At 71.0% G+C, this 57,671-nt stretch carries 49 protein-coding genes and 1 riboswitch (2 of these 50 running past the window's edge); of the genes, 27 read left to right on the top strand and 22 right to left on the bottom strand.

Translation table 11 applies throughout. From position 1 onward, the window contains the following. The 5 genes from AB0K60_RS28740 to AB0K60_RS28720 form a co-directional block, all read left to right on the top strand. Positions 1 to 107: the final stretch of a TIGR03618 family F420-dependent PPOX class oxidoreductase gene (locus AB0K60_RS28740; protein ID WP_364061788.1), read on the top strand. The gene continues 280 nt to the left of window position 1, outside the view; only the last 107 of its 387 coding nucleotides appear in the window; its start codon lies off the left edge, out of view; it ends in the stop codon at positions 105 to 107. Further along, on the top strand, positions 104 to 1,447 hold the full coding sequence (cbiE, locus tag AB0K60_RS28735; protein WP_364061785.1) for a precorrin-6y C5,15-methyltransferase (decarboxylating) subunit CbiE: 1,344 nt from the start codon (positions 104 to 106) through the stop codon (positions 1,445 to 1,447). Before AB0K60_RS28740 ends, cbiE begins: the two co-directional genes overlap by 4 nt. Before the next feature lie 214 nt (positions 1,448 to 1,661). Further along, positions 1,662 to 2,051 carry a helix-turn-helix transcriptional regulator gene (locus AB0K60_RS28730; protein ID WP_364061782.1) on the top strand — a complete coding sequence of 130 codons (390 nt, stop codon included), beginning with the start codon at positions 1,662 to 1,664 and terminating at the stop codon, positions 2,049 to 2,051. A gap of 219 nt (positions 2,052 to 2,270) precedes the next feature. Further along, positions 2,271 to 3,026, top strand: coding sequence for a precorrin-4 C(11)-methyltransferase (gene cobM, locus AB0K60_RS28725; RefSeq protein ID WP_364061779.1), 756 nt, complete (start codon positions 2,271 to 2,273; stop codon positions 3,024 to 3,026). Beyond that, positions 3,011 to 3,757: a cobalt-precorrin-6A reductase gene (locus tag AB0K60_RS28720; protein ID WP_364061776.1), complete on the top strand. Its 747-nt coding sequence runs from the start codon at positions 3,011 to 3,013 to the stop codon at positions 3,755 to 3,757. Before cobM ends, AB0K60_RS28720 begins: the two co-directional genes overlap by 16 nt. Here the strand turns inward: AB0K60_RS28720 and cobJ are convergent. From cobJ to AB0K60_RS28690, 6 genes are all read right to left on the bottom strand, one after another. Further along, positions 3,748 to 5,226, bottom strand: coding sequence for a precorrin-3B C(17)-methyltransferase (gene cobJ, locus AB0K60_RS28715; RefSeq protein ID WP_364061773.1), 1,479 nt, complete (start codon positions 5,224 to 5,226; stop codon positions 3,748 to 3,750). The two genes, AB0K60_RS28720 and cobJ, sit on opposite strands and share 10 nt — an antisense overlap. Positions 5,227 to 5,599: 373 nt before the next feature. Then, the gene (locus tag AB0K60_RS28710; RefSeq protein ID WP_364061862.1) at positions 5,600 to 6,220 is read right to left on the bottom strand and encodes a precorrin-8X methylmutase; all 621 of its coding nucleotides are present in this window, start codon (positions 6,218 to 6,220) and stop codon (positions 5,600 to 5,602) included. A 92-nt stretch (positions 6,221 to 6,312) separates the two neighbouring features. After that, positions 6,313 to 7,611, bottom strand: coding sequence for a precorrin-3B synthase (locus tag AB0K60_RS28705; RefSeq protein ID WP_364061770.1), 1,299 nt, complete (start codon positions 7,609 to 7,611; stop codon positions 6,313 to 6,315). Between the two features lie 396 nt (positions 7,612 to 8,007). After that, positions 8,008 to 10,503: a TSUP family transporter gene (locus tag AB0K60_RS28700; RefSeq protein ID WP_364061767.1), complete on the bottom strand. Its 2,496-nt coding sequence runs from the start codon at positions 10,501 to 10,503 to the stop codon at positions 8,008 to 8,010. Next, positions 10,500 to 11,081, bottom strand: a complete 582-nt coding sequence (locus AB0K60_RS28695; RefSeq protein ID WP_364061764.1) for a rhodanese-like domain-containing protein — start codon at positions 11,079 to 11,081, stop codon at positions 10,500 to 10,502. Before AB0K60_RS28695 ends, AB0K60_RS28700 begins: the two co-directional genes overlap by 4 nt. 636 nt (positions 11,082 to 11,717) lie before the next feature. After that, positions 11,718 to 11,990 (bottom strand): metal-sensitive transcriptional regulator, encoded by a 273-nt coding sequence (locus AB0K60_RS28690; RefSeq protein WP_364061761.1) that lies wholly within the window; start codon positions 11,988 to 11,990, stop codon positions 11,718 to 11,720. Positions 11,991 to 12,210: 220 nt separating this feature from the next. Between AB0K60_RS28690 and cobN the strand changes: the two genes are divergently transcribed. Next, positions 12,211 to 15,837, top strand: coding sequence for a cobaltochelatase subunit CobN (cobN, locus tag AB0K60_RS28685; protein ID WP_364061758.1), 3,627 nt, complete (start codon positions 12,211 to 12,213; stop codon positions 15,835 to 15,837). Here cobN and AB0K60_RS28680 read toward each other — a convergent pair. The 8 genes from AB0K60_RS28680 to AB0K60_RS28645 all read right to left on the bottom strand — a co-directional run bounded on the left by AB0K60_RS28680 (position 15,792) and on the right by AB0K60_RS28645 (position 22,893). Beyond that, positions 15,792 to 17,156 carry a cobyrinate a,c-diamide synthase gene (locus AB0K60_RS28680; protein ID WP_364061755.1) on the bottom strand — a complete coding sequence of 455 codons (1,365 nt, stop codon included), beginning with the start codon at positions 17,154 to 17,156 and terminating at the stop codon, positions 15,792 to 15,794. The genes cobN and AB0K60_RS28680 overlap by 46 nt on opposite strands. Further along, positions 17,153 to 17,416: a hypothetical protein gene (locus AB0K60_RS28675; RefSeq protein WP_364061752.1), complete on the bottom strand. Its 264-nt coding sequence runs from the start codon at positions 17,414 to 17,416 to the stop codon at positions 17,153 to 17,155. Before AB0K60_RS28675 ends, AB0K60_RS28680 begins: the two co-directional genes overlap by 4 nt. Next, positions 17,413 to 18,015, bottom strand: a complete 603-nt coding sequence (gene cobO, locus AB0K60_RS28670) for a cob(I)yrinic acid a,c-diamide adenosyltransferase (protein WP_364061749.1) — start codon at positions 18,013 to 18,015, stop codon at positions 17,413 to 17,415. Before cobO ends, AB0K60_RS28675 begins: the two co-directional genes overlap by 4 nt. 43 nt (positions 18,016 to 18,058) lie before the next feature. Beyond that, positions 18,059 to 20,137, bottom strand: a complete 2,079-nt coding sequence (locus AB0K60_RS28665) for a VWA domain-containing protein (RefSeq protein WP_364061746.1) — start codon at positions 20,135 to 20,137, stop codon at positions 18,059 to 18,061. Between the two features lie 76 nt (positions 20,138 to 20,213). After that, the gene (locus tag AB0K60_RS28660; protein ID WP_364061743.1) at positions 20,214 to 20,750 is read right to left on the bottom strand and encodes a histidine phosphatase family protein; all 537 of its coding nucleotides are present in this window, start codon (positions 20,748 to 20,750) and stop codon (positions 20,214 to 20,216) included. A gap of 38 nt (positions 20,751 to 20,788) precedes the next feature. Then, on the bottom strand, positions 20,789 to 21,544 hold the full coding sequence (locus tag AB0K60_RS28655; RefSeq protein WP_364061740.1) for a CbtA family protein: 756 nt from the start codon (positions 21,542 to 21,544) through the stop codon (positions 20,789 to 20,791). Between the two features lie 8 nt (positions 21,545 to 21,552). Then, positions 21,553 to 21,732 (bottom strand): CbtB-domain containing protein, encoded by a 180-nt coding sequence (locus AB0K60_RS28650; protein ID WP_364061737.1) that lies wholly within the window; start codon positions 21,730 to 21,732, stop codon positions 21,553 to 21,555. Between the two features lie 49 nt (positions 21,733 to 21,781). Further along, a riboswitch (cobalamin riboswitch) is annotated at positions 21,782 to 21,904 on the bottom strand. A 398-nt stretch (positions 21,905 to 22,302) separates the two neighbouring features. Then, a complete protein-coding gene (locus AB0K60_RS28645) occupies positions 22,303 to 22,893 on the bottom strand; it encodes an NADPH-dependent FMN reductase (RefSeq protein WP_364061734.1) in 591 nt (196 codons plus the stop codon). 86 nt (positions 22,894 to 22,979) lie between these two features. Here AB0K60_RS28645 and AB0K60_RS28640 point away from each other — a divergent pair, with 86 nt between their 5' ends. The 10 genes from AB0K60_RS28640 to AB0K60_RS28595 all read left to right on the top strand — a co-directional run bounded on the left by AB0K60_RS28640 (position 22,980) and on the right by AB0K60_RS28595 (position 31,899). Then, the gene (locus AB0K60_RS28640) at positions 22,980 to 23,468 is read left to right on the top strand and encodes a MarR family winged helix-turn-helix transcriptional regulator (RefSeq protein ID WP_364061731.1); all 489 of its coding nucleotides are present in this window, start codon (positions 22,980 to 22,982) and stop codon (positions 23,466 to 23,468) included. A gap of 210 nt (positions 23,469 to 23,678) precedes the next feature. Next, positions 23,679 to 24,269 carry a hypothetical protein gene (locus AB0K60_RS28635; protein WP_364061728.1) on the top strand — a complete coding sequence of 197 codons (591 nt, stop codon included), beginning with the start codon at positions 23,679 to 23,681 and terminating at the stop codon, positions 24,267 to 24,269. A 151-nt stretch (positions 24,270 to 24,420) separates the two neighbouring features. Next, a complete protein-coding gene (locus AB0K60_RS28630; RefSeq protein WP_364061725.1) occupies positions 24,421 to 24,726 on the top strand; it encodes a DUF2795 domain-containing protein in 306 nt (101 codons plus the stop codon). Between the two features lie 30 nt (positions 24,727 to 24,756). After that, positions 24,757 to 24,942, top strand: a complete 186-nt coding sequence (locus AB0K60_RS28625) for a DUF2795 domain-containing protein (protein WP_364061722.1) — start codon at positions 24,757 to 24,759, stop codon at positions 24,940 to 24,942. A 67-nt stretch (positions 24,943 to 25,009) separates the two neighbouring features. Then, the gene (locus tag AB0K60_RS28620) at positions 25,010 to 25,276 is read left to right on the top strand and encodes a hypothetical protein (protein WP_364061719.1); all 267 of its coding nucleotides are present in this window, start codon (positions 25,010 to 25,012) and stop codon (positions 25,274 to 25,276) included. A gap of 11 nt (positions 25,277 to 25,287) precedes the next feature. Further along, positions 25,288 to 26,037, top strand: a complete 750-nt coding sequence (locus AB0K60_RS28615; protein ID WP_364061716.1) for a peroxide stress protein YaaA — start codon at positions 25,288 to 25,290, stop codon at positions 26,035 to 26,037. Between the two features lie 384 nt (positions 26,038 to 26,421). Continuing rightward, complete coding sequence (locus AB0K60_RS28610) at positions 26,422 to 27,393, top strand: NAD(P)-binding domain-containing protein (protein WP_364061713.1); 972 nt, start codon at positions 26,422 to 26,424, stop codon at positions 27,391 to 27,393. 61 nt (positions 27,394 to 27,454) lie between these two features. Continuing rightward, on the top strand, positions 27,455 to 28,663 hold the full coding sequence (locus tag AB0K60_RS28605; RefSeq protein ID WP_364061710.1) for a glycosyltransferase: 1,209 nt from the start codon (positions 27,455 to 27,457) through the stop codon (positions 28,661 to 28,663). Next, the gene (locus AB0K60_RS28600; protein ID WP_364061707.1) at positions 28,660 to 30,468 is read left to right on the top strand and encodes a right-handed parallel beta-helix repeat-containing protein; all 1,809 of its coding nucleotides are present in this window, start codon (positions 28,660 to 28,662) and stop codon (positions 30,466 to 30,468) included. The genes AB0K60_RS28605 and AB0K60_RS28600 overlap by 4 nt, the downstream gene beginning before the upstream one ends. A gap of 9 nt (positions 30,469 to 30,477) precedes the next feature. Next, positions 30,478 to 31,899 carry a right-handed parallel beta-helix repeat-containing protein gene (locus AB0K60_RS28595; RefSeq protein WP_364061704.1) on the top strand — a complete coding sequence of 474 codons (1,422 nt, stop codon included), beginning with the start codon at positions 30,478 to 30,480 and terminating at the stop codon, positions 31,897 to 31,899. Positions 31,900 to 31,921: 22 nt separating this feature from the next. Here AB0K60_RS28595 and AB0K60_RS28590 read toward each other — a convergent pair whose 3' ends face one another. Continuing rightward, on the bottom strand, positions 31,922 to 32,350 hold the full coding sequence (locus AB0K60_RS28590; RefSeq protein WP_364061701.1) for a rhodanese-like domain-containing protein: 429 nt from the start codon (positions 32,348 to 32,350) through the stop codon (positions 31,922 to 31,924). Then, complete coding sequence (locus AB0K60_RS28585; RefSeq protein ID WP_364061698.1) at positions 32,344 to 32,796, bottom strand: cysteine dioxygenase family protein; 453 nt, start codon at positions 32,794 to 32,796, stop codon at positions 32,344 to 32,346. The genes AB0K60_RS28590 and AB0K60_RS28585 overlap by 7 nt, the downstream gene beginning before the upstream one ends. A 411-nt stretch (positions 32,797 to 33,207) precedes the next feature. On the opposite strand from AB0K60_RS28585, the gene AB0K60_RS28580 reads away from it, so the two are divergent. The 9 genes from AB0K60_RS28580 (at position 33,208) to AB0K60_RS28540 (ending at position 45,544) form a co-directional block, all read left to right on the top strand. Continuing rightward, positions 33,208 to 33,927 carry a nucleotidyltransferase family protein gene (locus AB0K60_RS28580; RefSeq protein ID WP_364061695.1) on the top strand — a complete coding sequence of 240 codons (720 nt, stop codon included), beginning with the start codon at positions 33,208 to 33,210 and terminating at the stop codon, positions 33,925 to 33,927. A 65-nt stretch (positions 33,928 to 33,992) separates the two neighbouring features. Then, complete coding sequence (locus tag AB0K60_RS28575; protein ID WP_364061692.1) at positions 33,993 to 34,955, top strand: 2-dehydropantoate 2-reductase N-terminal domain-containing protein; 963 nt, start codon at positions 33,993 to 33,995, stop codon at positions 34,953 to 34,955. A 62-nt stretch (positions 34,956 to 35,017) separates the two neighbouring features. Further along, positions 35,018 to 36,232, top strand: a complete 1,215-nt coding sequence (locus tag AB0K60_RS28570) for a glycosyltransferase (protein WP_364061689.1) — start codon at positions 35,018 to 35,020, stop codon at positions 36,230 to 36,232. Beyond that, positions 36,229 to 38,019 (top strand): hypothetical protein, encoded by a 1,791-nt coding sequence (locus AB0K60_RS28565; RefSeq protein WP_364061686.1) that lies wholly within the window; start codon positions 36,229 to 36,231, stop codon positions 38,017 to 38,019. Before AB0K60_RS28570 ends, AB0K60_RS28565 begins: the two co-directional genes overlap by 4 nt. 12 nt (positions 38,020 to 38,031) lie before the next feature. Next, a complete protein-coding gene (locus AB0K60_RS28560; protein WP_364061683.1) occupies positions 38,032 to 39,924 on the top strand; it encodes a right-handed parallel beta-helix repeat-containing protein in 1,893 nt (630 codons plus the stop codon). Next, complete coding sequence (locus AB0K60_RS28555; protein WP_364061680.1) at positions 39,921 to 40,898, top strand: polysaccharide lyase; 978 nt, start codon at positions 39,921 to 39,923, stop codon at positions 40,896 to 40,898. Before AB0K60_RS28560 ends, AB0K60_RS28555 begins: the two co-directional genes overlap by 4 nt. Positions 40,899 to 41,058: 160 nt before the next feature. Then, positions 41,059 to 43,950, top strand: coding sequence for a SpoIIE family protein phosphatase (locus AB0K60_RS28550; protein ID WP_364061677.1), 2,892 nt, complete (start codon positions 41,059 to 41,061; stop codon positions 43,948 to 43,950). Between the two features lie 157 nt (positions 43,951 to 44,107). Further along, positions 44,108 to 45,121 carry an LLM class flavin-dependent oxidoreductase gene (locus tag AB0K60_RS28545; RefSeq protein ID WP_364061674.1) on the top strand — a complete coding sequence of 338 codons (1,014 nt, stop codon included), beginning with the start codon at positions 44,108 to 44,110 and terminating at the stop codon, positions 45,119 to 45,121. A 186-nt stretch (positions 45,122 to 45,307) separates the two neighbouring features. After that, a complete protein-coding gene (locus AB0K60_RS28540) occupies positions 45,308 to 45,544 on the top strand; it encodes a type II toxin-antitoxin system CcdA family antitoxin (protein WP_364061671.1) in 237 nt (78 codons plus the stop codon). A gap of 54 nt (positions 45,545 to 45,598) precedes the next feature. Here the strand turns inward: AB0K60_RS28540 and AB0K60_RS28535 are convergent, their stop codons facing one another. Beyond that, a complete protein-coding gene (locus AB0K60_RS28535; RefSeq protein WP_364061668.1) occupies positions 45,599 to 46,792 on the bottom strand; it encodes an esterase-like activity of phytase family protein in 1,194 nt (397 codons plus the stop codon). 344 nt (positions 46,793 to 47,136) lie between these two features. Here AB0K60_RS28535 and AB0K60_RS28530 point away from each other — a divergent pair, with 344 nt between their 5' ends. Next, positions 47,137 to 48,312, top strand: a complete 1,176-nt coding sequence (locus AB0K60_RS28530) for a TIGR04053 family radical SAM/SPASM domain-containing protein (protein ID WP_364061665.1) — start codon at positions 47,137 to 47,139, stop codon at positions 48,310 to 48,312. A gap of 52 nt (positions 48,313 to 48,364) precedes the next feature. Here the strand turns inward: AB0K60_RS28530 and AB0K60_RS28525 are convergent, their stop codons facing one another. After that, complete coding sequence (locus tag AB0K60_RS28525) at positions 48,365 to 49,690, bottom strand: helix-turn-helix transcriptional regulator (protein WP_364061662.1); 1,326 nt, start codon at positions 49,688 to 49,690, stop codon at positions 48,365 to 48,367. Between the two features lie 311 nt (positions 49,691 to 50,001). On the opposite strand from AB0K60_RS28525, the gene AB0K60_RS28520 reads away from it, so the two are divergent. After that, the gene (locus AB0K60_RS28520; protein ID WP_364061659.1) at positions 50,002 to 50,427 is read left to right on the top strand and encodes an ATP-binding protein; all 426 of its coding nucleotides are present in this window, start codon (positions 50,002 to 50,004) and stop codon (positions 50,425 to 50,427) included. 104 nt (positions 50,428 to 50,531) lie between these two features. On the opposite strand, the gene AB0K60_RS28515 is transcribed toward AB0K60_RS28520, so the two are convergent. The 4 genes from AB0K60_RS28515 to AB0K60_RS28500 form a co-directional block, all read right to left on the bottom strand. Continuing rightward, positions 50,532 to 51,344: an SAM-dependent methyltransferase gene (locus tag AB0K60_RS28515; protein ID WP_364061656.1), complete on the bottom strand. Its 813-nt coding sequence runs from the start codon at positions 51,342 to 51,344 to the stop codon at positions 50,532 to 50,534. Between the two features lie 172 nt (positions 51,345 to 51,516). Then, on the bottom strand, positions 51,517 to 52,323 hold the full coding sequence (locus tag AB0K60_RS28510; protein ID WP_364061653.1) for an SAM-dependent methyltransferase: 807 nt from the start codon (positions 52,321 to 52,323) through the stop codon (positions 51,517 to 51,519). Positions 52,324 to 52,492: 169 nt separating this feature from the next. Beyond that, entirely contained in the window at positions 52,493 to 53,404 is a 912-nt protein-coding gene (locus tag AB0K60_RS28505; RefSeq protein WP_364061650.1) for a hypothetical protein, read from the bottom strand. A gap of 38 nt (positions 53,405 to 53,442) precedes the next feature. Further along, positions 53,443 to 57,671 carry the 3' portion of an NEW3 domain-containing protein gene (locus tag AB0K60_RS28500; RefSeq protein ID WP_364061647.1) on the bottom strand. It continues 292 nt past the right edge of the window, so only the last 4,229 of its 4,521 coding nucleotides appear in the window; its start codon lies beyond the right edge, outside the window; the stop codon is at positions 53,443 to 53,445.

Raw genomic sequence — 57,671 nt, 5'->3', positions numbered from 1 at the left:
TCGCCGACGCCGAACGCCGCTACGCCTCCCGCTACAAGCCCCCGCGCCCCAACCCGCAACGGGTCGTGCTGGAGATCCAGGTCACCCGCGTCCTGGGCACCGTGTGATCACCGTCGTCGGCATCGGCGCGGACGGCTGGGCCGGCCTCACCCCCGCCTCCCGCCGCGCGCTCGCCACCGCCCACGTCCTGATCGGCAGCCCCCGCCAACTCGCCCTCGTACCCGACCCGATCCCCCTGCCGGACGAACCTGGCCTGCCGGACGAACCTGGCCTGCCGAACGAACCCGACGCGACGGCCGAGCCCACGGCGGCGTCGCCGCCCCCGGGAGCCACGCGCGACCACCTGTCCGCCGCAGGGACCGACGGCGCGGTGCCCGCCGTCGCGGGACCGGGCGCGGCGGTCGAACGCGTCCCGCTGCCCTCCCCGCTGCTACCCAACCTCCCGCCGCTGATCGAATCGCTCGGCGACCGCGAGGTGTGCGTGCTGGCCAGCGGCGACCCCATGTTCTACGGCATCGGCTCGACCCTCGTACGACTGCTGGGCGCCGAGCGAATACGAGTGTTGCCGCACGTCTCATCGGTGTCGCTCGCCTGCGCCCGCCTCGGCTGGCCGCTGGAACAGGTCGAGGTCGTCAGCGCCGTCGGACGCCCGCTCGCCGCGCTCCGCCCGGCCCTGTCGCCCGGACGCCGGGTGCTCATCCTCGGCTCCTCTCCAGAAGCCGTCACCCAATTGCTGGACACATCGGGATACGCCGCCAGCGACGTCACGGTCCTGTCCGACCTGGGCGCCCCCACCGAATCCGTACGGCCCGCCGACCAGGCCACCCCCACACGTCTCCACGTCATCGCCGTGGAATGCGTGCCCACGCCCGGCACCCGGCCGCTGCCCCGCGTCCCTGGCCTGCCCGACGACGCGTTCGACCACGACGGCCAGCTCACCAAACGCGAGGTCCGCGCGGTCACCCTGTCCCGCCTCGCCCCCCTCCCCGGCGAACTGCTGTGGGACGTGGGCGCGGGCTCGGGCAGCATCGCGATCGAGTGGATGCGCACCCACCCGTCCTGCACGGCGATCGCCGTGGAAAGCCGCCCCGACCGCGCCGCCCGCATCCGCCGCAACGCCGACACCCTCGGCGTCCCCTCCCTCCGCGTCATCGAAGGCGAGGCCCCCGCCGCCCTCGACGACCTCCCCACCCCCGACGCCATCTTCATCGGCGGCGGCGCCACCGCCCCCGGCCTCATCGACCGCTGCTGGACGGCCCTCCGCCCCGGCGGCCGCCTGGTGGCCAACGCCGTCACCGTGGAAACCGAGACGCTGCTCGCCCACTGGTACGCCAGACTCGGCGGCGATCTGGTGCGACTGGCCGTACAGCGGGCCGCCCCGGTGGGCGGCTTCACCGGCTGGCGGGCCGCGATGCCGGTGACCGTATGGGCGTTGATCAAGGAATAGGCCGCGGCTTCACCCGACCGGCGCAGCCGTTCGGCCCGCTCGCGGACGCGGGCCGCGAACACCTGGTTGCCCTGCACGAAAAAAACTCGCCATCTCGGCCAGTGCCCCTACGAAGCCCGCCTGGCTGACCCGAGCGGCGAGTACCGTCTCCTCGCCTGGCCGATCGGCCTGCGAGAATAAAAGGTGAAGCCGATACGGGGGAGGTTGCTGGGTGATGGACCCGCACGTCGCCGAACTTCTGGGCATCGACCTGGACGATCCCGAAGTCCAGCGCGAGAACGCCGCGATCGAGCGGGACATGCGGCTGATCGAGACGCTGGTGGGCATCCGCCGACAGCGCGGCATGACGCAGGCCGAGGTTGCGGAACGGATGGGACATAGCGAGCCGGCGGTGTCCGGCTTCGAGCGTCTGGGCGGCGATCCTCATCTGTCCACAATCCGGCGATACGCGCTGGCGATCGGCGTGGATGTGCTCCACACGGTTCGCGTGCCCGGCGAAGTCGGCGAGACAATCTCGACGCCGGTCAAGGTTCAGGTGTACGGGTGGGAGACGCCTCAGACCTCTGGCACGGCCAGTATCGACTTCAAGCGAGCCGCATCGTGATGGAGGGGTTTCTCGTCCTCGCTGACTTCGGCAGCACTGATCAGGCATCTAGAAAGTTCACCTGCTTGGAGCCGGTCGATGACCGGTCCGGTTGTGCCTCTATCAGTCGTCGAGCGCGATTTGCGTACGGCCAGAGCGTGTCACGGCCTGAAAAGCACCACGAGCGCTAGTCAGGCTCAAAGTGGTTCACTCCAGGCACTTCACATTTAGGGGCCGATCATGACCGTGTATTTCATCGGGGCCGGTCCGGGGGCGGCTGACCTGATCACTGTGCGAGGGTTGCGGTTGTTGCAGACGACCCCGGTCTGTCTGTACGCGGGATCGTTGGTGCCGCGTGAGTTGCTCGACGCATGCGCTCCGGGTGCCCGGCTGGTGGACACGGCCGACCTCACGCTCGACCAGATCATCGGCGAGATCGCCGATGCCCATGCCCGCGGGTGCGACGTGGCCCGGCTGCACTCCGGCGACCCGTCGATCTTCAGTGCCGTGGCCGAGCAGATGCGCAGGCTGGACGCGATCGGTGTGCCGTACGAGATCGTTCCGGGCGTTCCGGCCTTCGCCGCCGCCGCGGCCTCGTTGCGGCGCGAGCTGACGGTTCCCGGGGTGGCACAGAGCGTGATCTTGACGCGTACGGCCGCGCGGGCGACGCCGATGCCGCCCGGGGAGGATCTGGCCACGCTGGGCGCGAGCGGGGCCACCATGGTGCTGCACCTCGCGGTTCAGCGCATCGAGGCGGTGGTCGCGGACCTGCTGCCCGTCTACGGCCCGGAGTGCCCGGTTGCCGTGGTCGCCTACGCGTCCCGACCCGATGAGATCATCCTGCGGGGCACTCTGGACGACATCGCCGTGCGGGTCCGCGGGGCAGGCGTCAAACGCACCGCCGTGATCGTCGTCGGCCGCGCCCTGACCGCCGCGGAGTTCCCCGACAGCCACCTCTACAGCGCCGAACGGGACCGTCCATGCGCCGCGTCCTGATCCTCGGCGGTACGGCCGAGGCGCGAGCGCTGGCGGCCGGGCTTGTGGCCGAAGGCGTCCACGTGATCACGTCCCTGGCGGGCCGCGTTGCCAACCCCCGTCTCCCGGAGGGCGAGGTACGGCAGGGCGGTTTCGGGGGCCCCGACGGCCTGGCCGCCTGGCTGCGCGCCGAACGCGCCGACGCCCTGGTGGACGCCACCCACCCCTTCGCCGCCCGGATGACCGCCTCGGCCGCCGAGGCCGCCGCACGCACCGGCGTGCCGCTGCTGGCGCTGCGCCGTCCCGGCTGGCAGGAAGGCCCCGGCGACGTCTGGGAGCGCGTGCCCTCGCTGCACGAGGCCGCCGCCCTGCTCACCGCCCCGATGCGCGTGTTCCTCACCACCGGCCGCCGCAGCCTGCCGGTCTTCGCGCCCGTCCGCGGCGTCTGGTTCCTCGCCAGATCGGTCGATCCGCCCGAGCCGCCGATCCCGGACAACGTGCAGGTGCTCCTGGACCGCGGGCCGTACACGGTCGAGGGCGAACGCGCGCTGATCCGCCGCCACCGCCTCGACGTGCTCGTCACGAAGGACAGCGGCGGCACCATGACCGCGGCCAAACTCACCGCCGCCCGCGAACTCGGCCTTCGAGTAATCATGATCGACCGACCTCCGCCGCCGCCCGGGGTGCCCGTCGTGTGCACGGTCGAGGAGGCTCTCTCCTGGACCCTTGCTTCCCCCTGGAGTCAGGGATAGCGACGCGGTGTGTAGACGGTGCCCTGCGCGGTGACGCGGGTGGTCGAGGAGCCGATGATCAGTAGGCAGCGCATGTCCACCTTGGCCGGATCGAGTTCGCCGAGTGTGGTGATGTCGACGCTCTCCTCGGGGCCGCCGACGTCGCGGCCGATCACGACGGGGGTGTCCGGCGCACGGTGTTCGAGGAGCAGGTCGCGGGCGGCGGGCAGTTGCCAGGTGCGGCTGCGGGAGGCCGGGTTGTAGATGGCGAGGACGAGGTCGGCCTTGGCGGCGGCGGTGAGGCGGTCGGCGATGACCTCCCAGGGTTTGAGCAGGTCGGACAGGGACAGGACGCAGAAGTCATGGCCCAGCGGGGCGCCCGCGCGGGCGGCCACGGCCTGGGCGGCGGTGAGGCCCGGCACGACGCGTACCGGCACGTCCGGGTAGTCGGCCGCGGCCTCCAGGACCGCGCTCGCCATGGCGAAGACGCCCGGGTCTCCGGAGGAGACGACGGCCACCCGCCTGCCCTCGCGGGCGAGGTCGAGGGCGTGCCTGGCGCGTTCGGCCTCCACCCGGTTGCCGGTGCGGTGGCGGCGCTGACGGGGGTTCGGCGGCACCCGGTCGACGTACGGGCCGTAGCCCACAAGGTCGGTCGCGGTGGCGAGGGCGTCCTGGGCCTCGGGGGTGAGCCAGGGGCGTCCGGCAGGGCCGAGCCCCACGACGACCACTTCGGGAGCGGTCGTGGCCGACTCGGGCTCGGGCGTGAACGTGCGCTCGGCCGGGCTCGCGAGCAGGGCCAGGGAGAAGTACGGCACGCCTTCCGGGTCGACGTCCTTCAGCGGCACGACCCGCTCGCCGTCCATGGTGGCGCGCTCCACGTACCAGGCCTCGTCGAGCCGCCCGGCCCCGGCGAAGGCGTCGCGTACCTTCTCGAAGGTACGGCCCAGCTTGAGCACGGCCGCCGAATCGGTGGCGCGCAGACGGTCGGCGAGGACCTCGCCGGGGAGCGTGCCGGGCAGCACGGTGAGGATCTCGTCGCGTTCCACCAGCGGACGGCCCAGCACCGCGGCGGCGGCGGCCACGGAGGTGACGCCGGGCACCACCTCGGTCGGGTAGCGATGAGCCAGCCGCTTGTGCATGTGCATGTAGGAGCCGTAGAAGAGCGGGTCGCCCTCGCAGAGCACGACGACGTTCCTGCCCTCGTCGAGGTGGGCGGCGAGCCGGGCCGCGCACTCGACGTAGAAGTCGTCGAGCGCGCCCTGGTATCCGCCGGGATGGTCGGTGGTCTCGACCGTCAGCGGGTACTGCAGCAGTTCCTCGATCTGCCCCGGGCGGATGTACGGCATCGCGATCGAGCGGGCGATGCTGCGGCCGTGCCGGGCGGCGTGGTAGGCGATCACGTCGGCCTGGCCGATCAGCCGGGCGGCCTTGACGGTGATCAGATCGGGGTCGCCGGGGCCGAGGCCGACCCCGTACAGGCGTCCGGTCATGCCCGCGCCGCCGTTAGGGGCAGGTGGGCGGTCGTGTGTGCGGGCCGGTGCCTGAGCAGGGGGCGCTGTAGCGCGGTTTGGGGCCGGAGGTGGGCCGTGTGTACGGGCCGCCGCCCGAGCGGTTGGCGCCGGACCGCCGTTAGGGGCAGGTGGCCGGTCGTGTGTGCGGGCCGGTGCCTGAGCAGGGGGCGCTGTAGCGCGGTTTGGGGTCGGGGACGGGCCGTGTGTGCGGGCCGCCGCCCGAGCGGTTGGCGCCGGACCGCAGTTCCGGCCAGGAGCCGGGCCTCGGACAGGGGTGCTGTTCGCATCTCGTGGAGGGCCGACCGGGACGGCCCGGAGCACAATGCGCGCACGACGTTCCCCTTCTCGTTGGTCATTCCGCCTCGCTTGCGATCGCGTTGACCGCCGCCGCCGTGATCGCGCTGCCACCGCGGCGGCCGTGTACGACCAGGTGGTCGAGATCGCTTTCGGCCAGGGCCAGTTTGGACTCGGCCGCGCCGACGAAACCCACCGGGATGCCGAGCACCGCCGCCGGGCGTCCCGCGCCCTCGGCGACCAACTCCAGCAGGCGGAACAGCGCGGTCGGGGCGTTGCCGATCGCCACCACCGAGCCCGCCAGACGGTCGCGCCACAGTTCCAGGGCCGCGGCGCTGCGGGTGGTGCCGAGCCGTTCGGCCAGCTCGGGTACGCGCGGGTCGCCGAGCGTGCACACCACGTCGTTGCCGGCGGGCAGCCTGCGCCTGGTCACGCCGGAGGCCACCATCATGGCGTCGCACAGCACCGGCGCACCCGCCCGCAGCGCCGCCCGCGCCTTCGCCACCACGCCGGGCGACCAGGCGAGGTCGCGTACCAGGTCGGTCATCCCGCACGCGTGGATCATCCGGACCGCGACCTGTGCGACCTCGGGCGGCAGGCCGTCGAGGTCCGCCTCGGCGCGGATCGTGGCGAACGACCGGCGGTAGATCTCCGCGCCGTCGCGCACGTAATCGGTCACCGGACTGGTCACCGGACTGGTCACCGGATCGGTCACCAGGTTGTTCACCGGGCCGGGGTGCCCGGCCGCCGGTCGCTTGTCGCCGCCTTCGGTCACGTGAGCCTTTCGTCGTAGCCGTCGGCCGTGGCCACCATCTGCAGGACCCGGCCGCGCGGGAGCCCGCATCGCCGCTCGCAGCCGGACCAGTGGACCGGCGTGGCGGGAGCGTGTATGCGCCCGAGCACCCAGGCTGTCGCATCCGCGTGCACGTTTGCCAGCGCCTTTCCACAGCCTGGACGACCGATGCAGGCCGTGACCCCCGCCCAGGGCGAATCGGAGTCCGTGACAAGGCCCGCCGCGGCCAGCCGCCGCTCCACCTCGTCGGCGTCGGCCGGGTCGCGTACGACGAACGTCCGCCAGGGCGTCAGCCGTACCTCGTCGGCGACGTCGGCGAGGGCGAGCAGTTGCGCCGGGGTCGGTTTTCCCAGCGGAACCAGCGCCTGTACGGCCCGGCCGCCGAAGAGAACGCCGAGCTCACGCGACGACGGGTTTGCCCGGGCGGCGTCCGGGCCGTCGAGAACCTCTCGATCGCGTGAAATTGGGCGGATGGTGCCCGCGCTTTCGGCTTCGGTCGGTTCGAGCGGCTGAGGCGAGCCCGACGCGGGTGTGTCCGAGCGCCCGAGAACTCTCTCGTCGTGGGAAGGCGTGCTCGGCCGTGACGTGCGAGCAGCGCCGGAATCGTCCCGGCCGGGCGGATGCGGCGAATCCGGGTTGGGCGAATCTGGCGGGATGGTTGTGGACGGGCCGCCGAGCAGGGCGGCGATCCTGGCCGGGCCGTCGTCCAGTTCCGCGATGCGCCATTCGGTGCCGCGCAGGCGCAGGAAGGCCTCGGCGGCGTCGAGCATGAGCGGGACGGCCATCCACTCCGGTACGTCGAGGCCCGCGTCATGCCCGGCCAGCAGCAGTCGGCGGTTCACGTAGGTGACGTCCGCCTCCAGGCCGATGTCCTCGATCGAGAACAGGAAGCGGCCGGGCAGTTCCGCGAGCGCCGGACGCGCGCACAGGGCCTGGTCGAGTGCGTCGATCAACGCGCGGTCGGTGAAGGGGGAGGCGACGATGTTGCGTACGCGTTCGTGGGTGACCGAGGGAAGCAGACCGGCTGCGGCAATGCGAGCGGCGAAGGCGGCGGGGTCGGACAGGCCGCGCACCTGCACGTTCCCGCGGGAAGTGAGCTCGATCATCCCGGAGCCGAGCTCGGTCGCGGAGGTGGCCAGCACCTGTGCCTGGGCCGCTTCGATCACGCCGCCCGGCACCCGGACCCGGGCGAGCGGCCCGTCGGCGGCTTCGTGCACCTGGAGCGCTCCCGGACAGGCGTCGGGACGGTTTCTTCCGAAGGATTCGGCTTTGGACACGTTGAGGATGGTAACGCCCGCCCTGCTACGGGATCAGTTTGGCAGGTCGGCGAATCATGTCATGGTCGGGGAGAGGCGTCGCGATGGGCGGCAAGGTGTCAGTGCGTCCGCGCGGGTTGGGGATGCCGGGTGGATGAACGATGAGAGGCCGACGCGATGGCCGCCTTTCATCGACTGGTCGGTCAGCGGTATCGGGATGGGTGGTGGGGTACCGGTGCGTCCGTGCGGATCGGGCACGGCTGGCCATGCAAGTCACGAAGGGCCGCACGAGGGCGGCCCTTCGTCGGGTGATCGGTGAGCGGTGTCGGGTGGATCGCCCGGCGCCGGTCTGTCTGTTCGACGGCGTCGGCGGTGATTCGTTGAACGGCTCCGCCGGGGTGGCCGCCGTCGGCGTGGTCAGGCCGTGGCCGGGGTGAGCGCGCGGCGCCAGGCGTCGTAGCCCCCGAGCAGGTCGGACACGTCGGTGTGGCCGTGTCGGCGCAGCAGGCTGGCGGCGATGGAGGAGCGGATGCCGCTCGCGCAGTAGACGACCACCGGGGTGTCGGCGGGGATCTCGGCGAGCCGCCGGGGCAACTCGGCGAGTGGGATGGCGATGGCGCCGGGGATGGCGCCGCCCTCGACCTCGCCGGCGTTGCGGACGTCCAGCAGCGCGGGCGGATGCGCGCGGTCCAGGGCCTGCCGCAGCTCGCTGACGGTGACGCGCCTCGCCTGGGTGAGGTGACCGGCCATGGCGGTCAGGGCGCCCTCGGGCTCGCGTAGGTAACCGGCGACCGTGTCGAGGCCGATCCGGGCGAGCCGGGTGACGACCTCGGCCTCGCGGTCCTGCGGCGCGATGACGAGAATCTCGCTGTCGGGCGGGACGACCATGCCGGCCCGTTCGGCGAAGCGGCCATCGGCGGGGACGTTGAGCGCGCCGCGCGGGTGGCCGGCGGCGAACTCCAGCGCGTCGCGGGTGTCAAGCACGACCGCGCCGGCCGCCTGGAGTTCCAGAAATTCCGCCGGTGACAGCGGGCGCAGGTGCGCGCTCACATCCAGCAGTTCGTGCCGCTTGCGGTTGAGGACGGCGTCGTATCCGAAGTAGCCGGGCGCCGGCGGCTGGCCCTCGGTCACGATGGCCACGAACTCGTCCCGGCTCATGGGCGCGCAGGCGTAGTTGGTGAGCCGCTGGTCGCCGATGGTGGACTGCAGCGCGGTCGACAGGTTCTTGCCGCAGGCCGAGCCGGCCCCGTGTGCCGGGAAGACGCGCACCTGGTCGGGCAGGGCCATCAGCTTGTGCTGGACGCTGTCGTACAGCATGCCGCCGAGTTCGTCGGCGGTGATGCCGAAGGAGGCGAGCAGATCGGGTCGGCCCACGTCGCCGATGAACAGGGCGTCTCCGGTGAGCACGCCGTACGGAACGGTGTCGCCGGGGTGCTCGAAGAGCAGAACGCTGATCGATTCGGGGGTGTGGCCGGGGGTCTCCAGGATTTGCAGCGTCACCTCGCCCAGGGAGATCCGCTCCCCGTCGGCGAGCGCGCGAATCGGGTATTCCACACCGGTGGCCCTTCGGCCGTACCCGATCCAGGCCCCGGTGCGGGCCGCCAGTTCCAGGTGCCCGGCGATGAAGTCGGCGTGGAAGTGGGTGTTGATGACCGCCTCGATGGTGAGCCCGTGCGCCGCCGCGTCGTTGAGGTATTCGCTCACGTCACGGCGCGGATCGACCACCACGGCCCGGCCGGTCGTCTTGTCGCCGATCAGGTACGAGGCCTGGGACAGACATTCCAGGTAGTACTGGGTGAAGAACATGCGATTCTCCCGATTCTCCCGAGATTCGATGGTGTTCGGTGCGTCGGACGTGGCGTGCGTGGTGCCGAGCGCCGACGCGTGGGTGTCGCCGCCGTCCGGCCCGGCCCCGGACGTCGGTGGCGGGCCGGGAACGATGGGTCCGGGTCGCGGCGGCGAGGCGACGAGCGGAACGCCGGTCCTGCGGGCCCTGATCCGCCAGACGACGAGGGCCCCGGACACGGCCGCGACGATGAACGCCGACTGCGCCGGCCAGCCGGACAGGGTGTCCAGCACCAGGTGGCGCACCGTCGCCGGGACCTGCTGGACGAGCACGAACGCCGCCATGACGACGACGAACCAGCCGAAGGCCCGCCGTAGCCGCCCCGGGTCGACGTGACCGGCCAGCCGGGACCCGGCCATGCCGCCGACCACCGCCGCAGCGGTCACCGCGAGGGTCAGCGGCCAGTCCAGGCGTACGCTGTCGAGGTAGCCGGCGAGCCCGGCGAACGACTTCATCGCGATGACCACCAGCGAGGTGCCGACCGCCACCGGCATGGTGAGGCCGCCCAGCAGCACCAACGCGGGCACCACGAGGAAGCCGCCGCCGGCGCCGATCAGCCCGGTGACCGCCCCGACCGCGATCCCCTCGGCGAGGATCCGCGCCATCGGGCGGTTCACCGGCCCGCGTTCCGCCACCGCGTGCGGGGACGTCATGGACGTGATGGACGCGGTGGACGTCATGGACGCGGTGGACGTGATGGGCGCGGATACCGGGCGAGGGCGCAGCATCGCCGCCGCGGTGACGGCCATCACGAGCCCAAAGGCCACCAGCAGCACGCCTGCGGGGATGTAGGCGGCCAGTCGTCCGCCGCCGTACGCGCCGATCATTCCGGCGGTGCCGTACAACAGCCCGGTCCGCCACTGGATCCGCCTCGCACGGGCGTGCGGGAGCATCCCCACCGCGCTGGTGACTCCGACGACGAACAGCGACATCGCGATCGCCGGCTTCGGCGCGACATCGGCCAGGTAGATCAGGATCGGTACGGTCAGGATCGAGCCTCCGCCGCCGAGCAACCCGAGGGAGAGACCGACGAGTACGGCCGCGCCCAGGGTGAGCGCGAGGGTCATGCCGGTCGTCCGTCCCGCACCAGTCGTGCCACGATCGCCTCCGCGTCGCAGGCCGCGACCCGGTTGAACGGCAGCCGCGCCAGCAGCATGCCCATCGCGCAGGTGTTGGTGAGCGCGGCGACGGCGAGTCCGGCGCCGATGGCGGCGGCCAGCCACTCCAATCCGGGCACGACCAGGCCGCCGAGCACGCTCGCGAGCACCAGGACGCCCGCGACCAGCCGCACCTGCCGTTCCAGATCCCAGCGGGGGCGTCCGCGGCTGACCGGCGCCCCGGCGGCCTCCCAGGCGAGCAGGCCGCCGTCCAGGACGCGGAGGTTCGCCATCCCGGCCTCGGCCAGCACCCGCTCGGCCTGGGCCGCCCGCGTGCCGCTGCGGCACACCAGCACCACCTGGCCGAGGTGACGGCGCAACTCTGAGCGGTGTTCCCGGAGGTTGTCCAGGGGGACGTTGTAGGAGCCGGGGATGTGCGCCGCCGCGAACTCGGCTGGGGTACGCACGTCAAGCACGCGCAGGCCGTCGTCGGCGTCGAGCCGGGCGCGCAGGGCGGCGGCGTCCAGTCTGGCCGGTGAATCACTCATGTCCAGGCATCCTTCGAAGCGAATCAGGAAGACGACCGCGGCCGACCTCATCGTCGACCGATATACCCCCGGGGGTACCCGAACTGTAGTTCACAACGCCGTCGTTTGGCAAATACCCCCCGGGGTACCTGTGGTGATGCGTCGTGCTGACACGGGCGGTCGTCGGGATGGCGTGTCGGCGGTCGTGGTGGTCGCTCCGGAGCCGACGTCGGCCCTGCTTCAGTGGGTGTGCGGGCCGCTGAATGGGCCGGTGGGGTGGAACGACCGTGCGGGCGGGCCGTCGGTGGTTGATCCGGTCCGTGGCGAGCGGCGGTGAACGGGCGGCGTGGCCGAGTCGGTCCGGTGGTCCGTCCACCGGCTCACACGTCGGCTCCGGTTCGATCTCACGGCACCCGGATCTCGAAGTCGGCGAGGCCACCGCGAAGAGGACCATGCTCCCGCCGACGATCTCTCCCTCGCCGCCGGGACGGATTTCGCTGGATGCGGCGTCGGTGGGGCTCGCCTTGCGGCATGGGTCACCCGCGCCCGGGGAGACGGGCACCGCTCGACGAGCGGAGCCGCGCCCGGGTGGAGGGGGCGTCCTGATGAGGGGTGGAGGGGCCGGAGTGGTCCGTTTCGTCAGGCGAGGGAGATTCGTCAGGCGAGGGAGAGGAAGAGCTTTTCCAGTTGATCGCGGTTGAGCCGAGCCTGGGCCGGATCGGCGTCGCTGTCCGCCACGCACTGCTCCAGACCCGTTGCGATGATCTTGAATCCCGCCCTGTCCAATGCCCGGGACGCGGCGGCGAGCTGGGTTATCACGTCCTTGCAGTCCCGGCCGCTCTCGATCATCTGGATCACGCCGCCGATCTGCCCCTGAGCCCGCCGCAGCCGTACGACGACATCGGCGAGGGCTTCCTTGTCCAGTTCCATGCCACATCCTTCGGTCGGTACCCCCTAGGGTATCCAATCGCTCGGCGTCCTGCCGTGGCCCGGCGCGGCCTCGCCGTTGGCACCGGAAGCGCGCCCTGTCACGGGCGGCCGTCCGCATGGACGGGAAGATCGAGGGGAAAGTTGAAGCGGGGAGCCGGTGCGATTCCGGCTGCCGCGTCACCCCCGAGACCGGGGCGAGAAGCCCAGGGAGGACTGCCACGTGCCGACAGGGCCCACCGTGCTGCTGCTGTCCACCTCCGACACGGATCTGCTGAGCGCCCGGGCGAGCGGCGCCGCCTACCGGCTCGGCAACCCCGCCCGGCTTGCCGTCGATGACCTGCCGGAGCTCGTGGACGGCGTCGATCTCGTCGTGGTACGCCTGCTCGGCGGGCGACGGGCCTGGGAGGAGGGGCTGGACGCGCTGCTGGCCGGGCCGCGGCCCGTGGTCGTGCTCGGCGGCGAGCAGGTGCCCGACGCCGAGCTGATGGAGCTGTCCACGGTGGGCGGCGGGGTGGGCGGCAGAGTGAGTGGCGGAGTCTGCGCCGAGGCGCACGCCTACCTGGCGTACGGCGGGCCGCGCAACCTGGCCGAGTTGCACGCCTTCCTGTGCGACACCGTCCTACTCACCGGGCGCGGCTTCGCGCCGCCGCAGCCGACGCCCACCTGGGGGCCGCTGGAGCGACACGCGCGCAGCGACCGGGGGCCGGTGGTGGGGGTGCTGTACTACCGGGCCCACCACATGGCGGGGAACACCGCGTTCGTGGAGGCGCTGTGCCGGGCTATCGAGGACGCGGGCGGGCAGGCCATGCCGATCTTCTGCTCCTCGTTGCGTACCGCCGAACCCGAGCTGCTCGACACGCTGGGCAGGGCCGACGTGCTCGTGGTGACCGTGCTCGCGGCCGGCGGGTCGCGACCGGCGACGGCGGGGGCGGGGGGCGACGACGAGGCCTGGGACGTGGGCGCGCTCGCCCGGCTCGACGTGCCGATTCTGCAGGGGCTGTGCCTCACCACGAGCCGGAGGGCCTGGGAGGAGAACGACGAGCTGTCGCCGCTGGACGCCGCGTCGCAGGTGGCGATCCCCGAGTTCGACGGGCGGATCATCACGGTGCCGTTCTCGTTCAAGGAGGTCGACGAGGACGGGCTCACGGTCTATGTGGCGGATCCGGAGCGGGCCGCCCGCGTGGCGGGCATCGCCGTACGGCATGGCCTGCTCAGGCACACCCCGCCCGTCGAGCGGCGGCTGGTCGTGATGTTGTCGGCGTACCCGACCAAGCACTCGCGGGTCGGCAACGCGGTCGGCCTCGACACCCCCGCGAGCACGGTACGGCTGCTGGCCCGGCTCGCCGAGGCCGGCTACGACCTGGGCGAGGGTTTCCCCGGCGTGGCCGAGCAGGACGGCGACGCGCTCATCCACGCCCTGATCGCCGCCGGAGGTCAGGACCAGGACTGGCTGACCGAGGAGCAGCTCGCGGGCAACCCGGTGCGGATCGCGGGGGCCGACTACGCCCGCTGGTACGCCACGCTCCCCGCCGACCTGCGCGCGAACATCGAGCGCCACTGGGGCCCGCCGCCCGGGGAGCTGTTCACCCACGAGGGCGAGCACGGCACCGACATCGTGCTCGCCGCGCTGCGCGCCGGGAACCTGGTCGTCATGGTGCAGCCGCCGCGCGGCTTCGGCGAGAACCCGATCGCCATCTACCACGACCCCGACCTGCCGCCCAGCCACCACTACCTGGCCGCCTACCACTGGCTCGCGGACGAGTTCGGCGCGCACGCGATCGTGCACGTGGGCAAGCACGGCAACCTGGAGTGGCTGCCGGGCAAGTCCGCCGGCATGTCGGCCTCCTGCGCCACCGACGCCGCCATCGGCGACCTGCCGCTGATCTATCCCTTCCTCGTCAACGACCCCGGCGAGGGCACCCAGGCCAAGCGGCGGGCGCACGCCGTACTCGTGGACCACCTCGTCCCGCCGATGACCCGCGCGGAGACGTACGGCGACATCGCCCGGCTGGAGCAACTGCTCGACGAGCACGCCACGATCGCCGCGATGGACCCGGCGAAGCTGCCCGCCATCCGCGCCCAGATCTGGACGCTGATCCAGGCCGCCCGCCTCGACCACGACCTGGGCCTGGAGGACCGGCCGCACGACGCCGAGTTCGACGACTTCCTGCTGCACGTGGACGGCTGGCTGTGCGAGGTGAAGGACGCCCAGATCCGCGACGGCCTGCACGTGCTCGGCCGGGCCCCCGAGGGGGCGGCCCGGGTGGATCTCGTGCTCGCCATGCTGCGGGCCCGGCAGATGTGGGCGGGCACGCGCAGCCTGCCGGGGCTGCGGGAGGCGCTCGGCCTGCCGGAGGACGGTACGGCGAGCCGTGAGGCGGTGGACGCGGCCGAGGCCGCCGCCCGCGCGCTGGTCGAGGGCATGGAGGAACGCGGCTGGGATCCCGCCGCCGCGCCCGCCGTGGCGGCGTCCGCGAACCTGACCGGTGAGCGCCTGGGGCTGGTGACGCGGATTCTGGAGTTCGCCGCCGCCGAGGTGGTGCCCCGGCTGGGCCGTACGACGGATGAGCTGGAGAACGTGCTGCACGCGCTGGACGGCGGATACGTTCCGGCGGGGCCGAGCGGGTCGCCGCTGCGCGGGCTGATCAACGTGCTGCCGACGGGGCGGAACTTCTACGCGGTGGACCCGCGGGCGGTGCCGAGCAGGCTCGCCTGGGAGACCGGGCAGGCGATGGCGCAGTCGCTGCTGGCCCGCTATCAGGCCGATCATGGGCGGTGGCCGCGGTCGGTGGGGCTGTCGGTGTGGGGGACCAGCGCCATGCGCACGGCCGGGGACGACGTGGCCGAGGTGCTGGCGCTGCTCGGCGTGCGGCCGCAGTGGGATGAGGCGTCCCGGCGGGTGACGGGTCTTGAGGCGATCCCGCTCGGCGAGCTGGGGCGTCCGCGCATCGACGTGACCGTCCGGATCAGCGGGTTCTTCCGGGACGCGTTCCCGCATGTGGTGACGATGCTGGACGATGCGGTACGGCTGGTCGCGGGCCTGGATGAATCGGATGAGGACAACTACGTGCGGGCCCACGTCAGGGCCGAGGGGCACGGGGACGAGCGCCGGGCCACGATGCGGATCTTCGGCTCGGCGTCCGGGGCGTACGGGGCGGGGCTGCTTCCGCTGATCGACAGCCGCAACTGGCGCGACGACGCCGACCTGGCCGAGGTGTACGCGGTGTGGGGCGGCTACGCGTACGGCCGCGACCTGGACGGCGTGCCCGCCCGGGAGGACATGGAGAACGCCTACCGCAGGATCGCGGTCGCGGTGAAGAACGTCGACAGCCGCGAGCACGACATCGCCGACTCTGACGACTACTTCCAGTACCACGGCGGCATGGTCGCGACCGTGCGCGCGCTCACCGGCCGGGCCCCCGCCGCGTACGTCGGCGACAACACGCGGCCGGACGCGGTGCGCACCCGCACGCTGGCCGAGGAGACCGCGCGGATCTTCCGCGCCCGGGTGGTGAACCCGCGCTGGCTCGCGGCGATGCGCGCGCACGGCTACAAGGGGGCGTTCGAGCTGGCCGCGACCGTCGACTACCTGTTCGGCTACGACGCGACGACCGGGGTCGTGGCCGACTGGATGTACGACAGGCTCGCCGAGACGTACGTGCTCGATCCGGAGAATCAGGCGTTCATGGCGAAGTCGAATCCGTGGGCGCTGCACGGCATCGCCGAACGGCTGTTGGAGGCGGCCGAGCGCGGCATGTGGGAGCATCCGGACGCCGACATCCTGGACGGCCTTCGGCGGGTTTACCTCAAGATCGAGGGCGATTTGGAGGACGACACGAGCCGCTGAGCGAGCACTGGCGCGCCCGCCCAGTGCAGGTGCAGGTAGGTGGCGGTGAGGAGGGCGTCGCCGTGCCCGTCCGCGCCGCCGTCCCAGCGCAGCAGCGGGTCGGGGACGGGCTCGATCGTGGTCCGGTGGAACTCGTGGCCGCGCAGCGGCTCGCCGGTGCGGGTGAGCAGCGAGTCGCGCAGCGCCGTGGCCTCGCGGTAGCCGAGCGTCAGCGTGTCCGTCATCCGGGCCACGGCCGGGATTCGGCCGCACATGCGCCGACCGTCAAGCTCCCGGCACAGGTAGAGCAGCCCGGCGCATTCGGCCGCGACCGGGCCGTCGAAGGCGGCAAGCTGCTCGCGCAGGCGCTCGTTGGCCGCGAGCTGCTCCGCGTAGACCTCGGGGAAGCCACCGCCGAGCACGAGCGCGCCCGTACCCTCGGGCAGGCCCTCGTGACGAAGCGGGTCGAACACCGCGACCTCGGCTCCGGCGGCGCGCAGCAGCTCCACATGCTCGGCGTAGCCGAAGGTGAAAGCCGGCCCACCCGCCACGGCGACGATCTTTCCCTGCGTTTCGGCACGGCCACGGCCATCGGCGGGAGAGAACGGGGAGAGGGCTTCGGCCGGATCCCAGGCGGTGACGGTCGGCGGGGAAGCGGTGTGGGCGAGGCGGACCAGGGCTTCGAGGTCGCAGGAGCGCGCGATCAGCTCGCCCATGCGCCGCACGGCGCGGACCGCTTCGCCGCCGCGTTCGGCGGCGGGGATCAGGCCCAGGTGGCGGGAGGGGGTGAAGACGGCGTCGTCGCGGTGGATCGCGCCCAGGATGGGGTACGCGGCAAGCGCCGAGCGGCACAGTTCCTCGTGGCGGGGGGAGCCGACGCGGTTGAGGATGACGCCGCCGAGCCGTACGCGGGGGTCGAAGGTGGCGAAACCGTGCACGACCGCCGCCACCGAGCGGCTCTGCCGGGACACGTCCACGACCAGCACGACCGGCGCGTCGAGGAGGCGGGCGACGTGGGCCGTCGAGGCGAAGTCGTCATCGCCCCGGCCGTCGAAGAGCCCCATCACGCCCTCGACGATCGCGATGTCGCAGTCCCGTGCGCCGTGCAGGAACAGCGGTGCGATACGGTCCTCGCCCACCAGCCACGGGTCCAGGTTTCGCCCCGGGCGGCCGGTGGCGAGGGCGTGGTAGCCGGGGTCGATGTAGTCCGGGCCGACCTTGTGCGGCGAGACCCGCAGGCCGCGGGCGCGCAGTGCGGCCATCAGGCCGGTGGCGACCGTCGTCTTGCCGCCACCGGAGCTGGGCGCGGCGATGACGAGACGCGGGACGGCACGCGTCACCACTCGATGCCTTTCCGTGCGCCGTGCAGGAACAGCGGTGCGGTACGGTCCTCGCCCACCAGCCAGGGGTCCAGGTTTCGCCCCGGGCGGCCGGTGGCGAGGGCGTGGTAGCCGGGGTCGATGTAGTCCGGGCCGACCTTGTGCGGCGAGACCCGCAGGCCGCGGGCGCGCAGTGCGGCCATCAGGCCGGTGGCGACCGTCGTCTTGCCGCCGCCGGAGCTGGGCGCGGCGATGACGAGACGCGGGACGGCACGCGTCACCACTCGATGCCTTTCTGTCCCTTCTGCCCGGCGTCCATGGGGTGGCGTACCTTGCCCATCTCGGTCACCAGGTCGGCCACCTCGATCAGGCGGTCGGGGGCGTCCCGACCTGTGATCACCACATGCTGGTTTCCCGGGCGGGTCGTCAGCGCCGTTACGACGTCGTCCAGGTCGAGCCAGCCCCAGTTGAGCGGATAGGTGAACTCGTCCAGTACGTAGAACCGGTAGGTTTCGGCGGCCAGGTCCCGTTTGATCTGCGCCCAGCCCTCCCGCGCCTCGGCCGCGTGATCTCGCTCGGTGCCGGGCCGCTGAATCCATGACCAGCCCTCGCCCATCTTGTGCCAGGCCACCGACCCGCCCTCACCGCTGTCCCCGAGCACCCGCAGCGCCCGCTCCTCGCCGACCCGCCACTTGGCCGACTTCACGAACTGGAACACCCCGATCGGCCAGCCCTGATTCCAGGCTCGCAACGCCATCCCGAACGCGGCCGTCGACTTGCCCTTGCCCGGCCCGGTATGCACCATCAGCAGCGCCCGGTTTCTCCGCTGCCGCGTGGTCAGTCCGTCATCCGGCACCGACACCGGCTTCCCCTGCGGCATCTCCGCCCTTCCTCTCGTGCGTTTGCGCGTACGGCCGCGCTCCTCAGCCGGCCCTTCTATGGGCGCGTACGACCGAGCCCAGGTCGGACAGCGCGTCGAGAGGGACGAGCGCGGCCTGCAACCTGGCGGCCAGGTGCGCGGCGAGGCCGAGCCGTACCGGGCCGGTTTCGCAGTCCACGATCACGCTCGCCGTACCGTGCAGGAGGGCGGCGGCGCGGTCCACGTCGCCGCCGGACGTGGCGCGGCCGTCGGTGACGAGCACCAGGAGGGGACGGCGGGCGGGGTCGCGGAGGCGTTCCACGCGGAGCACCTGGGCCGCCTTGATCAGGCCCGCGGCCAGGGGGGTGCGTCCGCCCGTGGGCAGGGCGCGCAGCCGGGCCGCGCCCGCTTCGACGGAGGAGGTCGGCGGCAGCGGCACCTCGGCGGTGGTGCCGCGGAAGGTGACCAGGCCGACCTTGTCGCGGCGCTGGTAGGCGTCGAGCAGCAGGCTCAGGACGGCGGTTTTGACGGTGGTCATCCGTTTTCTGGCGGCCATCGAGCCGCTGGCGTCGACGACGAAGAGCACCAGGTTGCCCTCTCTGCCCTCGCGGACGACCTGCCGCAGGTCGTCCTGCCGGAGCAGGAGGCCCGGTCCGGTGCGGCCACGCCGGGCCTGGTGGGGTGCGGCGGCCAGCAGCGTCGCCGTCACGTGGATGTCGTGGGCCTTTCCCTGCGGCAACCGGGCTCCGATGCCCCGGCCGTGCCGGCCTCGCGATCGCGAGCGCCGCCCGGCGGCGCCCTCGCCGACCCCCGGCACCTTCAGCAGGGGCACCCGGTACGGCGCGGCGACGGCGGCGACCTGGCCGGAGCCGTCGCCGGATCGCCGTCCCGTCTCCTCCGGCCGGGCGTCGTCGGCGTCGCGGCCGCCATTCCCGGCGTCCTCCCGGCGGCCGGTCGGGACCCCTGGCCCCTCCGGTTGTTCCGGCGGGGCCAGGGGGCCCGGCCGGGTCTGTTCGGTCGCCCCTGTTTCCCGTTCCTGGCCCGCTGGATCAAGCCCAGAAATATCCGGATTCGTCCCATCGGGCGGCGACTCCCCGCCACCGCCGTCGGGCGGCACGTCATCGTCGGGACCGGAGGTCTGCCTCAGCAGCTCATCCAGCAACTCCTCGTCCAGCCCCGGCGCGTCGAACGGGTCACGCCGCCGCCGGTGCGGCAGCGACAGGCGGGCCGCCGCCCGCACATCCTCGGTCGTCACCGCGTCCCGGCCGTGCCAGGCCGCGTGCGCGATCGCCGCGTTCGCGGTCACCAGATCGGCCCGCAACCCGTCCACCTCGAACGCCGCGCACACCGTCGCGATCTGCCGCAGCCGCGCGTCCGGCAGTCGCACCGCGCCCACCCGCGCCCGCGCCTCGGCGATCCGCCGCGCGAGCCGCGCCTCCTCTTCGGCCCACTCCGCCGCGAACCCCTCCGGATCCGCGTCGAACGCCAGCCTCCGGCGTACCACCTCGGCCCGCTCGCCGGGATCCCGCGACGCCCGCACCTCCACCGTCAGCCCGAACCGATCCAGCAACTGCGGCCGCAGCTCGCCTTCTTCCGGATTCATCGTGCCGACCAGCAGAAAACGGGCAGCGTGCCGTACCGAGACCGACTCCCGCTCCACATAGCAGGTGCCGAGCGCCGCCGCGTCGAGCAGCAGATCCACCAGGTGATCGTGGAGCAGATTGACCTCGTCCACATACAGCACCCCCCGATGGGCGGCGGCGAGCAATCCCGGCTCGAACGCCTTCACCCCCTCGGTCAGCGCCCGCTCCACGTCGAGCGACCCGACCAGGCGATCCTCCGACGCCCCGACCGGCAGCTCCACCAGCGCCGCGGCCCGCCGCAGGCGATGCTCGCCGGGCTCGTGCGGCCCGTCCGGACACGCCGGATCCGGCGCGCCGGGATCACAGGCGAACCGGCACCCGGACACCACCTCCACCTGCGGCAACTGCGCGGCAAGCGCCCGCACGATGGTCGATTTGGCGGTCCCCTTCTCCCCGCGCACGAGCACCCCGCCCACCCTCGGCGAGACCGCGTTGAGCACCAGCGCCAGCTTCAGATCATCGAGCCCGACGACGGCGCTGAACGGATAGGTGACGGTCACGAAGCGGCCTTCCCCTTGATGCGTACGCCTTGACGTGCACCTTGACGTGTACGCCGCCGACCGGCGGCGGTGACGGTCACGTCGCGGCTGTGTGGTTGACGTAGTGGTTGACGTAGGCGACCCGCCAGCCCTCGCCGGCGAGGGCGATCTCGGTGGCGGACAGCGGCGCGATGTCGAAGCGCGCGGCGGGCACGATCCCGACGCCGAGCGCGTGGCCGAGCGCCGCCCGGATGACGCCGACATCGCACACCACGACGACGTCGGGCGTGACGCGCATGGCGTCCATCCAGGCCGCGACCCGCACCGACATCGATCGAAGGCTCTCACCCCCGTGCGGCGCCGCGTCCGGATCGGCGAGCCAGGCGGCCAGCGCCTCCGGCTCCTCCTCGGCGATTCGCGCGTACGGCCGGCCGCGCCAACGCCCCGCGTCCGCCTCCGCGAGATCGACGGCCACCTGCGGCACCATCCCCAGCGCGTACGCGGTCTGCGACGCGGCCCTGGCGGGGGAGACCCAGACCTTCCGCCCGGGCTCCCCGCCGAAGACCCTGCCGTCCGCCTTGGCGAGACTCGCCGGGTCGGCCTCGTCGTCGCCCGGAAAGCAGGCACCCCGCATGCCCCGCGTGGTGGCATGCCGGATGAACAACACGCCGCCTACCCGGCCGCGGCGGTCGCCGGTCGCCGGGCCGCCCGGTCGGTGACCCACCCGAACAGCACGCCGAACGCCGCCCAGAACACCAGTTGCGTGCCCAGCGACGCCATCCTGAACTCCCACAGCAGCGTCGCCGGGAAGCCGTCGGGGACCTCGTTGATCGCCGGAAGCAGCAGCCACGCGGCGATCACCGGCACCAGGAAGGCCGCCACCGCCGCCGCCCAGCGCTGCCACGGACCCGAGTCGACCCTGCGCGCCGTCCCCACCGCGATGACCGTGGCGGCCAGGCCGACCAGGACCATCACCACGTAGAGCGCCGTACGACCGTTGATCGTCTCCGGATTCCCCACAGCAGGCGGATTAGCCGGATATTTCAGGAACGGCACGAGAATGACGGCGAGAAACGCCACCCCAGCGGAAACCACCGCCAGCAGCCCGTCGTCCCGCGGCCCGACCCGGCCACGCACCCCGGCGTACACCAGCGCGAAGATCCCGCCGACGGCGAGCCCGTAGAGCCCGGTGGCGAGGAACAGCCCGGCCTTCTGCACCGGCCTGCTCACCACAACCTCGTCCCCGTGCGAGTGACCGCCCTCCTCGGCATGCCCGTGACCGGCCTCCCCGGCCGAAGCGGCACCGGCCTCCTCCAGCGCGATCGCGGCGTCCACCCGCGGCTCACCCACGAAGAAGGCGAACGCGCCCGCGACGAATCCGGCCAGCAGGCCCACCAACAGGCCCCTGACCAGCAGGGTTCGAACCACGCCCGCCCCTAGTGGCAGGGCACGCCGAGCAGGTGCCGCCCGTCGTGCATGAGCTCATGCAGAAGCGCTCCTGCCTGTGACACGGCCCCGTTGTCCATCAATACGAGATAGGCGATCAGCAACAACACAGGTACGGCCAGCAGCCATGGACGCAGCCGCGGCAACGGAATGGACGTAGGAGCGGACATGCCACTCATCAGAGTGCCTCCCCAGGGATAGACGCGTCCCGAACAGTGAGGTCACAACAGCCCAAGCGACCTGGCTCCCGGGATCCGCATCCCGGATACAGTGGCGCGTCCGCACCGGCCTCTCACCGGATTTCCCTTGGACTCTCGTGAAATCATCCGCAACGTACCTTTTTGTACGGTCCGCGTCAACGAACCGTCCCGCACGGCCGTCCACCCGGCCACCACACGCGACCCCGAACGTGGAGGAGGGATCCATGGACTCGGCACCCCGATCGGCTCACGTGACACACCCACGCGCCGTGCATCGGGCGAGGACGGCGGTTACGGCCTGTGGATTCTCGACCAGTTGGCCGATGTCTACATCACTACCGACGATCAAGGCAAGACGGTAGGCGCGCTGACGCATGCGAAGGCGATCCTGGGGAGGGTTATCCCTCCCCTGGGTGGGCCTGTCGGATAGCGCCGACTTCTCCGATCAGCGGTGCAGGCCGAGCCCCAGCACCGTGCATGCCTTGGCCGTGTGATCGAGATGATGACGAGGGCGGGGTCGGCCGACGTGTTGGCGCTGGTTCAGCCGACGATCGCGGCTGCCTTCGACTTGGCCTCGCGTACCTCGCGTAGCGCGCCGGACCAGGCGATGAGCTGGTCGAGCATGCCGTGGACCGCGACGTCGAGGCCCTCCGGCGGGACGAAAGCGCCGGTGGAGAACGAGGGGAGCAGCGGGATGGCGGGCTGGGTGCGGACCGTCGCCACCTGGAGTTCGGAGAGCACGAGTCGCAGTGCCTCGGCGGCTCGGACGCCTGCGGCCCACCCGCCGTAGCTGATGATGCCGGCGGCCTTGTCGTTCCACTCCCGGTAGATGTAGTCGAGCGCGTTCTTGAGCGCGCCGGGGAAGGAGTGGTTGTACTCCGGGGTGAGGAACACGAAGCCGTCGAAGCCGTCGATCAGTGCCGACCAGTTGCGGGTGTGGTCGTGCTCGTACTGCTGGTGGGTCGGATTTCCGGCCTCGTCGAGGTTGCCGAGACCGTGGCGGGCGAGATCGATCAGTTCGTAGTCGGCGCCGCCGTGTGCGCGTGCCGTCTCCATCGTCCAGGCGGCGATCTGCTCGCCCCGACGTCCGGGTCGGGTGCTGCCCAGGATGATGCCAATGCGGAGTGCCATGATGCTCCTTCCATGGGAGTTGTCACGTCAACTCTAGGACTAGTGGAGTTGATGTGACAACTCGCCTGTCCGGTATCATTTGCGCCATGGCGGAGACTCGTACGCTGAAGCCCGAGGAGTGGGAGCTCTGGGACCTCTGGACGCGCGCCCAGCGCCTGCTCGTCCGGGAACTCGACCGTGGCCTGCAGCGTGACTGCGGCATCTCGAAGGCCGAGTTCAGCGTGCTGATGACGCTGTGGCAGGCACCCGGCCGCCAGATGCGCGTCGGCGAACTCTCCGCCTCGCTCGACTGGGACAAGAGCCGCGTCTCACACCAACTGACGCGTATGGAGAACCGCGGCCTCGTGCAGCGGACCCAGTACGGGGCAGACGGCCGCCGCGCGGGGATCGGATTGACCGCCGAGGGCCGCCGCGCCACGCAGGACGCCATCGGCGTCCACGCCGGCAACATCCGCCGCTACTTCCTCGACTTGCTCACCCCTCAGCAGGCCGCGGAAATCCGCGCCTGGAGTGGTCGGCTGATCGACCGCATCGAGCCACACCGCAGCGAAACCACCGGCGACGACGCCGCTTAGCAAGCTCCGTCGGCTCTGTCCGCCGGGTCAACGACCAGGATGCCGATGGGGTGACGAAGCTCATGGCGTGGCTTCCCGCCGTGGGCGGCCTCCTCGTCCTCCGCTGCCGGGCCCGCGCCGCCGGGCTCTGATCGGGGCGTCGGCCTTACATCGTTATGGGGGCGATGGCCTGGGCAGGTGGCCGGGTGGAGGGCGAAGGAGGGGGTTTCGATGGCCGGCGAGGGCGACAGACAGGACGAGCGACGCAGGCTGCGCGAGCAGAACAAAGGCACCACCTTCGACCCCGATCTGCACAACAGGGGCGGCGATGTGGGTCCTGCGTCGATTCGCGGCTCCAACCTCGGCCCCGGCGACGCCCGCGACGAGGCCGAGCCCAAGAGCGGCTACTCCGAGCCGATGGGGCACATGGCCGGACGCGACGACGAGTACACCGTCACGGCGGGGTCGGACGAGAAGTCCGTGGGGGCGCGGACCGACGAGGTCGAACCGCACTCCGAGACGTGGGGGCCGAGCCCGCATCCGACGCCGGAGGTGGCGGAGGAGGGGCGCGGCCGCGGCGGACGGCCCGGGTTCCGGGTACGGGGTCCGGTTGACGAGCGGCTGGAGGGGCTGATCGACGACAGTCCGGAGTACGACGACATCGGGCCGGGCGCCCGGGAGCCGCAGGGTGGCGGCCACGTGACCGGCGATATGGAGTGGGCGAACTCGGATGCGGACGATCCGGACGCCGGGTCGGGCCGCACGGACGCCGATGACGGCGGGTACCTGCCGGGCGAGGGCACCGGCCGCCCCTTCAGGTGACCGTGCGCTGCCCCGCGGTGCCGGATCGCCGGTGACGCAACCGGCCGGAGCGGGGATCGGCGCTGTCCTCGCGGTGCCGGTCCGGTGGCGGCGGGCGGTGTGAAGGGCCTGGTCACGCGGTTGAGTACGGCGTGACGGGTAGGGGACGAGCATGAAATTGCGTGATACGCGTCCGGTGAAGGAAGCGCTGAACGATCTTGACTTTCCCGCGGACAAGCAGCGGATCGTGGAGCACGCGCGGCGGCACGGGGCCGATGAGGCAACCGACAGGGCGCTGTCGGCGCTGCCGCTCGGCGACTATGCGGGCATGGCCGAGGTGTTGCGTTCGGTGGAGGTGGATCCGGCGCCGGATCGGACCGAGTCCGAACGGTTCCAGCAGCGTTCGCGCGGCCGGAAGGCCGTCGCCGAGCACCTGCGTCCAAGGGAGAAGACCCCGATCGAAGAGGAACTCGAGTAGGCGGGGAATGGCATGTCGCATCCTGATCCCGTGCACGTGAGCGACGCGCTGTCGGCCTTCCCCTATCCGGGCACGCAACGGGAACTGCTGCGTTTCGCCAAGGAGAAGGGCGCGGACGAGAGCGTCGTGCACGCTCTCGCCGCGCTTCCTGCGGGCACCTACGCGAACTCGGCCGAGGTGATGCGCACGATCATCGACAAGATCCGCTCGGGGTGACGCGTCGGTCGCGGCACCATGACGCGCCCGGTGGCGGCCGGACATCATGCCGCGATGAGCGCAGTCGATGAGGCTCCTGGCGTCGCAGGTGGCCTACGGCGTGATGCGTGTCGTCGGCGCGGTCGTGCTGGTGGTGGTCGGGGTGCAGTCGCTGTGGCAGGCCCGGCGGGGCCGCGCCGAGGCGCCTTCGGAGCAGCCGGACGCTGGCGGGACCCGGGCGGTAGGCGGGGGGGCGGGAGGCGGGGCGGGAGATGAGGTCGTCGGTCATCTGCCGCCGCCGGGCGACGACGGCCGGCGCATGCTGTGTGCGGCGGCCGGGTTCCCGCGCTTGTAGGGTGGGGCATCGTGCTGATTCTGCTGCCGGCCTCGGAGGGGAAGGCGGAGCAGGGAAGCGGCCCGCCGTTCGGCGCGCTGTCGTTTCCCGGTCTCGACCGGTCTCGTGAGCGGGTGCTCAAGGCCCTGATCAGGGCCTCACGACGGCGTGACGCGCTGGACGTGCTCGGGCTGACGCCCGGTCTGGCCGGAGAGCTGGACAAGAATCTGGCGTTGCGGACCGCGCCCGCTTTGCCCGCTGGGGCTCTTTACACGGGTGTTCTGTACGACAACCTGGGGCTGGCGGCCCTGTCGGACGAGGCGGCCAAGCGTGCTGAGGAGAGCGTGCTCATCTTCTCCGGGCTGTGGGGTGTGCTGCGCGTCACCGACCGCGTGCCGCCGTACCGGCTGTCGATGGGCGTCAGCCTGCCGCCGCTAGGGGGGCTTGCGGCGTTTTGGCGGCCGGCGGTGTCGAAGGAACTCGACGGCGTCGATGGGCCGGTCGATGGGCTGGTCGTGGACATGCGTTCGTCGGCGTACGCCGGGGCGTGGCGGCCGGGGAGCCGGTCGGTTGGGGTGCGGGTGCTGCGCGGTGGCAAGGTGGTCAGTCACATGGCGAAGGCGACTCGTGGGGTGATCGCTCGGGCGCTGCTGGAGGCCGGGGCCGATCCGGGCACGCCGTACGAGCTGGCTGAGATGCTTGGCGAGCTCGGCCATGACGTGCGGCTCTCCGACGAGCCGGCCGCAGGGCGCGCGTGGACCCTGGACGTGCGGGTCTCCTGAGATACGGCCTCGGCGGCGAGGCCGGGTCGATTCCGTCCGGTTGACCGGCTATTTGGCCGATGGGGGCGAGATCTACTTTTTTGAGGTGGTCCTTCTGGACCGTCCTGCAGTGTCGTATCAACGGACGATCTAAGGGCACACGTAATCTGTCGTGTGTGACGTCTGAACCTGTTTCGGACATGTCGCGTGCGTATCCACCGGTCGTATCGGACTGGCCGCTTTCGGGCGGGGGAAATTGGCGGAGCGGTTGGTGGAAATCCGGTCGTGCATGCCGCTTTTCCGTAGAACGGGGCAGGTGGGGGCATCTCTTCGGCAGTCGCTGGCCCATTGCGAGGAGGTCATCGGCGCGCCGGGCCTCATAGTGGAACGATCCAAGGAGAAATGATGGCGCGGATCTTCGTTGTCGGATCCGGCGTTGTGGGAGAGGCCACGGGAAAAGGCTTCATCGCGGCCGGGCATAACGTCACGTTCATCGACATCGCTCCGGAGCGGATCGAGGCGTTGCGTGCGGAGGGCCTTGACGTACGTGACGGCCTCGAACTCGTGGACGAGCCCGCATCGTTCGTCTTCCTGACCCTCCCCACGCCGAATGTGGGGCATCGGTACGACCTGTCGGCGTTCGAGGCGGGGACGGCGTCGGTGGGCGACGCGCTGAAGGCCGCGAACGCGGTGCACACGGTGGTGGTGCGTTCGACGGTGCCGCCGGGGACGACCGAGGGGCTGGTCAAGGGGCTGGTGGAGGAGCGGTCGGGCAAGTCGGTGGGGGAGGGGTTCGCGCTGGCGTCGAACCCGGAGTTCCTGCGGGCGGCGTCGGCGCTGGATGACTTCCGGTGGCCGTGGATGACGGTGATCGGTTCGCGTAGCGTGCGGACGATCGAGCGGTTGCGGGAGTTGCTGGCGCCGTTCGGCGGGGCGATGCACACCTTCGCCGATCCGGCGGCGGCGGAGTTCGTCAAGTGCGCGCACAACATCTTCAACGCCACGAAGATCAGTTTCTGGAACGAGATGTGGCTGGTGGCGCGGGAGCTGGGTCTGGATCTGGACCCGATCGCGCAGACGGTGGCCAGGTCGGCGGAGGGGTCGTTCAATCCGTTGTACGGCATCCGGGGCGGCGCGCCGTATGGCGGGGTGTGCCTGCCCAAGGACACCCAGGGGTTCCTCGGGTTCGCCGAGGGCATCTCGGTGGAGATGCCGTTGCTGCGGGCGGTCGTCGAGGTGAACGACCGGCTCACCGAGGTGCTGGCGCGCGAGGTGGACACCTGGGACGTCGCGGCATCGGCCAACCCGGCTCCGGCTGAGCTCACCGCGGCCGAGCGGCATGCCGGGGTGTCCATCACATCCACTGACGCCGCGTAGGACCGGTTTCGGTACCGGTGTCCGCCCGACGAGGCGACTGATAGCGCTGAAAAGGGATGATGTGACGCTTCGTTATTACCTTGCGTATCTTCCGCTGGGCATCCTGGGGTTGATCCGGTGGATGTGCTGGCTGGTACGGCGGGTGCCCGCCTCGCTGTACCGGCCGGCCAAGGGCGACCTGCGGCTGTCGATGGGCGTGGTCGTGCCGGTGTACCAGGAGGACCCGGTCATCTTCGCCCGCGCGATCGAGTCCTGGCTGGCCAACGACGTGGACGAGATCGTGCTGGTGATCGACGTCACCGACACCGTGTGCCAGGCCGTGGCCGAGCGGTACCCGGTCAAGGTGATCATGACGGATGTGCCGGGCAAGCGTGACGCGCTGCGCCGGGGCTGGGAGGCCTGCACCAGCGAACTGGTGGCGCTGGTGGACTCCGACACGATCTGGGCCGGGGATGTGGCGGCCGAGGTGTGCAAGCCGTTCGCCGATCCGCGGATCGGCGGGGTGGGGACGCGGCAGAACGTCTACAACCCCAGGGGGTTCTTGCAGCGGGTCACCGACATGTACCTGGATTACCGGTACTTCGATGAGAACGCCTCGCAGACCGTGCTGGGCCGGGCGGTGTCCTGCCTGTCGGGCCGTACGGCGATCTATCGGCGGCGTCTGCTGCTGGAGATCTCCGATGAGTTCATGAACGAGACGTTCTGGGGCGTGCCGTGCATGTCGGGTGATGACAAGCGGCTGACCACGCTGATTTTGGAGCGGGGTCATCTGACCTATATGCAGCGCAGTGCGCGGGTGTGGTCCACGTTTCCCTCCAGGTGGCGGGTCTTTTTCAAGCAGCGGTTGCGGTGGGCGCGGAATACGTGGCGGTCGGATCTGCGGGCGTTGTCGCGGCGGTGGGTGTGGCGGCATCCGTTTCTGGCGTACACGTTGATCGATAAGGCGGTGAGCAGTTTCACGTTGCTGGCGTCGCCGGTGTTCATGGTGTGGGCGGTCGTGCGGCAGGACTGGTTTTTCGTGTGTTGTCTGGCGGCGTGGTGGTGGATCAGCCGGGCGGCGAAGATTTTGCCGCATCTGGCGCGGCGGCCGTCGTCGTTCTTTTTGGTGCCGGGGTTTGTGCTGGTGTCGTTTGTGATGGCGGTGGTGAAGATCTGTGCTTTGCTGACCATTCGCAAGCAGCGCTGGCTGACCCGGCAGGTCGCCGTCGAAAACGGCGTCGTCGTCCGGACCGCGCCCGCACTGGACGAACCCGCCGAGGTGGCGGCGTGAACCGGCCCGCCACGGTGATCGTCGCGGTGACCGCCGTGATGACCGCCGCCGCCTTGGCCGTCGGTCCGCCGCCGGCGACCGCTCATGCGGCGGCCTGGCCCGACCCGGCGAAGGCGATCGCCACCTGGAAAGCGGCGGGCAAACCCCACCATCTGATCATCGTGCGCGAGGCGACGGTCGAGTTGGTCGACAACCGCGGCGTCGTCGCCCGGCTGCCCAGGCCGCACGGCACCGTGACGATGGACTGGCTGGCCGACCGCGTCCAAGGCCTGTCCGGGCCGAGCGGAAAGGACCAGTGGATCGCCCGTCCGTCCAAGGACACCGTCACGCTCTCGGCGGCGCTGCTGCTGGGCGGCGGCACCGCGCTGCATGTGGGCACGCCGGTCAAGCGACTGCTGCTCGCTGGAGGCGCGGACCGGTCCCGGGCCGCCTGGATCCGGGCGGGACGGGCCCGGATCACGATCGACAGGGCCCAGGTGCACTCGTGGAACCCGGCGACCGGCCGTCCGGTCGCCGCCGGGGCCGCCGGACGGCCGTACCTCAAGGTCGGCGACGGAGGCCGCCTCGACATCACCGGCGCCGAACTCGGCCACCTCGGCGCGTCCGGCACGGGTACGGGGATCACCTGGGGCAAAGGCGCCACCGGCGCCATCCGCGGCTCGGTCGTCCTGGCCAACCACATCGGCCTGGCCCTCACCGGCTCCGACGGGGTCGTCATCGACGAGGTCGAGGTGATCGAGTCCGCCCACACGGGCGTGCTGCTGCGGGGCGACGCCCGCACCCGGATCACCGAGGTGACCGCCGACGCCGGCGGCGGTGACGGCCTGCACATCACCGGGGGCGCGAGCCGTACCGTGAGCGGCGTCCGCGCCCGCCGGAACCGAAGCTTCGGCGTGACCGCGACCGCCGCGCCGGGACTCGTGCTGGAGGGGACGCGGACCGGCGCGAACGGCAGGGGCGGGGTGCTTCTCGCGGACTGCCGCGGCTGCCTGCTCGGGAACCCGGGGGCCTTCGACGAGCCGGTCGCCGTCCAGGTCACCGGCGCGGGCAGCACGGGCGTCCGGGTGATCGACGCTCGCATCCGCGGCGGATCGACCGGCATCCGCGTCGGCCCGCGTACGCGCGAGGTGACCGTCGGCAACGCGGAGATCAACGGCACGGCCACCGGTCTCGCCCTGTCCGGCAGGGACGTCGAAGCGCGCGGCGGACGCTGGCGACCGGCCCGGACCGGCGCGGTCCTGCACGGCAAGGCGTCCGGCGTCCGCCTCACCGGCGTCACCATCGAGGGCGGCGTGACCGGGGTGATGGCCACCCGCACCACCTCCGGCGCCCACCTGACCGACCTCACCGTCACCGGCGTCTCCGGCCAGGCCGTCAACTCGGCCTCGCCCGGACTCGTGGTGACCGGCGGGCACATCAGCGGGGCCGCCACCGGCCTGGCCCTGCGCGCGAACGCCACCCTCACCGGCACCCGCGTCGACCAGGTCGCCCGGGGTCTGCGGGCCATCCTCCGGGCGCGCGTGGCGGCCGACCGGATCGACGTCGCCGCCACCGACACGGGGATCGCCGCCGAGCGGGGGGCACGCGTCACGCTCACCGGGTCGCGGGTCCGCGCCGCCGCGTCGCTGCGCGGCGACGTCGTCCTGCGGGGCGGCAACACCGTCGTCCCGCCGTCCTTCCCGTGGCTGGGCTTCGTCGCCGTCGGTGTGATCGCGGTGGCGCTCATCCTGCACACGGTTCACCGCGCCCGGCAGGGCCGAGCCCTGCCCGTCCAGGCGCCTGCGCACGTTCTCAACCAGAGCTAAGGGCCATCCATGACAATCATCCGAGTGGTCACGGCGACGCTGATCACGCTCTCCGCCCTGCCCGCGACTCCGGTGGCCGCCGCCGGGACCTGCACGGGACGGCTCCGCTACGCGTCCACCAGCAACACGATCTACCTGTCCGACGGCACGGCCACGCTGTCGGAGATCGACGCCGCGTGCCCGAACGCGCCGCTGACGCGCTTGGGCAAGGGAGCCTGGCGGCTCGACGCGGACCTGGTCGTCGAGAACGGCGCCACCCTGGTCCTCAAGGGCGGTGCCGCGGGCGGCGACGTCGATACGCTGCGGCTGCGCTCGTCCGCGAGCAACCGCAAGACCGAGGTCAGCGCGATCATCGCGGAGTACGGGACGATCCTCATCGAGAAGGCGGAGATCACCTCCTGGGATCCGGCGACAGGCGGCCCGGACACCGACCCGAGCCTCCCCGCGAACGCGCCCTACGACGCCCGCGGCCGCGCCTTCATCCGGGTCACCTCCTTCATGGACGGCGCGACGCCGCGTGAGTCCCGCATGGACATCGTCCACAGCGACCTCGGTCACCTCGGCTTCCACGGGCCGGAGAGTTACGGCGTCAGCTACAAGGGCCGCGGCTGCGACGCCTCCCACCCGCGGATCTGTGATGCGCTCAACGTGTACGGCAAGCAGATCGGCAGCCGTTTCCACCACAACTACTTCGGCGTCTACACCTACAACGCGTACGGCATGAAGATCATCGGCAACGAGTACGACCACAACATCGCCTACGGGCTCGACCCGCACGACGACTCCGACCACCTCACGATCGCCGAGAACAGGTTCCACCACAACGGCAACCACGGCCTGATCTGCTCGAAGCGCTGCGACCACCTGCTGATCGCCGACAACGAGAGCTACGCCAACGGCGCGCAGCGCCGTGCCCGAGTGCGCGGCAAGGGGCGGCCGATCGGCCAGGTCCACGGCATCATGCTGCACGCCGGCGTGACCCACACGATCGTCGAGAACAACCGCGTCAGGGATCACCTGGACGGCGCCGGCATCGCGATCTACGACAGCGCGCACAACGTGGTCAGGAACAACACGATCTCCAACGTGACGTACGGGCTGCGCTACAGCGTCGGCGCCAGGGACATCGAGACCACCGGCAACGTCGTCACCGGCAGCGGCAGGCACGCCGTGTTCACCTACCGGGGCTCCGAGCGGCCCGTCCACACCGCCCCTTCGGGCCGCCCGGCGCACCTGCTCTTCGCCGGCAACACCTTCGACGGCGCGGGCGGCCCCATCGTGCGGATCCACGACTCCGACGGGGTGCGCTTCGTCGAGAACACCTTCACCGGCCGGATGGGTCCCGTACGCGTGCGCAACAGCACGGACACCACCTTTGTCCGCAACACCGGGCCGTCCTGGCTGCTCCCCCCGCCGTCGGGCGGCCGGTGAGGGCCGCCGAACGGACAGGTCGTCAGGCCGTCTCGGCGCCCGGGGTGGTGCCGCCGGTCGTCGGCAGCCCGGCGGCCCGCCACGCCTGGAAGCCGCCGATGACGTCGGTCGATCGGGTCAGGCCGAGTTCGTGCAGCGACGCGGCGGCGAGGCTGGAGGTGTAGCCCTCCGAGCAGATGACGATGACCTCGACGTCGTAGCCGGTCGCCTGGGGGAGCCGGGCCTCTCCGGCCGGGTCGAAGCGCCATTCGAGCACGTTGCGCTCGATGACGAGGGCGCCGGGGACCTCCCCCTCGGCCGCGCGCTGGGCGGCCGGGCGGATGTCCACGATCAGGGCGCCGTCCTGGGACCGGGCGTACGCCTCGGCGGGCGGCAGGCGGCGCAGGAGGGCGCGCTTCTCGGCGAGGATCTCGTCGATGGCGCGCGCCCCCGGCGGGCGGGCCGTCACCACTGCTCCGCGCGTTCCTCGGCCACCATGATCAGGCCGGATTCGGTGCGGTCGTAGCGGTGCATGAGGCTCAGCGGCGGCGAGTAGACGTGCACGCTGACGGCCGGGGCGTTCGACACGTTGCGGACGTCGTGGATGTGGTCCGGGCCGAAGGCGCGGACGTCGCCGGGGGCGAGGTCGCGTTCGCGGAGCAGATCGTCCTCGCGCAGGGTGCCGAGGGCGACGGCGAAGGCGCCGCGTGAGCCGCCGTGGTCGTGGAAGCCGGTCGTCTGGCCGGGCATCCAGCTCAGCAGCCAGATCTCCACGTCCTCGTCCTGGTGCAGGCGCTCGTACCAGCGGCCGTCGATGCTCAGCCGTACGCGGCGGATCCACTCGTCGGGGGCGGCGGCCAGCGCGCGGGCGGTCTCGGCCAGCGGGCTGCGGGCAGGCGCCAGCGTGTTCGCGGTCATGGTGGTGCTCCTTGGTCTTCTCTCAGGTCGGATGGCGTCGCGGTCACACGTGCACGGGCACGGGACACAGCGCGCTCGCCTGGCGTCGGAGATCGACGGGCAGGTTCGACCAGCGGAGAAGCCCAGAACGCATGAGGCAAGGATGGCGAGTATTCCCCTCAAAGTCAACCTGGAATGGGGGGTACTCCGGGGGCCCGCCCGGGGCCCGTCGCCCGGGCGGGGCGTCCGTCCCGGCGCGTGGTGGGGCCCTTGGCGGTTCATGTCGGGCAAGAGGCGTATATCCGTATTCACGGTCATCTGCGGGACGTGTTGGCGGACCGTGCAGCGCAGGTAACGCAACGTTTATACGTAACCAACATCGGCCCCTTATCTCTCGATCAGATGCTTCCATCGAGGGTGGGGAGAAGTCACATGGAGGCGGTGGAGGATTTATCGATCCGCCAGGCGGTGATACTCGCCGGCGGGCAGGCGACACGACTCAGGCCATACACGGATGACCGTCCGAAGGCCATGGTCGAAGTGGCGGGGAAACCGATTATCGACTGGCAGCTCGACTGGCTGTCGAATCACGGCGTGACCGACGTGGTCGTGTCGTGCGGGTATCTCGCCGACGTATTGGAACGGCACGTTTCCGGGCTCGCGTACGACGGCATGCGCGTCGAGGTCGCGGCGGAGTCGGAACCGCTGGGGCGGGGCGGCGCGCTGCGCTTCGCGGCCGGGCGGCTGCCGTACCGGGACGAGCGCTGGTTCGCGCTCAACGGGGACGTGCTTACCCGGTTCAAGCTGCGCGCATTCGCGAATCGGCACGTGGAGGCCGGGGCGAGGGCGACGATCGCGCTCGCGCGCTACCGCACCACGTGGGGGATCGCGTCGGTCGACGACGACGGGCTCGTCGTCGGGTTCGAGCAGTCGCCGCAACTGCCGTACTGGATCAACGGGGGCGTCTACTGCTTCGACCCCGACGTCGCGGGGCTGCTGCCGGAGCGGGGCGACCACGAGGACACCACCTTTCCGAAACTCGCCGAGGAAAAGCGCATCGCGGGTTTCCAGATCGAGACCTACTGGCGCGGGATCGACACCGTCAAAGACGTCAAAGAGGCCACGGAAGAACTCGCGGGCATTGGCTGGTAACCCGCTCTGACGTCGTTTATCCGCCAGTTCATCGGACAGTTCGTGGAACGATTTAAGGATTAATCATGGCGAGAATCTTCATCGTCGGGTCCGGCGTCGTCGGCACGGCGACCGGCAAGGGTTTCATCGCGGCCGGGCACAACGTCACCTTCATCGACATCGCTCCGGAGCGCATCGAGGCGTTACGCGCCGAGGGCCTCGACGTCCGCGACCGCATCGAGCTCGCGGACGAGCCGCCGTCGTTCGTCTTCCTCACCCTCCCCACGCCGAACGTGGGGCATCGGTACGACCTGTCGGCGTTCGAGGCCGGCACCGCCTCGGTGGGCGAGGCGCTCAAGGACGCCACCGCGGTGCACACGGTGGTGGTGCGTTCGACGGTGCCGCCGGGGACGACCGAGGGGCTGGTCAAGGGGCTGTTGGAGGAGCGGTCGGGCAAGTCGGTGGGGGAGGGGTTCGCGCTGGCGTCGAACCCGGAGTTCCTGCGGGCGGCGTCGGCGCTGGATGACTTCCGGTGGCCGTGGATGACGGTGATCGGTTCGCGCAGCGTGCGGACGATCGAGCGGTTGCGGGAGTTGCTGGCGCCGTTCGGCGGGGCGATGCACACCTTCGCCGATCCGGCGGCGGCGGAGTTCGTCAAGTGCGCGCACAACATCTTCAACGCCACGAAGATCAGTTTCTGGAACGAGATGTGGCTGGTGGCGCGGGAGCTGGGTCTGGATCTGGACCCGATCGCGCAGACGGTGGCCAGGTCGGCGGAGGGGTCGTTCAATCCGTTGTACGGGATCCGGGGCGGTGCGCCGTATGGCGGGGTGTGCCTGCCCAAGGACACCCAGGGGTTCCTCGGGTTCGCCGAGGGCATCTCGGTGGAGATGCCGTTGCTGCGGGCGGTCGTCGAGGTGAACGACCGGCTCACCGAGGTGCTGGCGCGCGAGGTGGACACCTGGGACGCGACGTCGAGCACGCCCGCCCCGGCCGAGCCGGCGGCGGCCGAGCGCAACGCCGTCACGCCCGTCACCGACGCCGCCTGAAGGGCCGTGAAGGGTCCTGACGGGTCCTGAAGGATGCCCGCAGTACGTACCAAAGGGATGATGTGACGCTTCGTTATTACCTTGCGTATCTTCCGCTGGGCATCCTGGGGTTGATCCGGTGGATGTGCTGGCTGGTACGGCGGGTGCCCGCCTCGCTGTACCGGCCGGCCAAGGGCGATCTGCGGCTGTCGATGGGCGTGGTCGTGCCGGTGTACCAGGAGGACCCGGTCATCTTCGCCCGGGCGATCGAGTCCTGGCTGGCCAACGACGTGGACGAGATCGTGCTGGTGATCGACGTCACCGACACCGTGTGCCAGGCCGTGGCCGAGCGGTACCCGGTCAAGGTGATCATGACCGATGTGCCGGGCAAGCGTGACGCGCTGCGCCGGGGCTGGGAGGCCTGCACCAGCGAACTGGTGGCGCTGGTGGACTCCGACACGATCTGGGCCGGGAACGTGGCGGCCGAGGTGTGCAAGCCGTTCGCCGATCCGCGGATCGGCGGGGTGGGGACGCGGCAGAACGTCTACAACCCCAAGGGGTTCTTGCAGCGGGTCACCGACATGTACCTGGATTACCGGTACTTCGATGAGAACGCCTCGCAGACCGTGCTGGGCCGGGCGGTGTCCTGCCTGTCGGGCCGTACGGCGATCTATCGGCGGCGTCTGCTGCTGGAGATCTCCGATGAGTTCATGAACGAGACGTTCTGGGGCGTGCCGTGCATGTCGGGTGATGACAAGCGGCTGACCACGCTGGTTTTGGAGCGGGGTCATCTGACCTATATGCAGCGCAGTGCGCGGGTGTGGTCCACGTTTCCCTCCAGGTGGCGGGTTTTCTTCAAGCAGCGGTTGCGGTGGGCGCGGAATACGTGGCGGTCGGATTTGCGGGCGTTGTCGCGGCGGTGGGTGTGGCGGCATCCGTTTCTGGCGTACACGTTGGTCGATAAGGCGGTGAGTAGTTTCACGTTGCTGGCGTCGCCGGTGTTCATGGTGTGGGCGGTCGTGCGGCAGGACTGGTTTTTCGTGTGTTGTCTGGCGGCGTGGTGGTGGATCAGCCGGGCGGCGAAGATTTTGCCGCATCTGGCGCGGCGGCCGTCGTCGTTTTTCTTGGTGCCGGGGTTTGTGCTGGTGTCGTTTGTGATGGCGGTGGTGAAGATCTGCGCTTTGCTGACCATTCGCAAGCAGCGCTGGCTGACCCGGCAGGTCGCCGTCGAGAACGGCGTCGTCGTCCGCACAACGCAATCCCGGGTCACCGAGGACACCGCCGAGGTGCCCGCGTGACCATCCGCATCATCGCCGCGCTGGCCACCGCCATCCTGGGCGTCACCGCCGTCCCCGCACCGGCGGTGGCGGCCGGGACCTGGCCCGACCCGGCGAAGGCGATCGCGACGTGGAAACGCGTGGGCGAGCCCGAACGCCTGATCATCGTACGGCGGGCCACCGTCGAACTGGTCGACCGCAGCGGCGTCGTCGCCCGCCTCACCCGCCCCCGCGGCACCGTCTCCATCGGCCGGCTCGCCGACCGGGTGCGCAACGTGCCCTGGCTGCCCCGCAAGGACCAGTGGATCGCCCGGCCGTCCAAGGACACCGTCACGCTCTCGGCGGCGCTGCTGCTGGGCGGCGGCACCGCGCTGTACGTGGGCGGGCCGGTCAACCGGCTGCTGCTCGCCGGAGGCGGCGCCCCCTCCCGCGTCGCCTGGATCCGGGCGGGCAAGGCCCGGATCACCATCGACAAGGCCCAGGTGTACTCGTGGAACCCGCCGACCGGCCGCGCGGTCGCCGCCGGAGACGGCGCACGGCCGTACCTCAAGGTCGGCGACGGCGGGAGACTGACCATCACCGGCAGCAGACTCGGGTACCTCGGCGGCAAGGACACCGGCTCGGGCATCACCTGGAGCAAAGGCGCCACCGGCGCCATCCGCGACTCGGTCGTCAAGGCCAACCACATCGGGCTGACGCTCGCCGGCAGCGACCGCGTCGTCATCGACAAGGTGGACGTCGTCGACTCCGTCGGCGTCGGCGTACGGCTGCGCGGCGACACCCGCACCCGCGTCACCAAACTCGCCGCCGACACCGGAGGCGGCGACGGCCTGCAGGTCACCGGGGGCGCGAGCCGTACCGTGAACGGGGTCATCGCCCGCTGGAACAAGGGCTTCGGCGTGGTCGCCGAGCGGGCGCGGGCGCTCGTGCTGAGCGGCGTCCGGACCGGCGCGAACACCGACGGCGGCGTGCGCCTGTCCGCCTGCCCCGGCTGCGTGCTCAAGAACCCCGGCACCGTCGATGAGCCGGTCGCCGTGCGGGTCACCGGGCCGAGCACCGCCATCCGGATCTTCGACGCGCACGTGCGGGGCGGAACGACCGGCTTCAGCGTCGCCCCGCCCACCCGCGACGTCGACATCGTCAACGCGCGGATCGACGGCACCACCACCGGTCTGGTCACGTCCGCGACCGACGTCGGCGCACGCGGCGGCCTGTGGCGTCCCGCGCAGACCGGCGCCCTCCTGTACGGCAAGGCGTCCGGCGTCCGCCTCACCGGCGTCACCATCGAGGGCGGCGTGACCGGGGTGATGGCCACCCGCACCACCTCCGGCGCCCACCTGACCGATCTCACCGTCACCGGCGTCTCCGGCCAGGCCGTCAACTCGGCCTCGCCCGGACTCGTGGTGACCGGCGGGCACATCAGCGGGGCCGCCACCGGCCTGGCCCTGCGCGCGAACGCCACCCTCACCGGCACCCGCGTCGACCAGGTCACCCAGGGCGTGCGGGCCACCCCCCGCACCGCGGTCTCGGCCGCCGGGATCGACGTGCTCGCCGCCAAGGCGGGGGTCACGGCCGAGGAGGGGGCGCGGGTCACGCTCACGGCGTCCCGGGTCCGCGCGCCCATGTCGTTGCGCGGCGACATCGACCTGCGGGACGGCAACACCATCACGCTGCCGCCCTTCCCCTGGCTGGGCGTGGTCGGCATCGGCGTGCTGCTGTCGACGCTCCTCCTCTACGCGGTGCATCGGATCCGGCAGGGCCGTACCCGGCCGGTCCAGGCACCATCGCACGTTCTCAACCACCGCTAGGGGCGAGAAGCAGTGAAAGTTCTCAGGTTCGTTTTCGTCACGCTCGTCATGCTGCTCGCCATACCGGCGACCGTCGTCCCCGCGGCGGCGCTGGCCTGCACGGGACAGTTCCGCTACGCGTCCTCCACCAACACGATCTACCTGGAATCGGGCACGGCGACGCTCACCGACATCGCCACCGCCTGCCCGAACGCGCCGCTGACCTCGCCCAGCCCCGGCGTCTGGGAGCTCTCGGGCGATTTGTCCGTCACGAACGGCGCCACCCTGGTCCTCCAGGGCGTCTCCAAGGGCGGCGACGTGAACCTGCTACGCCTGCGCTCGGCCGCGAGCGCGCTCGCGACCGAGGTCAGCTCGATCATGGCCAAGTACGGCACGATCCTCGTCGAGGGCGTCACGATCACCTCGTGGGACCCGGCGACCGGAGGCCCGGACACCGACCCGCACATCCCCGCCGGCGCCCCCGCCGACGCCCGGGGCCGCGCCTTCATCCGGGTCATCTCCTACATGGACGGCGCGACGCCGCGTGAGTCCCGCATGGACGTCGTCGACAGCGACCTCGGTTACCTCGGCTATTACGCCGCCGAGAGCTACGGCGTCAGCTACAAGGCACGCGGCTGCGACGCCGCCAACATCCCGATCTGCGACGCCCTCAACGTGTACGGCAAGCAAATCAACAGCCGCTTCCATCACAACTACTTCGGCGTCTACACCTACAACGCGTACGGGATGGACTTCATCGACAGCGAGTACGACCACAACATCGCCTACGGCCTCGACCCGCACGACGACTCCGACCACCTCACCATCACCGGAAACAAGTTCCACCACAACGGCAACCACGGCCTGATCTGCTCACAACGCTGCGACCACCTGCTGATCGCCGACAACGAGAGCTACAGCAACGGCATCCCGCCGTACATCCCGGAAGGCGACGACGACCCGTCGGACAACCAGGTCCACGGCATCATGCTGCACCGCGGCGTGATCGACACGATCGTGGAGAACAACGTCGTCACCGACCACCCGAACGGCGCCGGCATCGCCATCTTCGACAGCGTCGGCAACGTCGTCAGGAACAACAGGATCACCGGCGCCGAGTACGGCCTGCGCTACAGCGTTGGCACCAGGGACGCCGAGACCACCGGCAACGTCGTCACCGACAGCCTCAAGTACGCGGTCTTCACCTACAAGGGCTCCGACCTGCCCACCTACACCGGCACGTCCGGCCGCCCGGCGAACCTGCTGTTCAGCGGCAACACCTTCGACGGCGCGGAGAGCAACATCGTGAAGATCAACGATGCGGACGGGGTGCGGTTCGCCGGCAACACCTTCACCGGCTCGATGAGCAACTCCCGCATGCAGAACAGCACCGCCACCACCTTCGCCGGCAACACCCAGCCGTCCTCGCTGGCCCACGCCACCTTCGGCTCGCCGGCCACCGCCTCCTCGACCGTGTTCGAGCAGATCACCACCCCGGTGCGGGCGAGCGTCGACTCCAACAGCTCCATCGTGTTCACCAACACCGACGGCACGGTCTACGGCGGCGCCACCCGCACCTCGCTCACTCCCTCCGGCGGCACCCTCACCCTCACCTCGGCCCAGATCGGCACCTCCACGGTCACCGTGTCGCCCACCCAGGTGAAGGCGGTTCCCGCGTCCGGTTCCGTGGCCGCGCGGGTGACCGGGTCGGTCACCTCGGTCCTGCACGTGCAGGTGACCGGACCGGCGGGGCTCCCGGTCGCCTACACGATCGCCGGGCTCACGCCGGGCACCACGTACCGGGTGACGCGCGGCGGCACGACGGTGGCGACGGCGACGGCGAGCCCCTCGGGGGTGATGACGTTCACCGCCGCCGCCCCGGCGCCGACCGAGGTGGACTACGCGATCTCGGCGGTTCCGGCATGATCGGCCCAACGGCCGCCGCCCCGGCCCGTTACGCGCCCGCCTCCTCCGGGCACGCTACTGCGGGCGACGGCAGCGCCCGCGACTTCGGGAGGTTCGGGATGATCGGCCGGGTGGTCGGCTCGGTGCTCGTCGTGCTCGGCTGTGTCGTGCTCGCCTCCTGCGGGTATGACCTGGCCGCGCCCGAGCCTCCGACCGTGCTGCCCACCACCGCTCCCGCGAGTCCGGACCCCGGGCCGGAGGGCGTGCCGCTCGAACGCGCCGCCGCCGCGTTCTTCGGCCCCACGCTCACCGTCCGCGACCGCGGCTCCTTCGGCCTCGCCGACCGCGCCTACGTGCTCCCCTCCGACGACCCGCGGTTCCGCGAGATCCTGCGCGTACTGTTCCCGGCCGGGTCGGCGAGCCGGAAGGCGTCCCGCGAGGACGGCACGCCCGAAGGAGGCGCCCAGCTCTACCTGCCCTTCGCCGACGGCCCGGCCGACGCGGTCCGCCTGACGTACCACGTGCGCTTCCCCGACGGGTTCGCCTTCGTCAAGGGCGGCAAGCTGCCCGGCCTGTTCGGCGGGACCCGGACCAGCGGCGGCAGGATCCCGGACGGCTCCGACGGCCTGTCCACCCGGTACATGTGGCGCCGCGCCGGAGCCGGCGAGGTCTACGCCTACCTGCCCACGTCCCATGACCACGGCACCTCCCTGGGCCGTGGGGCCTGGACCTACCCCACAGGCCGGTGGATCCGCTTGGAGCAGGATGTGCGGCTCAACACGCCGGGCAAGGCCGACGGGTCGATCACGGTCCGGCTCGACGGCCGCCAGGTCTTCCGTGCGGACGCCCTGACCTTCCGGACCACCGGCGATCTGCGGATCGACGGCGTGTTCTTCTCCACCTTCTTCGGCGGAGACGATGCGAGCTGGTCCAGCCCCAGTGACCAGCACATCGACTTCGCGGGGTTCGAGACGGCACCGGTCGGCGGCTCCTGAATCGCCGCCGGGCGCTTCGCCGCCTCGCTCGGCGGGCGACGCCACCGGAATTCCATGCCGCCCCAATGGGTGTTTTGTACCGTTTATCGACTTAATTTCCGGATTATGATGAAAGGTACGTACGTGGTCGGTGAAGGTAGGCGCGGGCAGAGGTAGCCAGGTGACAAGTAGCCAGGGTGAGGGCAAGACCCCGGAGTGGGCCTTCGAGGCGTTTCTCCGGGGCGAACCGGTGGAACACAGCGTTCGGCCTGCCATCCTGCGGGCGTGGCAGCGGTGGCGGACCGAAGGGGTCGCCTGGGACAAGCTCGGCTTCGGGGAGCCGGTGGAGATCGACCCGGACTCCTTCCTCATCCGGATGGCCCGCCCGGTGTTCGAGAGCGCGCGCCACATCATCGCCGACGCGGACGCCGCGCTGCTCCTCGTCAACGAGGAGAGCATCCTGCAGCTGCGCTACCTCAGCGACCCCCAGATGGAGAGCCTGTTCGATCGGGTGAACGCCGTCATCGGCGTCAGCTACTCCGAAAGCGTCCTCGGCCCCACCGGCACCGGTACGGCGCTGCACGAGCGGCGGCCGTTCCGCGTGTCGGCGTTCGAGCACCTCACGCCCGCCGTGCAGCCCCTCACCGCCACCGGCGTGCCGATCTTCGATCCGCTCACCGGCCACATCCGGGGCGCCGTGGGCATCGTCTGCTACAACGAGCACGAGGATCTCGCGATGGCGGTCCTGGCGCACAAGGTCGCGATGGGCGTCGAACGGCGGATGCTGGAGGCGGCCGGGGCGCGCGAGCGCACGCTGTTCGAGGCGTTCCTCCGCGCGGGCGACCTGCCCGGCAGGCTGGCGCCCGGAGGCGCGGGAACCGGCCTGCGCGACCTGCCCCGGGCCGACCGGCTCCTGCTGGAGGAGAAGGCCGCCGAGTTGATCGCCGACGGCCGGCGGGCCGCGATCGAGGTCCCGCTCTCCCGCGAACGGGTCGCCGTCCTGCGATCGGTGCCGATGACCGACCCCGCCGCCGCGGTCGGCGTCCTGGCCCAGGTCCGCATCCAGGGCGGTCCGTGGGAGCCCCTCGCCGCGCCCGCCGAGCCCGTGCCGCCGGAACTCGTCCGGGGCACACCCCTGCTGACCCTGGCGCAGGTCCGGGCGAGGGCGGTCAATGGTGGAAGAGCCGCCCCGCCGCCGCAGCAACCACCGCGAGAGTCGCCCCGCGGGCCGCTGCCCGAGGCGCCGGCGGCGGCGGGCGATCCGTGGCTGCTGCTGTTCGGCGAACCGGGCGTGGGAAAGATCGCCGCCGCGGCCCGCAAGCGTATGCGGGTGCTGTACGAGGCCGCCACGAACATGGGCAAGACGCTCGACGTGGTGCGGACGGCCGAGGAACTCGCCGAGGTGACGGCCGCGCGGTTCGCCGACGCCGTCGCCGTCGACCTGTACGAGCCGGTCCTGCACGGGGAGGAGCCCGGCGAACCGGTCATGGGCGAGGGGCTGCGCCGGGTGGCGGCGCGAGCCGTACGGGAGGATCTGTTCCCCGCCTGGCTGGGGCAGCCGGTTCATTACCCGCCGTCCTGCCCGCAGCTCGGCTGTCTGCGTTCCCAGGAGGCCGTGGTGTGGACGGACCCCCGGGCCGTGGCGCCCGCGGTGGATCGCGGCGTCGGCATGACGATCGGAGATCCGCGGGCCCGGTCGATCATCGCCGTCCCGCTCGTCTGCCACGAGACGGTCCTGGGCGTGGCGACCTTCATGCGTACGCGGGAGTCCGAGCCCTTCGACGAGGACGATGTCGCCCTCGCCGAGGAACTGGCCGGACGGGCGGCGGTGTGCGTGGACAACGCCCGCCGTTTCACCCGGGAACGGGTCATGGCCACGGCGCTGCGGCGCAGCATGCTGCCCCGGCGCCTGCCGGAGCAGAACGCGGTCGAGGTCGCGCACCGCTACGTGCCGGCCTGGGAGGGTGCCGGAGGCGCCTGGTTCGACGTCATCTGCCTGTCGGGGACCCGCGTCGCGCTGGTGGTGGGCGACGTCGCGGGACGAGGGCTGCACGGCGTCGCCACGATGGGCCGCCTGCGCACCGCCATCGGCAACTTCGCCGCCCTCGACATGCCGCCCGCCGAGATCCTCGCGCAACTCAACGACCTGGCCCGCCGCCTGGAACGCGAGGAGGCCGACGAGGAGGGGCGCGTTCTGCAGGACGTCCCCGGCGCGGCCGAGGGCGCCGGAGTCACCGGCACCACCTGCGTGTACGCGGTCTACGACCCGATCTCGCGGCGCTGCACCCTGGCGGGCGCGGGCCATCCGGCCCCCGTGCTCGTCCGCCCGGACGGCAGGGCGGAGTTCCTCGACCTGCCCCGGGGACAGCCGCTCGGCCTCGGCGGCCCGCCCTTCGAGTCGATCGACGTGGAGATCCCCGAGGGCGGCGAACTCGTGCTGTACACCCGGGGCCTGCTCGTCGGCTCCCCGGACGTCGCCGCCGAACGCCTGCTCCGCGCCCTCGATCACGCCTCCGACCGCGCCCTCGACCGCGCGGGCGGCACCGCGGCGCAGACCTGCGCGTCCGCGCTGGCCGCCGTGCCGCCGGGACGGCTCACCGACGACGTCGCCGTACTGGTGGGCCGGACCCGGGCGCTGGACCCCGACCACGTCGCCCGATGGGACGTGTCGGCGGATCCCGCCGTGGTCGCCCGCGTCCGCGGCGAGTTCGCCCGGCGGCTCGCCGCCTGGAACCTGGAGGAACTCGCCTTCACCACCGAGCTGATCCTCAGCGAGCTGCTCACCAACGCCATCCGCTACGGCGCCCAGCCCATCCAGGTCCGGCTGATCCTGGACCGCACCCTGATCTGCGAGGTGTCCGACGCCAGCGAGACCTCCCCGCGCCCGCGCCGCGCCGCCGCCACCGACGAGGGCGGACGCGGGCTGTTCCTGGTCGCGCAGCTCGCCGAGCGCTGGGGCACCCGCTATACCCGCCGCGGCAAGGTGATCTGGGCCGAACAGCCGCTCACCGGCCCCGGCGACGCGCTCGACGGGCCGTCCCCGCTCCTCGCCCTCGCCGCCGACGAGTTGTGATCGCCGGGATTCACTAGTATTCCTATGAGAATTGCATGATAAATCGGACCCGACCGCGTACGGGCCGGTTGGCCGGGCCCGCCCGCCCCTTGTGACAATCGAAGAACCATTGACCCGTGGCGACGCCCGCCGCGAACAGTTGAGGAGGCCGGTGCCGATGACCTCGCGCCCCCTGCGCAAGCTGGGTTTCCTGACCATCGGGCTGTTCGACGAGGCCGACCCCCGCCGGGGCCACGAGTCCACCTTGGAAATCATCGAACTGGGGGAGCGGCTGGGCTTCGACAGCGCCTGGGTACGGCACCGCCACCTGCAGTTCGGCATCTCCTCGCCGATCGCCGTCCTCGCCGCCGCCTCACAGCGCACCAGCCGCATCGAACTCGGCACCGCCGTCATCCCCCTCGGCTGGGAGAACCCGCTACGCCTCGCCGAAGACCTGGCCACCGTCGACATCCTGTCCGGCGGACGCCTCAACCCAGGCGTGAGCATCGGCCCGCCGATGCACTACGAGCAGGTCAAGGACGCCCTCTACCCCGACACCGCCGACCGCGAGGACTTCACCTACACGCGCGTACGCCGCCTGCTGGACTTCGTACACGGCAAGCCCGCCACCGGCTTCAGCGGCGTGGAGGGCTTCGAGGTGTTCTCCAACCGCGTCCAGCCCCACTCCCCCGGCCTCGGCAGCCGCATGTGGTACGGCGGCGGCAGCCTGCGCTCGGCGCAATGGGCCGGCGAACAGGGCATGAACTTCCTCACCAGCAGCGTCGTCAAGGCCGAGGAATCCGAGGACTTCGCCGAAATCCAGCTCTCCCACATCCGCACGTTCCGCGCCCACCACCCCAACGGCGACGCCGCCCGCGTCTCCCAGGGCCTCGTCGTCATCCCCACCGACTCCGCCACCCCACACCAGCGCGCCAAGTACCACGAATACGCCCAAAAACGCCTCCCCCGCACCACCTCCCCACAAGGCCCGGCCCGCCTACTGTTCTCCCCCGACATCGTCGGCCCCTCCGCCGAAATCGCCGAACGCCTACACGCCCACCCGGCCTTCCGCGAAGTCGACGAGGTCGCCTTCGCCCTCCCCTTCACCTTCGACCACGACGACTACGTACAAATCCTCACCGACATGGTGACCCACCTCGGCCCAGCCCTCGGCTGGCACCCATCCACCTGACCGGCCACGGGGCAACCGGCGGCGCCCGCCCTCTGACGGCAACCCACGTCCCATCCCCGTAGATCAGCACCGCTCGCCCCGCCGTACCCGGGCCCGAGCCACCGACTCCGATAACAATCAGCTATATCTTGTCACTCTCAGTCGGGGGCGATACTAAAGATCTTAGTCGGCCAATACATTTCGATCATGGTCGCCAAGGACACCATCACCGTCACAGTCGATCACGACCTGATCGAGCATGCCAAAGCGCAGGTCGGCGAAGGGAAAGGCCGGTCCCTGTCCGACTATGTCAACGAGGCCATTCGCGAGCGCGTAGCTCGCGAGCGTCGTCGGCGCGCCCTTTGGAATGCCAGGGCGGACAAAGCGGACGAAGCGCGTGTAGATCGCCTTCTCGCACACATAGAGAGCCAGGACGGCCAGTGAGCGGCCAGTTCTTTCTGGACACGAGTGTGCTCAGGGAGATCGCCCGCGAGAAGGTCAGGGGATCGCGCGGGGGTCGGCGTTCAGGGGGTGCGCGAGCCGTATGGTGATGAACTCGTTGTTGTCCGGTTTGCCGGGGGTGCGGCCGGCGGAGAACGGGAAGTTGTTGTCGTTGGCCACGATCAATGTGCGGTTGTCGAGGATGGCCACGTCCTCGATCGTTTGGAACGGGAAACGGAAGGTGTTTCCGAAGCCGTCCAGTCGCCGGGGGTTGGCGAGATCGAGCAGGTCGGCCACGAGGGTCTTGTCCATGGTGCCGTCGCGGTCACGGTCGCGTATGTCGGCGAGGTAGATGCGCTTGGTCCGGGCGGCGTCGCCCTCGGCCGAGTCCCGCTCGATGATGAGGAAGCGGTGCTTGTCGACGGTGATCGCGTCGCCGATGGCGTGGTCGGCGGCGTCCAAGCGATAGGTCCAGTGTTTGCCGGTGTAGGCGCGTTTGCGCACGTCGAACTCGTACATTCGCAGCGTGCCTGCCGGGTCGCCCTGGACGGTTCCTTCCAGCAGCGGGTAGAGGCGTTTGCCGTCCACCGAGCGGGCCATGCCCTCGAACCCCTTGCTGCTGGCCAGGTTGGGGCTTTCGCCGTTCAGGAACGGGTTCTCCGGTGCCCGTACGCCGGGCAGCGGGATGGGCGCTTCGAGCAGTTTGCCGTGCGCCGAGACGTGCAGCAGGAACGGGCCGAACTCGTCGCCGAGCCAGAACGTGCCGTCCGCGGCGCGCACGATCGACTCAACGTCGAAGTCCGCCCCGGTCAGCCTGCGGTCCTCGCGGGTCAGCGGGAAGGTGATGTGCCCGTCGGGGTCGCTCAGACCGAAGCCGCCGAGGACCTTCACCGTGCCGGTCCGCAGATCGGGCTCGACCTGGTGCACCCGCAACAGGAAGTCGGCGCTGTTGTTCTTGGCCCCGAAGCCGTTGTCGGACAGCATGTGGTACCGGCCGCGCCCGGCGGGCACGATGCCGCTGAAGCCCTGCACGGGCTGGGCGGCGAAGGGCGGCGTGAGCCCGTTGATCGGTGCCGTGCCGAGCTGTGAGCCGGACGGTTCGCTGCCGGGGACGAACGTCTCCGCGGGCAGGGACGCGAACCCGGTCAGCGTCGCCCGCCCGTCGTGCGCGGGTCCGCTGTCGGCCGAGACCGGTGCGGTGAGTCCGGCGATCAGCGCCGCGGTGCCGAAAGCAATCAAGCCCATTCTCATGCCGGGCACGCTAGGACGACCGAGTGAATCATGAGGTAACGCAAGAAGTCCGGCTGATGGGGCCATGCTGAGCAACTTTCCCCGTACGGCCCGCGAAGACTCCGCCGACCGATCGCCACCCGTGCGGTGATGAAGACGCCGGCCGAGCTGTCATGCCCCCAGTGACCCTCAGTGACCCCCAGTGTGAGCTCATACTCACCAATTCGTCCTCAGTCAGGGGCCGTAGGCCGCCTTCTCGGGCCTGGGCGCCATTCGTGTACTGTCTGCGAGGGGCGTAGGGCGGCGCACGTCGCGCACGGGAGTCGTGATCACAAGCGAAGGGTGATGTCTTCGACATGCGTACCGTGCGCAGGCAACGTCATGACTCGGCCGACCGTCCGTTCATCGTCATCTGGGAGGCGACCCAGGCGTGCCCGCTGGCCTGTCGGCACTGCCGCGCGGAGGCCCGGCCCGACCGGAATCCCGGTGAGCTCAGCACGGCCGAGGCGCGCGAGCTCATGGCGCAGGTCGCGTCGTTCGGGTCGCCGCCGCCGCTGTTCGTCATCACCGGTGGCGACCCGTTCCAGCGCCCGGACCTGTACGACCTGGTCCAGGCCGGTGCCGAGATGGGTCTGCCGATGGCCGTCTCCCCGTCCGGGACGCCGACGCTGACCGCCGACGCCCTCGCCCGACTGAAGCAGGCCGGCGCGCACGCCATCTCGCTCAGCCTCGACGGCTCCACGGCCGAGATCCACGACGGGTTCCGCGCGACCTCCGGCGTGTACGGCTGGACGCTGGACGCCTGGCGCACCGCCCGCGAACTGGGCCTGAAGGTGCAGATCAACACCACGGTGACCGGTCACAATCTGGACGATCTGCCGGGCGTGGTCCGGATCGTGCACGACCTGGGCGCGATCGCCTGGAGCGCCTTCCTGCTCGTGCCCACCGGCCGCGGCGCCCTGCTGCCCGGCCTCACCGCCGAGCAGGTCGAAGACGTGCTCAACTTCGTCTACGACGCCGGGCAGGTCGTCCCGGCGCGGACCACCGAGGCGCACCACTTCCGCCGCGTCGCCGTCCAGCGCGAGATCCTGGCCCGGCACGGCGCGGACCACGTCGCCGCACTCGGCCTGGGGCCGCTCTACCAGCGCCTGCGGCAGCGGCTCACCGAGCTCGACCTGCCACCCCGCCGTGCGCGCCGCCCACCGATGGACGTCAACGCGGGCCGCGGCTTCGTCTTCGTCTCCCACCTGGGCAGCGTCCACCCCAGCGGCTTCCTGCCGATATCGGCCGGCAACGTCCGCACCGAGTCGCTCACCGACATCTACCGCACCTCGGACCTGTTCACCGGCCTGCGCGACCCGGACCGCCTCAAGGGCCGCTGCGGCGCCTGCGAGTTCCGCTCGATCTGCGGCGGCTCCCGCTCACGCGCCTTCGGCGAGACCGGCGACCCGTACGCCGAGGAGCCCTGGTGCGCCTACCGACCGGGCAGCTTCCCCTACCAGGACGACCTCCGCGCCCTGGCCCCCGCCGCCGCGGGATAGATGCGCACTCGCCCGGTGCCGAGTTCCCGCATAGACGTGAGAACGTCGAGCATCAGACGTCCTGCGGGGCTTCGATGGCCAGGACCTCCCGGAATTCGCTGACAGCCGGACGCTTACGCTGGTCGAATGGAACGGCGCGCAAGACATTCCGTCCGGTCTCGATGATCATGACATTGCGGTAGGCGCGGGGCAGGGCGTCGATCACCGTTGCGGCCTGTCGCACGCCTTCGTCGATGCCGCCATTCACCACCGTGCACTGCGCGGCGTGAAGCCGTGTATTGATCTGCACCTGATAGCCATCCGGATGCCCGCGCAAGATGTGCTCTTGCGCCCGACTCGCCGCTTTCTGGTCTCCTACGGCGGAGTACACCCGGCTTTGATTGAAGTACATCCGGTAGTCGGACGGTTCCCAGAAACCAGGGATGACCGGGAGGTTCGTGGCCGCGAGATCGGTGGAGACCCGTACGGCCTGGCGTGCCTCGTCGCCGCGACCCAGGAGCGCGAGAGCGTGCGCCTCCGCCAGAAGGACCGACACCAGGCCGACCGACGGACGAGGGTCCGGACCCAGGAATTGTTTGACATCGGCGGTCAGGCGCAGGACGGTCTTTGGGTCGCGTAGCCCATAAAGGCTGTGTCCAGCCTCGTGCGCACGAATTCTGATACGCAGATCGAGATCGCCGGAGGCGTCCGACGCGGCGCGCGCGGTCTGGTACCAGCGCAGCGCCGCCCCCCGTTCGCTGAGCCGGGTCAGGACACTGGCGTGGAACGCGGCGAGTACGGCGGTGATGCGCTGCAACTCGGTCTGGTCGGCTTTGGGGGTGTTGTGCAGTTGCTGCTGAATGCCAAGGAGGTCGACAAGGAGGTCGTCGTGTACCTGGCGGGCCGGGAGCGTATTGATCGCGTGCAGATGATCGGCACACGCCAATTCCCAATCCTCGACGCTGCGATGTGCGCCATTGACCGCCAGCTCGACAAGTCGGCGCACCGGTTCATCCGTGCCGCCGAACGCACCTGCGCTCATGCCCGCGGCGGCGATCTGCAGAAGTCTTCGGCGTTCCGTCTCGTCCTCCTCAACAGGTACGGAAGGGACTGTAGCGAGCGTACCCAGATCTCGACGATCTATTTGTTTGATCATGGAATAAAACGCCGCAATCCGTCCATCGGCGCCGTATAGCCGATCAAGCTGCGGGATCAAATCGGGCGGTACGGATCGCTCGTTACGTTCCAGTTTGCTCAGATGTGAGTGGCTCATCGGGAGCGCCTCTCCCGCAGCACGAAGGCTGATTTGCCGGACATTCTCGCGCCACCACCGAAGCGCGAACGCCAAAGCCTCGGCGGTGAAGTCGTCCGGCTTGGCCGGACCTGATGGCTTGGTCATCGGGCTCCTCGTGGCGGGTCCAATTGGGTCCAGTTCTGAACACCACAAATGGTCATATGCGGCTTGTCCTATCCCCGCATCGCTTCAAGTATGGCCCTGCCGCCGGTCAATGCGGAGTCAATAAACGGAACTCGTGGGAGTGCCGCGCACTCGAGGGGTTCCTGAACTCAAGAATCGGGAGTATTCGGGCCCAATGAACAACTGCATCAAAACGGGTATCGACGCGCTGCCGATACCAATAATTCAGGACAGATTGCCCGATGGCGGCGCGCGCCGAATCGGCGCGGCGCGGGGGAGAGGGGCGCGGTGACATGACCGTGCCCGGCGACGCCCGTCTTCTGACGCTTTCCGCCGATCGCCGTGCGGCGGGGGAGGCGCGGGACTTCACGGGCAAGATCCTCAGCGAGTGGGCGGTGGCCGGCGAGGCCGTACACGACCTGTTGCTGATCGTCTCTGAACTGGTCACCAACGCGGTCGTCCACGGGGCCGCGCCCGTTCACCTGAGGTTGTGGACGGCCGACGGATGTGTGCGTGGCGCCGTCGACGACCACGGGGACGGCAGGCCGCGCGCCATCACCAGCGGCGATCCGCTCAGCCGCGAGATGAGCGAGAACGGGCGCGGCCTGGCACTGGTGACCGCCCTGGCGCGCACGGTCTCCTGGCACCGGCTCCCCGAGGGAGGCGTCCGCGTCTGGTTCTCGTACGCCCTGAACGGAGTGGAAGCGCCTTCAGGCTGACAGGAGCAGCGTCCCGCGATCCTCTCTGCCGACATCACCAGGACTAGCCGGGCGAGTTTGCCCGCGCCGGCCACGCGGCCCAGGGACGTCAGGCTGGTTCTCGGTCAAGGCGTTGGGATCTTCGCGACGACGGCGAGCAGGCCGGGGGTGGCCCAGTCGGGGACCACGTCGTCCCATTCCGGGCGCCAGCCTTCGACGGGGATGATGCCGGGTTCGAGGATCTCCATGTCGTGGAGGAAGCCCTCGAGTTGCTCCGGCGTGCGTGCGGTGATCGCTCCGATGCCGGTGCGGGCGTAGATTGCGAGTCCCTCCTCACGGAGGCGCTCATCGGCCTGGCCCGCGAAACTGTGTGAGATCACCAGGTGGCTGCCGGGCGCCAGCACCTCGCGGATGCGCTCGATGATCTGGCCCGCTTCGGCGTCGTCGACGATGAAGTGCAGGACGGCGGCGAGGAGGACCGCGATGGGCTGGGAGAAGTCGAGGTGGGCGGTGATGGCCGGGTTGGTCAGGATTGCCTTGGGGTCGCGTAGGTCGCCGTCGACGACGATGGTTTGTGGGTTGTCGGCGAGTAGTGCCCGGGCGTGGGCGAGTACCTCCGGGTCGTTGTCGACGTAGACGATGCGCGAGTCAGGTGCGCGCTCCAGGGCCACCTGGTGGACGTTCTCCTCGGTTGGGAATCCCGCGCCGATGTCGAGGAACTGGCGGATGCCCTGGTCGGCCAATTCCTGAACGGCCTTGAGGAGAAATCTGCGGTTTTCCTGGGCGATGAGCCTGGCCTTGGGGACCAGGGCGATCATCTCCTCGGCCAACGCCCGGTCGGCCTCGAAGTTGTCCTTGCCTCGGAGGCCGTAGTTGTACATTCGGGCCACGTTGGGTACGGACGGGTCGAACTCGTCTGATGACCGCTCGTTCCGCATCCTTGCTTCGCCTTCGCCTGAGAGGGGATGGTCGTAAGTTAGCCCAATTCTGGGCGTTGGATGTACTGTCACCGCAATTGACCACTTGTCAGGGGATTTCGGTCGCGCGAGATGATCATTATGGCGCTGGTCGCATTCGACGTGAGGGGGCGTACTGGCGGTGACCGGGGCTCTACGGCATCTTCGCGACGACGGCGAGCAGGCCGGGGTTGGCCCAGTCGGGGACCACGTCGTCCCATTCCGGACGCCAGCCTTCGACGGGGATGATGCCGGGTTCGAGGATCTCCATGTCGTGCAGGTATCCCTCGAGTTGCTGCACCGTGCGTGAGGTGATCGAACCGACGCCGGTGCGGGCGTAGATCGCGTGCCCCTCCTCACGGAGGTCCTCATCGGCCTGGCCGTCGAAGCTGTGTGAGATCACCAGGTGGCTGCCGGGCACCATCACCTCGCGGAGCCGCTCGATGATGTGGCTCACCTCGGCGTCGTCGGGGATGAAGTGCAGGACGGCGACGAGGAGGACCGCGATGGGCTGGGAGAAGTCGATGTGGGCGGTGACGGCGGGGTTGGTCAGGATCGCCTTGGGGTCGCGCAGGTCGCCGTCTACGACGATGGTCTGTGGGTTGTCGGCGAGCAGCGCCCGGGCGTGGGTGAGCACCACCGGGTCGTTGTCGACGTAGACGATGCGCGAGTCCGGCGCCCTCTCCAGGGCCACTTGGTGGACGTTCTGCTGGGTCGGGAGTCCCGCGCCGATGTCGAGGAACTGGCGTATGCCCTGGTCGAGCGACTCCTGAACGGCCTTGATGAGGAATCGTCGGTTGTCCTGGGCGATGCGCCTGGTGTTGGGGACCAGGGCGATCATCTGCTCGGCCGCCGCCCGGTCGGCCTCGAAGTTGTCTTTGCCGCCGAGGTAGTAGTCGTACATTCGGGCCACATTCGGTACGGACGGGTCGATGCCATCTGGTAACCGCTCGTTCCGCATCCTCACTCCCACCTTTACCTGAGGGGACGCGTCGTAAGTTAGCCCAATCTTCGGGCGTCAAACATGGTGTCGTCGCAATTGCCCTCTAACGGGAGATTTCGGTCACGCAAGTTGATCATAATGTCACTGGTCGCAATCGACGTGAGGGCCGTCGGCGGCGCGGGTCGGGTCAGTGGCGGTGGTGGTTGTCGGGCTGGGACGGGTCCCCGGGGTGCTCAAGGCCGGGCACCAGGCGGATCCGGCGGGCGCGTGCGTGGTCGAGCCAGCGGACGAAGGCCAGCCGCCGCGCCGCGTCGAGGACATGGCGCGCGGCCTCGGCACCGGCTGAGGCTTCGTCGTCGTGGTGTGGATCGCCGGTCTGTACGCCGAGGAGGGTGACGGCGTAGCCGTCCACGGTGACGGTCTGGCCGGGGGAGGCGGCGGTGAGCGCGGTCGCGAGCCGTTTGGGAAGCGTGCCGGGGGCCGCGTCGAACTCGCCGTCGGGCGTGGACAGCCGCCATCGCGTGACGGGCGGCCGGGCGGTCGCCGCCGCGTAGGCCGCCACCTGCTCGTCAGGGACGGTCACGTCGGCGGTGACCGCCTGGTATACCGCTCGTACGGCCGCGCTGCCCTCGAACGCGGCGGCCGTGATCGAGCCGAGTTCGACGGCCGCCCGCTGGTCGAGCCGTACCGGGGGCGCGTCATGGACATTCAGCCCGCGATCGGCCGCCTCCGCCTCGCACAGCAACTCGGTGAGCAGGACTTGGGCGACCCAGCGGACGAACTGGCGGTCCTCAGGGCTGCCTGGGACGGGCAGGGCGGAGGACCGCGGCCCGGCGCGCAGGGCGGCGAGACGGCGGTCGAGCTCGGTCCGAGGCAGCGGCTTGCCGTCGAGCAGGCCGAGCACGGAACCTTGGCGAAGCCCGCGCCGGTGGGCTTCATGCCCATGCTCGTGGCGATCGCCGCCCCAATCGCCGCCCCAATCGCCGTCCCGGTGGTGCCGCAGGTTGTTGTCACGGTCGTGCCGGTGCCCGTGATCGTGATCGTGCTCGTGTCCGTAGTCCCGGTCATGGTGGATTCGCTGACCGCGGTTCTGCCCCATATCGCCGGTCGTGGTCGGTTCTTCCCCGTGGCGGCTGTTCACCGGGGCACGGTCAGTTCGATCGTCGGGGCGTACTGGCAGCGGCCGAACCACATGACCTTGGCGAGGGCCCAGTACGCGCCGGGGTCGGCGTCGCGCGGCACCGCCACGTCGAAGGTGGCGATGCGGGACGCGCCCGGGGCGAGCGTGAAGCCCTGCACGGGGGCGGCGACGGCGTCCCAGGTGCCCCACGGGGAGACGAGCTGGATCTCGCCGCGGATCTCGCCTCGGGTGCGGTTGGCGAGCGTCACTCCGATGAGCCCGGAGCCGCCGGGGGGCACCCGTACCGACCTGGCGGTGACATCGACGTCGAGGCCCGTCTCGCGGGCGGTGGTGGCGGACGTTCCCCGCGCGGCCTGCCCGTCCTCGGGGATGGGACCGGGCACGGGCAGGAGCGCGGCGAGGTCGCCGACGGCGATCGTGGCGACGTCCTCGATGGTCTGGCCGGCGTGCTCGATCCTGGCGGTGAGGAAGTACAGGCCCGGCTCGGCGTCGGCGGGCGGCGTGAGCGTCACCGGGAAGCGGACATGGCCGTCCGGTTCGAGCCGGTACGGCCGCCGCCCCGGGTTGACCGTCCAGCCCTCGGGGGCGAGCAGGGCGCACGCGCCTTCGACGGCGCGGTCGCGCAATTGCGAGGCGATGACGACGGACGCCTCGACGGGTTCGCTGGCGGTGCGCAGCAGGCCGGGGGAGACGCCGACCGAGACGGGCAGGTAGCCGATCGGGGCGGGGCCTCGGTTGTGCAGCCAGTAGCGCGCGTGCACCGGCTGGGCCACCTCGGCGGACGGGCCGAGCGGGGTCGGGCCGGGCGTGGCCGGACTCGGCGTGGCCGGGCCGGATGTGGTCAACTCGGGCATGGTCGAGCCGGGCGCGGCCGGGCTAAGGGTGGCCGATTCGGGCACGGCCCGGTCGGGTGTGTTGGGTACGGCCCGGTCGGGTGTGGTCGGCGCGGGTGCCGCCGAACCCGACAAGGTCGAGTCGGCCGGGGCCGAGTCGGGGGGGATCGTGTGAGGTGCATCCGGGCCGGGCGCGGCGGGCGGTGCGGTGCGCTCGGCGATCGCCGGGATGCCGATGACGGTGGCGATCTCGGAGCCGGCGAGCTCGACGGCGCCGGAGATCGGCTCGCCCCGGCGTTCCAGCAGGTCGGCGTGGTGCGGTTCGGTGAGCGCGAGCGGCCCGTCCAGGGTGGCGGCGCGGCCGTACCCGGTCGCCTCGATGAGCCGTAGCGTGACGCCTCGCGCCGGGTCCACCTCGGACGCCGAGCCCCGGGCGATCGGGTCGCCCGTCGGCTTCATCGTGCTGATCAGCACGTCCCGCGCCGGTTCGACCCGCAGGTACGACATGGTCGCCGGAAGCGGCCCGTTATGTGCGGCGGTGATCCGGGCGTACAGCGGATGGTTGAACTCCTGGCCCCGCGCCGGCAACGTGGCGGCCCGCCAGTCGCCCTCGCCGGAGACGAGCGCGTAACCGAACTCGTGGGTCCAGTGCTGAAGCTGGAACGACGCCCCGTCCGGCAGCGTCCGCTTCGGCGGGTCGATCCACACGCCGGACGGCCAGCCGGTGCAGGACCGCATGAGCGACAGGTGCAGCGCCCCGGTCGGATCCACCGCGAAGCCGGGCAGACCGTACGTCAGCAGCGCCACCGTGTGGTCGGTGAGCAGCTCGGACGGCGGTACGGTCCCCGGGCACACGGCGGACACCCGGGCGTCGGCGAGGTCGGCGGCGAGCGCGTCCGGGTCGGTGACGACGAGCGCGGGCAGCGCGCGCAGGTCGCGCAGGTCGGCGTTGGGCTGCCACACCTCGTGCAGCGGCTTGTCGGCGGGCACCCAGACGCGGCCGTGTCGGGCGAGCGCGTCCGCGTAGTCCGCGCCCGCGCGCTCCAGCAGCTCGCGGGTCGCGTCGTTGACGTCGGGACCGCCGACGAGCAGCCGGAAGTCGGGCAGGTTGGAGTCGACGTCGAGCCAGCCGTACCTGGACCAGTCGGCGCTCGCGGTCGTCGCGGTCACGCCGACGCGGGCGAGCGCGACGACGAGGTCACGTGCCCCGGCGGCGTCGGCGAGCGTCGGCACGACCACCTCCGCGACGCCGAGCGCCCGTTCCCCGAGCGGCGCGCCGTCGGGGTCGGCGAGCGTGACGCGTGCGGTCGAGCTGAGCCCGAACCAGGTGTTCGCGGGGTTGTCGAGCGTCCAGGGGGCCTCGGCGACATCGACGTCGGGGAGCGCGAAGCCGCGTCCGACGACCGCCCCGGCGACCTCGCTCACCGGCAGCGTCCCGGGCAGGTCCACGGGGAACCGCACGCGCAGCAGCCGGTCGGCCCCCGCGTAGTCCACGACCCGGGTCGTGCAGTCCACCCGGTCCACGTCGTGCCAGAGGGTGACGGTCTGCCGGTAGGTGAGGCCGTCGACGACGCCGTCGATGACGAGTCGCGCGCCGAGCGGGCTCGTCTCGGCCCGTACGGTCGCGGGCGATCCGGATGAGCCGACGACCGGCCCGCTCGGGACCAGGTGCCACGGTCCCTCGCCGAAGTCCGGGTGGGCGGGGTACTCCTCGTACACGCGCAGCTCGTTGCCGACGCGGCCGTCGCGGATCAGCTCGCGCCCGGTCGCCTTGTCGTACACGCTGCTCAGGCCGCCGCCGCGGGAGGCGTCGGCGGTGACGCGGTAGCGGGCGTTCTCGATGGTGGTCCCGGCGGCGGGCGTCCAGGCGGGCTCCGCCTGCGACGCGCCGGGCAGCAGCCGCCAGGTGCGCCAGCCCATCGCGGGCACGTTCTCGGCGAAGAAGCGCAGCGTGCCGCGGTCGATCACGCAGGCGACCTCGGCCCCCGTGTCGTCGATGACGCGGACGCCGCCGGGGTCCTCCGGCAGGCGTACGGAGACCAGGGCCGAGCGGTCGAACGACAGCGTGTTGGCGACGACGATCGCGGCGCCCTCACCGGCGGTGTCGATCCGGGAGACGAGCGCGTCGAGCGCGTTGTCGCGCACCCGTGCCGCCAGGTCGTACGCCTCCCGCCAGCCCGCCAGCAGGTCGATGTACACCTGGTCGGACTCCGAGCCGGTGATCGCGTCATGGTGGGCCCCGTACGCGAGCTGCCGCCACACCTTGTCCAGCGCCGCCGCCGGATAAATCCCCACACCCTCCAGTACGGCCAGCGTGGCGAGCTTCTCCGCGTCCACGGCGGCGACCTCGCCCGCCCGCTGCGCCTGTTTGGTGTCGATGTACGAGACGTCCTTGCCGGTATAGATCGGGTTCATGTCGCGCGTCTGCGGGCTCGGCCGCAGCCCCTTGGCGGCCAGTTCGGCGCGCACGGCGTCGAGGAAGTCCCGGGGCGTGCCGCACACGAACTTCGGCCAGACGTACTTGGCCGCCCAGGAGCGGTGGATCTCGGTGACCCACTTGTTCGGCGGGGTGTAGTCGGTGCCGACGGGCAGCAGCAGGTTCTTCGTCGCGCCGACCGGCTTGAGCTTGGCGTACAGCTCGTAGACGGCCCGTTCGGCGGTCTCCAGGTCGGGGGAGGCGTCCATCCACCAGCCCGCCGAGTAGTGATGCGGCATGAAGTGCGTGAGCACGCCCCGCCCGGACGGGGAGATCCACTCGAACTCGCTGGGGAACTGCATGACCCGCGCGTCGTTCTTCGCCTCGCGGAAGTTCTTCTGGATCGGCCCCCACTGGTGGAACGGCCCTCGCGCCCAGGCGGACCCGCTCAGCCCGGCCGCGTCGAGATGCCCGGGGAACTGCGGGTCGTGGCCGAACACGTCGAGCTGCCAGGCCGTCGCCGGGTCCCCGCCGAGGATGTCGCGCTGGTAGCCGACGCCGTACACGATGTTGCGGATCGTCGTCTCCGCGCCGGTGAGGTTGGTGTTCGGCTCGTTGTACGTGCCGCCGACCAGTTCGACCTGGCCGCGCCCCATGAGCAGCCGCAGGTCGGCGCGGCGCTCGGGGTGCATGTCGAAGTACGGCTTGAGGTAGTCGATCTCGGCGAGGACGAACTTGTACACCGGGTCGCGCAGCGCCAGGTCGAGGTGGGCGTCGACGAGGGCGAAGCCGTTGCGCTCCCACAGCGGGCGGGTGGTCGCGTCGCCGGACAGGAACTCCCACGGCGAGGTGTAGGCCGCCTGGGTGTTCCACCACACCGGGTCGTAGTGGAAGTGGGAGACGAGGAACATGGTCCAGCCCGGCTCGGCCACGGTCACCGTGCCCGTCGCCGTCACCGGCCCAGTCACCGGCCCAG

It is taken from the genome of Thermopolyspora sp. NPDC052614 (genome assembly GCF_040678635.1).
Lineage (GTDB): Bacteria > Actinomycetota > Actinomycetes > Streptosporangiales > Streptosporangiaceae > Thermopolyspora.
The sequence above is the reverse complement of the archived record's forward strand: the minus strand, read 5'-3'. Positions and strand labels throughout refer to the sequence as shown.

Coding starts and splice junctions, on each gene's coding strand:
- AB0K60_RS28730 (WP_364061782.1), top strand. CDS start 1,662: ATGGACCCGCACGTCGCCGAACTTCTGGGCATCGACCTGGACGATCCC.
- cobM (WP_364061779.1), top strand. CDS start 2,271: ATGACCGTGTATTTCATCGGGGCCGGTCCGGGGGCGGCTGACCTGATC.
- AB0K60_RS28720 (WP_364061776.1), top strand. CDS start 3,011: ATGCGCCGCGTCCTGATCCTCGGCGGTACGGCCGAGGCGCGAGCGCTG.
- cobJ (WP_364061773.1), bottom strand. CDS start 5,226: ATGACCGGACGCCTGTACGGGGTCGGCCTCGGCCCCGGCGACCCCGAT.
- AB0K60_RS28700 (WP_364061767.1), bottom strand. CDS start 10,503: ATGACCCTCGCGCTCACCCTGGGCGCGGCCGTACTCGTCGGTCTCTCC.
- AB0K60_RS28695 (WP_364061764.1), bottom strand. CDS start 11,081: ATGAGTGATTCACCGGCCAGACTGGACGCCGCCGCCCTGCGCGCCCGG.
- AB0K60_RS28690 (WP_364061761.1), bottom strand. CDS start 11,990: ATGGAACTGGACAAGGAAGCCCTCGCCGATGTCGTCGTACGGCTGCGG.
- cobO (WP_364061749.1), bottom strand. CDS start 18,015: ATGCCGCAGGGGAAGCCGGTGTCGGTGCCGGATGACGGACTGACCACG.
- AB0K60_RS28660 (WP_364061743.1), bottom strand. CDS start 20,750: ATGCGGGGTGCCTGCTTTCCGGGCGACGACGAGGCCGACCCGGCGAGT.
- AB0K60_RS28650 (WP_364061737.1), bottom strand. CDS start 21,732: ATGTCCGCTCCTACGTCCATTCCGTTGCCGCGGCTGCGTCCATGGCTG.
- AB0K60_RS28645 (WP_364061734.1), bottom strand. CDS start 22,893: ATGGCACTCCGCATTGGCATCATCCTGGGCAGCACCCGACCCGGACGT.
- AB0K60_RS28640 (WP_364061731.1), top strand. CDS start 22,980: ATGGCGGAGACTCGTACGCTGAAGCCCGAGGAGTGGGAGCTCTGGGAC.
- AB0K60_RS28635 (WP_364061728.1), top strand. CDS start 23,679: ATGGCCGGCGAGGGCGACAGACAGGACGAGCGACGCAGGCTGCGCGAG.
- AB0K60_RS28630 (WP_364061725.1), top strand. CDS start 24,421: ATGAAATTGCGTGATACGCGTCCGGTGAAGGAAGCGCTGAACGATCTT.
- AB0K60_RS28620 (WP_364061719.1), top strand. CDS start 25,010: ATGAGGCTCCTGGCGTCGCAGGTGGCCTACGGCGTGATGCGTGTCGTC.
- AB0K60_RS28610 (WP_364061713.1), top strand. CDS start 26,422: ATGGCGCGGATCTTCGTTGTCGGATCCGGCGTTGTGGGAGAGGCCACG.
- AB0K60_RS28595 (WP_364061704.1), top strand. CDS start 30,478: ATGACAATCATCCGAGTGGTCACGGCGACGCTGATCACGCTCTCCGCC.
- AB0K60_RS28585 (WP_364061698.1), bottom strand. CDS start 32,796: ATGACCGCGAACACGCTGGCGCCTGCCCGCAGCCCGCTGGCCGAGACC.
- AB0K60_RS28580 (WP_364061695.1), top strand. CDS start 33,208: ATGGAGGCGGTGGAGGATTTATCGATCCGCCAGGCGGTGATACTCGCC.
- AB0K60_RS28575 (WP_364061692.1), top strand. CDS start 33,993: ATGGCGAGAATCTTCATCGTCGGGTCCGGCGTCGTCGGCACGGCGACC.
- AB0K60_RS28555 (WP_364061680.1), top strand. CDS start 39,921: ATGATCGGCCCAACGGCCGCCGCCCCGGCCCGTTACGCGCCCGCCTCC.
- AB0K60_RS28545 (WP_364061674.1), top strand. CDS start 44,108: ATGACCTCGCGCCCCCTGCGCAAGCTGGGTTTCCTGACCATCGGGCTG.
- AB0K60_RS28540 (WP_364061671.1), top strand. CDS start 45,308: ATGGTCGCCAAGGACACCATCACCGTCACAGTCGATCACGACCTGATC.
- AB0K60_RS28535 (WP_364061668.1), bottom strand. CDS start 46,792: ATGAGAATGGGCTTGATTGCTTTCGGCACCGCGGCGCTGATCGCCGGA.
- AB0K60_RS28525 (WP_364061662.1), bottom strand. CDS start 49,690: ATGACCAAGCCATCAGGTCCGGCCAAGCCGGACGACTTCACCGCCGAG.
- AB0K60_RS28520 (WP_364061659.1), top strand. CDS start 50,002: ATGACCGTGCCCGGCGACGCCCGTCTTCTGACGCTTTCCGCCGATCGC.
- AB0K60_RS28515 (WP_364061656.1), bottom strand. CDS start 51,344: ATGCGGAACGAGCGGTCATCAGACGAGTTCGACCCGTCCGTACCCAAC.
- AB0K60_RS28510 (WP_364061653.1), bottom strand. CDS start 52,323: ATGCGGAACGAGCGGTTACCAGATGGCATCGACCCGTCCGTACCGAAT.
- AB0K60_RS28505 (WP_364061650.1), bottom strand. CDS start 53,404: ATGGGGCAGAACCGCGGTCAGCGAATCCACCATGACCGGGACTACGGA.